Origin of the sequence: Pseudomonas sp. OG7 (assembly GCF_014192825.1) — a bacterium.
Lineage (GTDB): Bacteria > Pseudomonadota > Gammaproteobacteria > Pseudomonadales > Pseudomonadaceae > Aquipseudomonas > Aquipseudomonas monteilii.
Genome location: NZ_JACHYK010000001.1, coordinates 393211 through 448504 on the forward strand (window position 1 = coordinate 393211; position 55294 = coordinate 448504).

At 63.3% G+C, this 55294-nt stretch carries 56 protein-coding genes (2 of these 56 running past the window's edge); 25 read left to right on the plus strand and 31 right to left on the minus strand.

The window, feature by feature from the left end; genetic code table 11:
* The 5 genes from FHW75_RS01885 to FHW75_RS01905 form a co-directional block, all read left to right on the plus strand.
* Positions 1-456 carry the 3' end of a heavy metal translocating P-type ATPase gene (locus FHW75_RS01885; RefSeq protein ID WP_025752210.1) on the plus strand. The gene continues 1758 nt to the left of window position 1, outside the view, so 456 of the gene's 2214 nt are visible here — the last part of the coding sequence; its start codon lies off the left edge, out of view; the stop codon is at positions 454-456.
* A gap of 9 nt (positions 457-465) precedes the next feature.
* On the plus strand, positions 466-1335 hold the full coding sequence (locus FHW75_RS01890) for a LysR family transcriptional regulator (RefSeq protein ID WP_016712548.1): 870 nt from the start codon (positions 466-468) through the stop codon (positions 1333-1335).
* A 118-nt stretch (positions 1336-1453) separates the two neighbouring features.
* On the plus strand, positions 1454-2512 hold the full coding sequence (locus FHW75_RS01895) for a putative 2-aminoethylphosphonate ABC transporter ATP-binding protein (protein ID WP_016712547.1): 1059 nt from the start codon (positions 1454-1456) through the stop codon (positions 2510-2512).
* 1 nt (position 2513) lies between these two features.
* Positions 2514-4238 (plus strand): putative 2-aminoethylphosphonate ABC transporter permease subunit, encoded by a 1725-nt coding sequence (locus tag FHW75_RS01900; RefSeq protein WP_183673066.1) that lies wholly within the window; start codon positions 2514-2516, stop codon positions 4236-4238.
* 18 nt (positions 4239-4256) lie between these two features.
* Positions 4257-5282 (plus strand): putative 2-aminoethylphosphonate ABC transporter substrate-binding protein, encoded by a 1026-nt coding sequence (locus FHW75_RS01905; RefSeq protein ID WP_183673068.1) that lies wholly within the window; start codon positions 4257-4259, stop codon positions 5280-5282.
* Positions 5283-5344: 62 nt separating this feature from the next.
* Here the strand turns inward: FHW75_RS01905 and FHW75_RS01910 are convergent, their stop codons facing one another.
* Both FHW75_RS01910 and FHW75_RS01915 read right to left on the minus strand, forming a co-directional pair.
* Complete coding sequence (locus FHW75_RS01910; RefSeq protein ID WP_183673070.1) at positions 5345-6709, minus strand: GTPase/DUF3482 domain-containing protein; 1365 nt, start codon at positions 6707-6709, stop codon at positions 5345-5347.
* A complete protein-coding gene (locus FHW75_RS01915) occupies positions 6702-8093 on the minus strand; it encodes a DUF2868 domain-containing protein (RefSeq protein ID WP_033694512.1) in 1392 nt (463 codons plus the stop codon). Before FHW75_RS01915 ends, FHW75_RS01910 begins: the two co-directional genes overlap by 8 nt.
* A 54-nt stretch (positions 8094-8147) precedes the next feature.
* Here FHW75_RS01915 and FHW75_RS01920 point away from each other — a divergent pair, with 54 nt between their 5' ends.
* Positions 8148-8663: a dihydrofolate reductase gene (locus FHW75_RS01920; RefSeq protein WP_019097924.1), complete on the plus strand. Its 516-nt coding sequence runs from the start codon at positions 8148-8150 to the stop codon at positions 8661-8663.
* A gap of 36 nt (positions 8664-8699) precedes the next feature.
* Here the strand turns inward: FHW75_RS01920 and FHW75_RS01925 are convergent, their stop codons facing one another.
* A complete protein-coding gene (locus tag FHW75_RS01925; RefSeq protein WP_016712541.1) occupies positions 8700-10091 on the minus strand; it encodes an L-cystine transporter in 1392 nt (463 codons plus the stop codon).
* Positions 10092-10335: 244 nt separating this feature from the next.
* Between FHW75_RS01925 and FHW75_RS01930 the strand changes: the two genes are divergently transcribed.
* Positions 10336-11391, plus strand: coding sequence for a phosphorylcholine phosphatase (locus tag FHW75_RS01930; RefSeq protein ID WP_025752222.1), 1056 nt, complete (start codon positions 10336-10338; stop codon positions 11389-11391).
* A gap of 2 nt (positions 11392-11393) precedes the next feature.
* Here FHW75_RS01930 and FHW75_RS01935 read toward each other — a convergent pair whose 3' ends face one another.
* A complete protein-coding gene (locus tag FHW75_RS01935; protein ID WP_033693760.1) occupies positions 11394-11672 on the minus strand; it encodes a hypothetical protein in 279 nt (92 codons plus the stop codon).
* Positions 11673-11856: 184 nt separating this feature from the next.
* On the minus strand, positions 11857-13698 hold the full coding sequence (gene ilvD / locus FHW75_RS01940; protein ID WP_019097922.1) for a dihydroxy-acid dehydratase: 1842 nt from the start codon (positions 13696-13698) through the stop codon (positions 11857-11859).
* Positions 13699-14175: 477 nt separating this feature from the next.
* Between ilvD and FHW75_RS01945 the strand changes: the two genes are divergently transcribed.
* A complete protein-coding gene (locus FHW75_RS01945) occupies positions 14176-14832 on the plus strand; it encodes a magnesium transporter (protein WP_016712539.1) in 657 nt (218 codons plus the stop codon).
* A gap of 37 nt (positions 14833-14869) precedes the next feature.
* On the opposite strand, the gene FHW75_RS01950 is transcribed toward FHW75_RS01945, so the two are convergent.
* Positions 14870-16066 (minus strand): class I SAM-dependent rRNA methyltransferase, encoded by a 1197-nt coding sequence (locus tag FHW75_RS01950; RefSeq protein ID WP_019097921.1) that lies wholly within the window; start codon positions 16064-16066, stop codon positions 14870-14872.
* 178 nt (positions 16067-16244) lie between these two features.
* Between FHW75_RS01950 and FHW75_RS01955 the strand changes: the two genes are divergently transcribed.
* Complete coding sequence (locus FHW75_RS01955; RefSeq protein ID WP_174244685.1) at positions 16245-17063, plus strand: HDOD domain-containing protein; 819 nt, start codon at positions 16245-16247, stop codon at positions 17061-17063.
* A gap of 3 nt (positions 17064-17066) precedes the next feature.
* Positions 17067-17879, plus strand: coding sequence for a bifunctional DNA-formamidopyrimidine glycosylase/DNA-(apurinic or apyrimidinic site) lyase (gene mutM, locus FHW75_RS01960; RefSeq protein ID WP_016712536.1), 813 nt, complete (start codon positions 17067-17069; stop codon positions 17877-17879).
* A 30-nt stretch (positions 17880-17909) separates the two neighbouring features.
* Here the strand turns inward: mutM and FHW75_RS01965 are convergent, their stop codons facing one another.
* From FHW75_RS01965 to FHW75_RS01985, 5 genes are all read right to left on the minus strand, one after another.
* Positions 17910-18161 (minus strand): YfhL family 4Fe-4S dicluster ferredoxin, encoded by a 252-nt coding sequence (locus FHW75_RS01965; protein ID WP_016489663.1) that lies wholly within the window; start codon positions 18159-18161, stop codon positions 17910-17912.
* A gap of 108 nt (positions 18162-18269) precedes the next feature.
* A complete protein-coding gene (gene coaD, locus FHW75_RS01970) occupies positions 18270-18749 on the minus strand; it encodes a pantetheine-phosphate adenylyltransferase (protein WP_003249065.1) in 480 nt (159 codons plus the stop codon).
* A gap of 112 nt (positions 18750-18861) precedes the next feature.
* Positions 18862-20460: a GMC family oxidoreductase gene (locus FHW75_RS01975; protein ID WP_027614833.1), complete on the minus strand. Its 1599-nt coding sequence runs from the start codon at positions 20458-20460 to the stop codon at positions 18862-18864.
* Between the two features lie 20 nt (positions 20461-20480).
* Positions 20481-20966: a hypothetical protein gene (locus FHW75_RS01980; RefSeq protein ID WP_027610006.1), complete on the minus strand. Its 486-nt coding sequence runs from the start codon at positions 20964-20966 to the stop codon at positions 20481-20483.
* Between the two features lie 10 nt (positions 20967-20976).
* Complete coding sequence (locus tag FHW75_RS01985; RefSeq protein ID WP_183673072.1) at positions 20977-22407, minus strand: coniferyl aldehyde dehydrogenase; 1431 nt, start codon at positions 22405-22407, stop codon at positions 20977-20979.
* 151 nt (positions 22408-22558) lie between these two features.
* On the opposite strand from FHW75_RS01985, the gene FHW75_RS01990 reads away from it, so the two are divergent.
* Together FHW75_RS01990 and FHW75_RS01995 are read left to right on the plus strand one after the other, a co-directional pair.
* Complete coding sequence (locus FHW75_RS01990; protein ID WP_019097917.1) at positions 22559-23224, plus strand: TetR/AcrR family transcriptional regulator; 666 nt, start codon at positions 22559-22561, stop codon at positions 23222-23224.
* 35 nt (positions 23225-23259) lie between these two features.
* Positions 23260-24114, plus strand: coding sequence for a sulfurtransferase (locus FHW75_RS01995; RefSeq protein ID WP_183673073.1), 855 nt, complete (start codon positions 23260-23262; stop codon positions 24112-24114).
* 12 nt (positions 24115-24126) lie between these two features.
* Here FHW75_RS01995 and FHW75_RS02000 read toward each other — a convergent pair whose 3' ends face one another.
* The 6 genes from FHW75_RS02000 to FHW75_RS02025 form a co-directional block, all read right to left on the minus strand.
* Entirely contained in the window at positions 24127-25119 is a 993-nt protein-coding gene (locus tag FHW75_RS02000) for a hydrolase (protein ID WP_019097915.1), read from the minus strand.
* Between the two features lie 60 nt (positions 25120-25179).
* Complete coding sequence (locus FHW75_RS02005; protein ID WP_183673075.1) at positions 25180-26553, minus strand: pitrilysin family protein; 1374 nt, start codon at positions 26551-26553, stop codon at positions 25180-25182.
* On the minus strand, positions 26546-27847 hold the full coding sequence (locus FHW75_RS02010) for a pitrilysin family protein (RefSeq protein ID WP_019097913.1): 1302 nt from the start codon (positions 27845-27847) through the stop codon (positions 26546-26548). Before FHW75_RS02010 ends, FHW75_RS02005 begins: the two co-directional genes overlap by 8 nt.
* 92 nt (positions 27848-27939) lie before the next feature.
* Complete coding sequence (gene rsmD, locus FHW75_RS02015) at positions 27940-28542, minus strand: 16S rRNA (guanine(966)-N(2))-methyltransferase RsmD (protein WP_016712527.1); 603 nt, start codon at positions 28540-28542, stop codon at positions 27940-27942.
* Positions 28542-30032, minus strand: a complete 1491-nt coding sequence (locus tag FHW75_RS02020; RefSeq protein ID WP_016712526.1) for a pitrilysin family protein — start codon at positions 30030-30032, stop codon at positions 28542-28544. The genes rsmD and FHW75_RS02020 overlap by 1 nt, the downstream gene beginning before the upstream one ends.
* Positions 30025-31380, minus strand: coding sequence for a pitrilysin family protein (locus tag FHW75_RS02025; protein WP_028698433.1), 1356 nt, complete (start codon positions 31378-31380; stop codon positions 30025-30027). Before FHW75_RS02025 ends, FHW75_RS02020 begins: the two co-directional genes overlap by 8 nt.
* A gap of 231 nt (positions 31381-31611) precedes the next feature.
* Between FHW75_RS02025 and ftsY the strand changes: the two genes are divergently transcribed.
* From ftsY to rpoH, 4 genes are all read left to right on the plus strand, one after another.
* Positions 31612-33138, plus strand: coding sequence for a signal recognition particle-docking protein FtsY (gene ftsY, locus FHW75_RS02030; protein ID WP_183673077.1), 1527 nt, complete (start codon positions 31612-31614; stop codon positions 33136-33138).
* Positions 33139-33140: 2 nt separating this feature from the next.
* Entirely contained in the window at positions 33141-33812 is a 672-nt protein-coding gene (gene ftsE, locus FHW75_RS02035; protein ID WP_012274659.1) for a cell division ATP-binding protein FtsE, read from the plus strand.
* The gene (gene ftsX, locus FHW75_RS02040; protein ID WP_016712522.1) at positions 33809-34834 is read left to right on the plus strand and encodes a permease-like cell division protein FtsX; all 1026 of its coding nucleotides are present in this window, start codon (positions 33809-33811) and stop codon (positions 34832-34834) included. Before ftsE ends, ftsX begins: the two co-directional genes overlap by 4 nt.
* Before the next feature lie 111 nt (positions 34835-34945).
* Entirely contained in the window at positions 34946-35800 is an 855-nt protein-coding gene (gene rpoH, locus FHW75_RS02045) for an RNA polymerase sigma factor RpoH (RefSeq protein WP_015272155.1), read from the plus strand.
* A gap of 109 nt (positions 35801-35909) precedes the next feature.
* Here the strand turns inward: rpoH and mtgA are convergent, their stop codons facing one another.
* Positions 35910-36620: a monofunctional biosynthetic peptidoglycan transglycosylase gene (gene mtgA / locus FHW75_RS02050; protein WP_025752243.1), complete on the minus strand. Its 711-nt coding sequence runs from the start codon at positions 36618-36620 to the stop codon at positions 35910-35912.
* A gap of 64 nt (positions 36621-36684) precedes the next feature.
* Between mtgA and FHW75_RS02055 the strand changes: the two genes are divergently transcribed.
* The 4 genes from FHW75_RS02055 to trmB all read left to right on the plus strand — a co-directional run bounded on the left by FHW75_RS02055 (position 36685) and on the right by trmB (position 38958).
* Positions 36685-37056 (plus strand): DUF423 domain-containing protein, encoded by a 372-nt coding sequence (locus tag FHW75_RS02055; RefSeq protein WP_025752245.1) that lies wholly within the window; start codon positions 36685-36687, stop codon positions 37054-37056.
* A gap of 102 nt (positions 37057-37158) precedes the next feature.
* A complete protein-coding gene (gene thiS, locus FHW75_RS02060; RefSeq protein WP_012274654.1) occupies positions 37159-37359 on the plus strand; it encodes a sulfur carrier protein ThiS in 201 nt (66 codons plus the stop codon).
* Positions 37360-37413: 54 nt separating this feature from the next.
* Positions 37414-38226, plus strand: coding sequence for a thiazole synthase (locus FHW75_RS02065; protein ID WP_019097203.1), 813 nt, complete (start codon positions 37414-37416; stop codon positions 38224-38226).
* A 9-nt stretch (positions 38227-38235) separates the two neighbouring features.
* Complete coding sequence (trmB, locus tag FHW75_RS02070; RefSeq protein WP_019097204.1) at positions 38236-38958, plus strand: tRNA (guanosine(46)-N7)-methyltransferase TrmB; 723 nt, start codon at positions 38236-38238, stop codon at positions 38956-38958.
* Between the two features lie 631 nt (positions 38959-39589).
* Here trmB and FHW75_RS02075 read toward each other — a convergent pair.
* From FHW75_RS02075 to FHW75_RS02115, 9 genes are all read right to left on the minus strand, one after another.
* Positions 39590-39916, minus strand: a complete 327-nt coding sequence (locus FHW75_RS02075) for a DUF3392 domain-containing protein (protein ID WP_016712515.1) — start codon at positions 39914-39916, stop codon at positions 39590-39592.
* A gap of 9 nt (positions 39917-39925) precedes the next feature.
* Entirely contained in the window at positions 39926-41101 is a 1176-nt protein-coding gene (hemW, locus tag FHW75_RS02080) for a radical SAM family heme chaperone HemW (RefSeq protein WP_019097206.1), read from the minus strand.
* Positions 41098-41694, minus strand: coding sequence for an RdgB/HAM1 family non-canonical purine NTP pyrophosphatase (rdgB, locus tag FHW75_RS02085; protein WP_019097207.1), 597 nt, complete (start codon positions 41692-41694; stop codon positions 41098-41100). Before rdgB ends, hemW begins: the two co-directional genes overlap by 4 nt.
* Positions 41691-42125: a DUF4426 domain-containing protein gene (locus FHW75_RS02090; protein ID WP_019097208.1), complete on the minus strand. Its 435-nt coding sequence runs from the start codon at positions 42123-42125 to the stop codon at positions 41691-41693. Before FHW75_RS02090 ends, rdgB begins: the two co-directional genes overlap by 4 nt.
* Before the next feature lie 22 nt (positions 42126-42147).
* Entirely contained in the window at positions 42148-42768 is a 621-nt protein-coding gene (metW, locus tag FHW75_RS02095; RefSeq protein WP_003249106.1) for a methionine biosynthesis protein MetW, read from the minus strand.
* 7 nt (positions 42769-42775) lie between these two features.
* Positions 42776-43915: a homoserine O-acetyltransferase gene (locus FHW75_RS02100; protein ID WP_019097209.1), complete on the minus strand. Its 1140-nt coding sequence runs from the start codon at positions 43913-43915 to the stop codon at positions 42776-42778.
* A gap of 88 nt (positions 43916-44003) precedes the next feature.
* On the minus strand, positions 44004-44594 hold the full coding sequence (locus FHW75_RS02105) for a YggT family protein (protein ID WP_025752257.1): 591 nt from the start codon (positions 44592-44594) through the stop codon (positions 44004-44006).
* Between the two features lie 10 nt (positions 44595-44604).
* Positions 44605-45423, minus strand: coding sequence for a pyrroline-5-carboxylate reductase (gene proC, locus FHW75_RS02110; protein WP_025752259.1), 819 nt, complete (start codon positions 45421-45423; stop codon positions 44605-44607).
* 38 nt (positions 45424-45461) lie between these two features.
* A complete protein-coding gene (locus FHW75_RS02115) occupies positions 45462-46148 on the minus strand; it encodes a YggS family pyridoxal phosphate-dependent enzyme (RefSeq protein ID WP_027614838.1) in 687 nt (228 codons plus the stop codon).
* A 65-nt stretch (positions 46149-46213) separates the two neighbouring features.
* On the opposite strand from FHW75_RS02115, the gene FHW75_RS02120 reads away from it, so the two are divergent.
* Positions 46214-47212, plus strand: a complete 999-nt coding sequence (locus FHW75_RS02120; protein ID WP_183673079.1) for a type IV pilus twitching motility protein PilT — start codon at positions 46214-46216, stop codon at positions 47210-47212.
* Positions 47213-47339: 127 nt separating this feature from the next.
* On the opposite strand, the gene FHW75_RS02125 is transcribed toward FHW75_RS02120, so the two are convergent.
* The gene (locus FHW75_RS02125) at positions 47340-47966 is read right to left on the minus strand and encodes a C40 family peptidase (protein WP_016712506.1); all 627 of its coding nucleotides are present in this window, start codon (positions 47964-47966) and stop codon (positions 47340-47342) included.
* 166 nt (positions 47967-48132) lie between these two features.
* Here FHW75_RS02125 and FHW75_RS02130 point away from each other — a divergent pair, with 166 nt between their 5' ends.
* Positions 48133-48549, plus strand: coding sequence for an NINE protein (locus FHW75_RS02130; RefSeq protein ID WP_016712505.1), 417 nt, complete (start codon positions 48133-48135; stop codon positions 48547-48549).
* An 84-nt stretch (positions 48550-48633) separates the two neighbouring features.
* Here the strand turns inward: FHW75_RS02130 and FHW75_RS02135 are convergent, their stop codons facing one another.
* The 3 genes from FHW75_RS02135 to FHW75_RS02145 form a co-directional block, all read right to left on the minus strand.
* Positions 48634-49332 (minus strand): SPOR domain-containing protein, encoded by a 699-nt coding sequence (locus FHW75_RS02135; RefSeq protein ID WP_016712504.1) that lies wholly within the window; start codon positions 49330-49332, stop codon positions 48634-48636.
* Position 49333: 1 nt separating this feature from the next.
* Complete coding sequence (gene argS / locus FHW75_RS02140) at positions 49334-51070, minus strand: arginine--tRNA ligase (protein WP_016712503.1); 1737 nt, start codon at positions 51068-51070, stop codon at positions 49334-49336.
* Positions 51071-51189: 119 nt separating this feature from the next.
* Positions 51190-53409 (minus strand): primosomal protein N', encoded by a 2220-nt coding sequence (locus FHW75_RS02145; protein WP_027614839.1) that lies wholly within the window; start codon positions 53407-53409, stop codon positions 51190-51192.
* A 167-nt stretch (positions 53410-53576) separates the two neighbouring features.
* On the opposite strand from FHW75_RS02145, the gene rpmE reads away from it, so the two are divergent.
* From rpmE to FHW75_RS02160, 3 genes are all read left to right on the plus strand, one after another.
* Complete coding sequence (gene rpmE, locus FHW75_RS02150) at positions 53577-53792, plus strand: 50S ribosomal protein L31 (protein ID WP_012274639.1); 216 nt, start codon at positions 53577-53579, stop codon at positions 53790-53792.
* 2 nt (positions 53793-53794) lie between these two features.
* Positions 53795-54616, plus strand: coding sequence for a thermonuclease family protein (locus FHW75_RS02155; protein WP_025752268.1), 822 nt, complete (start codon positions 53795-53797; stop codon positions 54614-54616).
* A 178-nt stretch (positions 54617-54794) separates the two neighbouring features.
* Positions 54795-55294, plus strand: partial view of a malic enzyme-like NAD(P)-binding protein gene (locus FHW75_RS02160; RefSeq protein ID WP_026020363.1) — the 5' end (the start) only. It continues 769 nt past the right edge of the window; 500 of the gene's 1269 nt are visible here — the first part of the coding sequence; its start codon is at positions 54795-54797; the stop codon falls past the right edge of the window.

Here is a 55294-nt window from a genome sequence, read left to right on the forward strand (position 1 = left end):
GGCGACAATCCGCATACCGCGCAGGCCATCGCCGCCGTGGTGGGTATCGACCGTGCTGAGGGCAACCTGCTGCCGGGCGACAAGCTGAAAACCATCGAAGCCCTGTACGCCCAAGGCCATCGGGTGGGCATGGTGGGTGACGGTATCAACGACGCCCCGGCCCTGGCCCGTGCCGAAATCGGCTTTGCCATGGCGGCGGCTGGCACCGACACCGCCATCGAGACTGCCGATGTAGCGCTGATGGACGATGACTTGCGCAAAATCCCGGCCTTCGTCAGGCTGTCGCGCCAAAGTGCGGCGATCCTCATGCAGAACATCGTTCTGGCGTTGGGCATCAAGGCAGTATTCCTGGCGATCACCTTTGCCGGCATGGCCACCATGTGGATGGCGGTGTTCGCCGACATGGGCGTGAGCCTGCTGGTGGTGTTCAACGGCTTGCGCCTGCTGCGCAAATAGAGGACGTGCATGCTGAGTTCGGAGCTGAAAGCCTTCTACATGGTGGCCCGCTTGGGCAGCATCACTTTGGCGGCGAAAAAGCTCGGGCTCAGCCAGCCCACGGTGACCACGCAGATCCGCAACCTGGAAAGCCAGTACGCGGTCGAGCTGTTCTACCGTGGCGGGCGGCGCCTGGTGTTGAGTGAAGAGGGCGTGCGCCTGCTGCCGATGGTCAAGGCGCTGCTGCAGCAAGAGGCCGATATCGAGTTCGAGCTGCGCAACAGTGGCCAGGCCCAGGGCAGCCTGCGTATTGCCGCCACGGCGCCTTACTACATTCTCGACTTGGTGAAGATCTATCGCGAGCGCTTGCCGCAGGTGGAAGTGGCGGTGGAAATTGGCAACTCGCAGCAGGTGCTGGAAATGCTTGAAGACTACCGGGTGGACATCGCCGCTTCGTCACAGCTGGTGGAAGATGCCCGGCTGGTGCGGCGGGTGCTGGGGACTGATCCGCTGGTGGTGGCGGTGCATCGCAACCACCCGTTGGCCCAGCGGCAGGCGGTGTCGATCGACGTTGTGGCCGGGCACTGCCTGTTGATGCGCGAGAAGGGCTCGACCACGCGCAAGCTGACCGAGCAGATGCTGCAGGAGGCCGGGGTGAAGGCCGGGGCTTTGCTGGAAATCGGCAGCCGCGAGTCGATCCGCGAAGCGGTGCTGCGCAATATCGGTATCAGCGTGATTGCCCGGCATGAGGTGCCGCATAACCCTGAATTGCGGGTGCTGGCGCTGGAAGATGCGCCGGTGATGCATGAGTATTTGTATTGCCTGAAGGAGCGGCGCCAGGCGCGGTTGCCGGCTGCCTTCCTTGGGGTGGCGCAGGAAGTGGCGGGCTCACACTTCTAGATTTGTTTGGGCAATACAAAATCTGCCAATACCACTATCACTTGCTTTTGCCTTAAAGCCACAGAACCTTCGCACAGCCTGCCTAGCATGGCCCCCATCTCTTCGATGAGGCCCTGCCATGAACCACGCCACCCCCGGCGCACAGATGAAAGTGCGCAACATTCACAAGCGCTTCGGTGCCTTTACGGCGCTCAACGATGTCTCGCTGGACATCGCCGCCGGCGAGCTGGTGTGCCTGCTCGGCCCGTCCGGCTGTGGCAAGACCACGCTGCTGCGCTGCATTGCCGGCCTGGAGCGCCAGGACCGTGGCACGTTGTACATCGGTGAACGCGATATCTCCGAGCTGCCGCCCCAGGCCCGTGACTACGGCATCCTGTTCCAGTCCTACGCGCTGTTCCCCAACCTCACCGTCGAGGCCAACATTGCCTACGGCCTGGCCGGCAGTGGCCGCGAGCAGGCCCGCCAGCGGGTGGCTGAAATGCTTGAACTGGTAGGCCTTTCTGGCAGCGAGAAGAAATACCCCGGCCAGCTCTCCGGTGGCCAGCAGCAACGTGTGGCCCTGGCCCGTGCGCTGGCGCCGTCACCCTCCCTGTTGCTGCTCGATGAGCCCATGTCGGCGCTGGACGCACGGGTGCGCGAGCACCTGTGCACCGAACTGCGCCAGCTGCAACGCCAGCTGGGCATTACCACCTTGATGGTCACTCACAATCAAGACGAGGCCATGCTGATGGCGGACCGTATTGCGGTGATGAACAACGGCCAGGTTGAGCAGTACGCCACCCCACAGGAAATCTACGACCAGCCGGCCACACCGTTCGTCGCCGAGTTCGTTGGCCAGGGCAACTGGCTGCCTTTCCAGCGCAACGGTGACAGCCATGCCCAGGTCGGCGCCATGAGCATGCGTCTGGCGCCGGGCTCGGCCCAGGCCAGCAGCGGCCGGTTGTTCTGCCGCCCGGAGGCAATCACGGTCAACCCGGTGGTGCACGAGGAAAACCTGTTCCCGGCCATGGTCCGCGAGATTACGTTCCTGGGTAACCGCTGCCGCATGAGCTTCGAACTCAAAGCCCTGCCTGGCCATGCCCTGCTGGCTGAACTGGCCCCCGAAGCCATGCCGCGCCTGGGCTCGCAGGACATTTGGGTGGCCCTGCCGCCGCAGAGCCTGCAGGTGTTTGCCTGAGATGGCCGCGCCAATGTCCCTGCCGCTGACCCAGGCCAACCCCATGCCGCGAGCTGGCATCGCCCTGGGTGACCGGTTGTTCGTCGTCGGCGGCAAGAGCCTGCTGCTGATCCTTCTGGTGCTGGCCGTGCTGATGCCACTGCTGGCGATCTTCTGGCGTGGCTTCAGCGCTGACGCGGGCCAGGGTGGCGGCCTGCTGGCAGCCCGCGAACTGTTCGCCAGCGACAATTTCCATTGGTTGCTGGGCAACAGCCTGTCGGTGGCTTTCACCGTGGCGGCCATCGTGGTGCCGCTGGCGTACCTGTTCGCCTATGCGCTGCAACGCACGCGGATCCCGGCCAAGGGCGTATGGCGGGGGATTTCCCTGCTGCCGCTGCTGGCGCCGTCGATGCTGCCGGCCATCGCGCTGGTCTACCTGTTCGGTAACCAGGGGCTGCTGCGCGGGTTGCTCAGCGACAACATCTACGGTTTCTGGGGCATCGTGCTGGGCGAGGCGATCTACACCTTCCCGCATGCGCTGATGATCCTGCTGTCGACGCTGTCGTTGGCCGATGCCCGGCTGTTCGATGCGGCCTCCAGCATGGGCGCCGGCCCGTGCCGGGCATTTACCAGCATCACCTGGCCAGCCACGCGGCAAGCGGTATTCGCGGCGTTCTGCCTTGTGTTCACCCTGACCATCACCGACTTCGGTGTACCGGTCGTGGTCGGTGGTGACTATCAGGTACTGGCACTGGAGGCCTACAAGGCGGTGGTGGGCCAGCAACAGTTCGGCCGTGGCGCGTTGATCGGCATGGTCCTGCTGCTGCCGGCGCTGTTCAACTTCACGGTCGATGCCTGGCTGCGTCGGCGCCAGGGCGAAGCCATGAGCGGCCGTGCCCAGGTGTTCGAGCCCAAGCCATCGCGCAGCCGAGATGCCTGCTTCCTGGCCATCGTGTTGCTGGTGTGCGCGGCGTTGCTGCTGGTGATCGGCATGGCGGTGTATTCCTCGCTGGTCACCTTCTGGCCGTACAACCTGTCGTTGTCGCTGCGCCATTACATGTTCGAAGACACCGCCGGTGGCGGCTGGCTGGCTTATCGCAACAGCGTGACCATGGCCTTTGGCACCGCGCTGATCGGCAGCATCGTGATCTTCACCGGTGCCTACCTGATGGAGAAAAGCCAGGGCCAGCGCCTGCTTAACCAGATGCTGCGCCTGCTCAGTTTCATTCCCATGGCCGTGCCAGGCCTGGTACTGGGCCTGGGCTACGTCTTCTTCTTCAACCTGAACGGCAACCCGCTGCATGTGTTGTATGGCGGCATGGGGCTGCTGGTGGTGTGCACCATTGCTCACTACCTGACCACCGCGCAGATGACCGCAACCACGGCACTGCGCCAGCTCGACGGCGAGTTCGAGGCCGCCGCGCTGTCGCTGAAGGCACCGTTGTACAAGCACTTCCTGCGGGTGACTGTGCCGATCTGCCTGCCGGCACTGCTGGACATCATCCGCTACCTGTTCGTCTCGGCCATGACCACCGTGTCGGCGGCGATCTTCCTGTACAGCCCCGACACCATTCTGGCCGCCGTTGCCGTGCTGAACATGGACGACGCCGGCAACGTGGGCGGTGCTGCTGCCATGTCCACCCTGATTCTGCTGACCAGTGCCGGCGCTTCACTGCTGCTGGCCGCAGCCTCACGCGGCCTGCTGCGCCGCTCCCAAGCCTGGCGCCAACGCGCCGCGACCGTCTGACCTGTAAGGAACCTACCCATGTACAAGCACCTTGCACTTGCCGCTGCCGTTTCTGCCGTGTTCAGCCTGCAGGCCTTGGCCGCCGGTACCCAGCTGACGGTCTACACCGCCCTGGAAGCTGAACAGCTGAAGAGCTACAAGCAGGCCTTCGAAAAGGCCAACCCGGACATCGAGATCAAGTGGGTACGCGACTCCACCGGCATCATCACCGCCAAGCTGCTGGCCGAGAAGGACCGCCCGCAAGCTGACGCCGTGTGGGGCCTGGCGGCGTCCAGCCTGGCCATTCTCGACCAGAACGGCATGCTGGAAGCCTACGCGCCGAAAGACCTGGGCAAGATCGCCGCCAACTACCGCGATGCCGCAAACCCACCGGCCTGGGTGGGCATGGACGTGTGGGCCGCGACCATCTGCTTCAACACCATCGAGGCCGAGAAGCAGGGCCTGAGCAAACCGGTGAGCTGGCAAGACCTGACCAAGCCGGAGTACAAGGGCAAGATCGTGATGCCTAACCCGGCCTCGTCTGGCACGGGTTTCCTTGATGTCAGCGCCTGGTTGCAGACCTTCGGTGAGCCGCAGGGCTGGGCCTACATGGATGCGCTGCACCAGAACATCGGGCAGTACGTTCACTCCGGCTCCAAGCCATGCAAGCTGGCGGCGGCGGGCGAGTTCCCGATCGGTATCTCGTTCGAATACCCGGCCGTGCAGCTCAAGCGCCAGGGCGCGCCGCTGGACATCGTGCTGCCGAAGGAAGGCCTGGGTTGGGAGATCGAGGCGACTGCGGTGATCAAGGGCTCGCGCAAGGCGGACGCGGCCAAGCGTCTGGCCGATTTTTCGGCAAGCCCCGCAGCCATGGAGTTGTACAAGGAGAACTTCGCCGTGCTGGCGGCGCCGGGCATTGCCAAGCCGCAGACCGAGTTGCCAGCGGACTATGAACAGCGCCTGATCAAGAACGACTTTGCCTGGGCCTCGCAGAACCGCGACCAGATTCTGGCTGAATGGCGCAAGCGCTATGACGGTAAGTCGGAGAAGGTGGCCCAGCAGTAACCTTTCGCTTTGCAGCTCTGGCCTCTTCGCGGGTAACCCGCGAAGAGGCCAGGCCTGTTTACTCAAAACTGAGAAACCAACGCCTCTAGCTGTTCCTGCCGCTCAGCCTGATTCAGCTTCGACCCTGGATTGAGCGTCGACCACTGCGGATGTGCCCGCGCCTTTACCAGCGCCTCTGGCAACTTGCCTTCACGCCAGGCCTTTTCATCCAGCTCACCCAGCCTGATGCTGTCCTGCGCCGCATGCCCGCGGTTGTCCAGCGCAACCATCAACTGCTGCTGACGCAAGGCCAGCAAGCGCAATACCGTGTCGTCCACGGTCAACTCGCGTTTGCCCTTTAGCTTGCTCATCAACCGCGAACCATAGTTGCGTGCCGTCTGCAGCGCACCACCGGCAATTGCACCTGCCAAGGCCGCTGCACCGAGGGTAAGGCCGCCAACCAGCAAATCAACCCCGGCACCGGCGGCCGCCCCGGCTGCCACACCGCTGCCCAGGCGTACGCCCAGCAGCTTCAGGGTTTCGGGGTTGAACAGGTCGTCACCCCACCGGCCATCCAGCAATGGCAGGTCGCTGGCATGGGCGTCTTCGCGGCGGAAGGCATACAGTTTGAGCAGTGCCTCGACGCAGCGCTGCTCCCGCTGACGTATGTCCCGGCGTAGCGCTTCGATGGCCCTGGCTTCGGCCGCCGGCTCAGCCTCGACACTGCGCCGGCAGGCGGCGCAGTCCAGCAGCAGCTCGGCGATCAGGCGCTTGCCGCTGTGCTGGCGCGCCAGGCGCTGTGCCTGCTGGTCGTCGATCAGCCGCTGCAGGGCAGGGCGAGCGTCTTCCAGCAACAGGGCCAGGCTCTCGTACAAACGCCGCTCGCCATCCTCGGGCGGGGCCACGCTGTCGAACCGCACCAACGCGTGAAGCCCAATCCGCGCAAGGGCTTCACGCCATTGCGGCTCGCGGTGCTGGTGGCTGGCGACGAAGTTGAGCACCGGCAGCAACGGCTTGCCGCAGCTGGCCAGCACTTCCAGCTCGTCGCGGTATTTGGCCAACACCGGCTCACGCGCATCGATCACGTACAGGCCGGCATTGCTGGCCAGCAGCTGGCGCAGCACCTTGGCCTCCTGCTCGAAACGCTGGCGTGCTTCGCTGCCCTGAAGAAAGCGCTCCAGGCGGGCCGGGCCGTCCAGGCGCTCGCCCGGGCGCTCCAGGCGTTCGAGGTAGTCGAGCAAGGCGATGGCATCTTCCAGGCCCGGTGTGTCGTACAGCTCCAGCAAGGGTTCGCCGTCCACCGACAAGCGCGCACCTTCCACATGGCGGGTGGTGCTGGGGCGGTGGGAGACTTCGCCAAAGCCGACGTCACGGGTGAGGGTGCGCAGCAGCGAGGTCTTGCCGACGTTGGTGTGGCCGACCACGGCCAGTTTCAGCGGCTCAGTCATGGCCATGCTCCAGCCAGGTCAATGGCGAGGTGTCGGCATGCGCCAGGCCAAGGCGGTCGAGGGCTTCGTGCCAGTCACCCAGGCGCTGGGAATCGAGGGCCTGACCAGGCGCGGCCTGTAGTAGCCAGATTCGGGTCGCACCGGCATTGCGCGCCAGTTCGGCGAGCAGTGCCAGGCTGCCGCGGTCGGGTGAACGCCGTGGGTCGCAGGCGATGGCCAGGCGTGCGGGCGGGAAGCGGCCAAGTTGTTCAAGCAGGCGGTTGCGCGATTCGCGGCTATCGAGCACACCGGCATCGATCACGTTTTTGGGCAGGGCGGGCGGCCAAGGGCGCTGGTCGTCCAGTTCCAGGCCGATCAGCAGGGCACCGCTGCTGCCGCTTTCCAGCTGGCCGGCGGCAAACTGTGGCAAGGCCTCGGGGGCCGCGTCCTGCACGCCGATGCGCTCGCTGCGGGGCATCAGCGCATCTCGCAGGTGCGCGTAGCCGGGCAGGCTAAGGTCCAGCGTCAGGCGCTCGCGGCCCTGGCGCCAGCGCCACAGGCATAACGCGGCCAGCAGCAAGCGCGGCAGCAGGCCATACACCAGCACTACGCCGAGCAGCCAGCTGGCCCAGGCCTGGCGGGCCAGGTCCAGCGCGGGCAAGGTGTCGCCGCTGGCGCGGATCATGGCCTCGTCGGGTATGGCAAAGCCCAGCAACGAGGGCAGGGCGCCCAGGGCCTGGGTCAGGTGGATGAACGGGTCGGCGGCAAGCAGCGTGGTTTCCCAGACGAAGCCATAGCGCCGGGTCGCCAGCAAGGCCAGCAGCATGCCCAGCGCGGTGAGCATCGCCAGCAGCCACAGGCCGTGTACCAGCAGGCCGAGCAGCCAGCGGTTGAGCCGCTGGCGTTGCAGCAGCACTAGCAGCGCAGGTGCCAAGTGCGCGGCTTTGGCATCGCGGGCAAAGCGTTCGCTAAGCCATAGCCACAGGCGGCCCAGCCCCGCGCCGTGCTCGCCACTGATGGCAAGGCCGACGGCCCAGCCCAGCAGCATCAGCAGGTTCAGCCCGAGCAGGCTGCCCAAGGCCCAGAATACGTTGACCGGCCGTTGCCCATCGCCCAGGGCGGCCAGTGCCATGCCGGCGCCGCTGAGCACGGCCAGCAGCAACAAGGCCAGCAGCGCCAGGCGCGCCCCCTGCTTCCAGTGGTGCAAGGCGACAGTCATGCCGTCGCGTTCGGCCAGGCACAGCGCACGGGTTTCGATACGGGCCGCCAGGTCGCCGCCCAGTTGGCGGGCGCGGCGGTTGGCCTCCTGGTCTTCCAGAGGGCCGGCATGTTCTTCACGCAGGCGTACCGCTTCGGTGAGCCAGCGCTTGTCCAGTGAAGTGGGTGCAGTCACAAGGTCTTCCATTGCACAGGTCAGGGCAGAAGCATAACCCACACGCCCGGTGCTATCCTCGCTGGCATGAATACATCACTCCCCCTCAGCCTGATCGCGGCATACGCTGAAAACCGCGTGATCGGCATCGACAACTCCATGCCCTGGCATTTGCCGGGGGATTTCAAATACTTCAAGGCCACCACCCTGGGCAAGCCGATCATCATGGGGCGCAAGACCTGGGACTCGCTGGGGCGGCCACTGCCCGGGCGGTTGAACATCGTCGTCAGCCGCCAGCCGGGGCTTGAGCTGGCAGGCGCCGAGGTGTTCGCTTCCCTTGAGGGGGCGCTGGTGCGGGCCGAGCAGTGGGCGCGTGAGCAAGGCGTTGATGAGCTGATGCTGATTGGCGGGGCGCAGCTGTATGGGCAGGCGCTGGAGCAAGGGCTGGTCAGCCGGATGTACCTGACGCGGGTGGAAATGGCACCGGAAGGGGACGCGTGGTTCCCGGCGTTTGATGAGGGGCAGTGGAAGCTGGCGTCGAGTGAGGCGCAGGCTGAAGAAGGTAAGCCTGCCTATCACTTCGAGGTCTGGGACAGGGTTTGAGATTGCCGGGGCTGCATAGCAGCCCTGGGTGACGCGTCAAGTATGGCTCAATTCGGCATGCTCATCGCCCGCCAGCACAGCTTTGTCAGTCTCTTTCAGCAGTTGGCTGGTGACCACGCCCGCCGTCATCGAACCGTTCACGTTCAACGCCGTGCGCCCCATGTCGATCAGCGGCTCCACCGAAATCAGCAATGCCACCAGCTCCACCGGCAAGCCCATGGCCGGCAGCACGATCAGCGCGGCAAAGGTGGCACCACCGCCTACACCGGCAACCCCTGCCGAGCTCAACGTGACGATGGCCACCAGGGTGGCGATCCACAGCGGGTCGAAGGTATCGATGCCCACTGCCGGTGCAACCATCACCGCCAGCATGGCGGGGTAAAGGCCGGCACAGCCGTTCTGGCCAATGGTGGTGCCGAATGATGCGCTGAAGCTGGCAATCGACTGCGGCACGCCCAGGCGGCGGGTTTGCGCCTCGATGTTCAGCGGAATGCTGGCGGCGCTGGAGCGGCTGGTGAAGGCGAAGGTCAGCACCGGCCACACCTTGCGGAAGAAGCGCAGCGGGCTCACGCCAGTGGCGGCGAGGATGATACCGTGCACCACGAACATCAGCGCCAGGCCCAGGTACGACACCACCACGAAGCTGCCCAGCTTGAGGATGTCTTCCATGTTCGAGCTGGCCACTACCTTGGTCATCAACGCCAGCACGCCATACGGGGTCAGTTTCATCACCACGCGCACCAGGCGCATCACCCAGGCTTGCAGGGTGTCGATGGCCGACAGGGCACGTTCGCCTTTCTCGGCATCGTCCTTGATCAGCTGCAAGGCCGCCAAGCCGATGAACACGGCAAAGATCACCACGCTGATGATCGAAGTCGGCTTGGCCCGCGCCAGGTCACCCACCGGGTTGCTGGGGATGAACGAGAGCAGCAGCTGCGGGATGTTGAGGTCGGCGACCTTGCCGGCATAGTCGCTGTGGATAACCTGCATGCGTGCGCTTTCCTGGGCGCCGGCCACCAGGCCTTCGGCGCTGAGGCCGAACAGGTTGGTCAGCACGATGCCGATCAGCGCGGCAATGGCGGTGGTCAGCAGCAGGGTGCCGATGCTCAGCACGCTGATGCGGCCCAGCGAAGAGGCATTGTGCAGGCGTGCCACGGCGCTGAGAATCGAGGCGAAGATCAGCGGCATGACGATCATCTGCAACAGGCCGACATAGCCGTTGCCGACCAGGTCGAGCCAGGCGATGGTGGCCTTGAGCACCGGGTGGCCCGCGCCGTAGATCGTGTGCAGGGCCAGGCCGAAGAGCACACCCAGCACCAGGCCCAGCAGCACCTTCTTGGCCAGGCTCCAGTCGGTACGGCGGGTTTGTGCCAGGCCCAGCAACAGGGCCAGGAACGCCAGCAGGTTAAGGGACAGCGGCAGGTTCATTGAAGCTCCAGCGAAAAAAAGCAAAGGAAGCATCGCCTCTGTGAGCGATTGCGAACGGAAATGCTAACAGGCTGAAAACAAACGAATTTATATCCAAATGGAATGTGCATAGTCGTTTATGGAATAACGGCGTGTCGCAGATTGCAATGAACACGGCGTTTGCAGCTGCATGAAGGTCGTTATCGAGGGCCGTTGACGGGGAATGTTGCACTAGCGTTTCCGGGTCATTTCAGGAGATTCGTACATGAAGCGCGCCCCTAAAGCCGTGGCCCTCGGCCTGTCCCTGCTGTTCAGTATCGAAACCTTCGCCACCGAGCTCAAGCATTGGCCTGCAGAAGCAGCCAAACAGCTCGACAGCATGATTGCCGCGAATGCCAACAAAGGTAATTACGCGGTGTTCGACATGGACAACACCAGTTACCGCTATGACCTTGAAGAAGCCCTGCTGCCATTCATGGAAAACAAGGGGCTGCTGAGCCGCGACAAGCTCGACCCGTCGTTGAAGCTGATGCCGTTCAAGGACACCGCCGAGCACAAGGAAAGCCTGTTCAGCTACTACTACCGGTTGTGCGAAGTTGACGACATGGTCTGCTATCCGTGGGTGGCCCAGGTGTTCTCGGGCTTTACCCTGAAGGAGCTGAAAGTGCAGGTGGATGAGCTGATGGCCTCCACCAAGCCGATCCCCAGCACCTATTACGACGGGGACCAGGTCAAGGCCATCGAGGTACAGCCGCCCAAGGTCTTCAAAGGCCAGGCCGAGCTGTACAACAAGCTGATGGAGAACGGCATCGAGGTGTACGTGATTTCGGCGGCTTCGGAAGAGCTGGTGCGCATGGTCGCGTCAGACCCCAAGTACGGGTACAACGTGAAGCCGCAGAACGTGATTGGTGTGAGCCTGCTGCTGAAAGACCGCACCAATGGCCAGCTGACCACGGCACGCAAGCAGATCAGCGCCGGGCACTATGACGCCAAGGCCAACGAAGGGCTGGAACTGACCCCGTACCTGTGGACCCCCGCCACCTGGATGGCGGGCAAGCAGGCGGCGATCCTGACCTATATCGATGAGTGGAAGAAGCCGGTGCTGGTGGGGGGCGACACGCCGACCAGTGACGGTTACATGCAGTTTCATGGGGTGGATGTAGGCAAGGGCGGTATTCACCTGTGGATAAACCGCAAGGCCAAGTACATGGACCAGCTTAACGGGATGATTGCCAAGAATGCGGCGGCGCAGGCCAAGGAAGGGCTGTCGGTGACGGCGGACAAGAACTGGGTGATCGTGACGCCGGAGCAGATCCAGTAGGCTCATGGTACGTGTACCGTGATTCGATAACTGCCGCTGGAAACACGTTTGCCGTAGCGGTCGTGAATGGCGAACGTGTGACCGGCCAGGGTCTCTTGATGAATGACCGTGGTGTACTCGCCAGAGAAAATGTTCTTGGCTTGCAAATGGACAGGGGGTGCGTCTGATGGAAGAAAGGCGCTGGGGCAATCGGTAAGCACCAAGCGCCCTTGTTCGGCATCCCAGGCATGGCGACAACCAGGTACATGTACCGAGCCCCTGAAACTGATGGCTCCGGTCATTGCACGCTCCTGACCTTGGGTAGAGGTGGGTACCAGGCATGCGTACCCTATGGTCACGCTGTACAGCAGGCTTTTCCAACTCATGGCTGCCATTGCCCCCTAAGGCTGCTTTTTAGGCAGTATGGGAGCGGAAAAGCAAAAAAAACCGGCGCACGGGGCGCCGGTTGGTGTTTTCAGACGCTTCTTACAGGCCTTCCAACATAGCCTTGTTGCGCACAGCACCCTTGTCGGCACTGGTCGCCAGCAGGGCGTAGGCCTTCAGCGCAGTGGTCACCTTGCGTGGGCGTACTTCGGCAGGCTTCCAGCCCTTCTTGTCCTGCTCTACACGACGCTCAGCCAGCTCTTCATCGCTGACCAGCAGGTTGATCGAACGGTTAGGGATGTCGATCAATACCTTGTCGCCATCGCGCACCAGGCCGATGGCACCACCAGCAGCAGCCTCAGGCGAGGCGTGGCCGATCGACAGGCCCGAAGTGCCGCCCGAGAAGCGGCCGTCGGTGAGCAGGGCGCAAGCCTTGCCCAGGCCTTTGGACTTCAGGTACGAGGTCGGGTACAGCATTTCCTGCATGCCCGGGCCGCCTTTCGGGCCTTCGTAGCGGATGATCACGATGTCGCCGGCCTTCACTTCGTCAGCGAGGATGCCGCGTACGGCGCTGTCCTGGCTTTCGAAGATTTTCGCGGTGCCTTCGAACACGTGGATCGACTCGTCGACACCGGCGGTTTTCACCACGCAACCGTCGAGTGCGATGTTGCCGTACAGCACGGCCAGGCCGCCTTCTTGCGAATAAGCGTGCTCGAAGCTGCGGATGCAGCCGTTTTCGCGGTCGTCATCCAGGGTTTCCCAACGGGTCGACTGGCTGAACGCGGTCTGGGTCGGGATGCCGGCAGGGCCTGCCTTGAAGAAGGTGTGCACGGCTTCGTCATCGGTCTGGGTGATGTCCCATTTGGCGATGGCTTCTTCCATGCTGCGGCTGTGCACGGTCGGCAGGTCGGTGTGCAGCAGGCCGCCACGGGCCAGCGAACCGAGGATGCTGAAGATGCCGCCGGCGCGGTGTACGTCTTCCATGTGGTACTTCTGGATGTTCGGCGCCACTTTGCACAGCTGTGGCACTTTGCGCGACAGGCGGTCGATGTCGCGCAGGTCGAACGCCACCTCGCCTTCCTGGGCGGCAGCCAGCAGGTGCAGGATGGTGTTGGTCGAGCCACCCATGGCGATGTCGAGCATCATGGCGTTTTCGAAAGCCTTGAAGTTGGCGATGCTGCGCGGCAGCACCGACTCATCGTTCTCGCCGTAGTAGCGCTTGCACAGCTCCACGATGGTGCGGCCGGCGGTGAGGAACAGCTGCTCGCGGTCGGAGTGAGTGGCCAGAGTCGAGCCGTTGCCCGGCAGGGCGAGGCCCAGGGCTTCGGTCAGGCAGTTCATCGAGTTGGCGGTGAACATGCCGGAGCACGAACCGCAGGTCGGGCAGGCGCTACGCTCGTACTCGGCGACTTTTTCGTCCGAAGCCGAGGAATCGGCTGCGATGACCATGGCGTCGACCAGGTCCAGGCCGTGGCTGGCCAGCTTGGTCTTGCCGGCTTCCATCGGGCCGCCGGAAACGAAGATCACCGGGATGTTCAGGCGCAGGGCGGCCATCAGCATGCCGGGGGTGATCTTGTCGCAGTTGGAGATGCACACAATGGCGTCGGCGCAGTGGGCGTTGACCATGTATTCCACGGCGTCGGCAATGATCTCGCGGCTTGGCAGCGAGTACAGCATGCCGTCGTGGCCCATGGCGATGCCGTCATCGACCGCGATGGTGTTGAATTCCTTGGCCACGCCACCGGCGCGCTCGATTTCGCGGGCAACCAGTTGGCCCAGGTCCTTCAGGTGCACGTGGCCCGGGACGAACTGGGTGAACGAGTTGGCGATGGCGATGATCGGTTTCTTGAAGTCTTCGTCCTTCATCCCGGTGGCGCGCCACAGGGCACGGGCGCCGGCCATGTTGCGGCCTTGGGTGGACGTCTTGGAACGATAATCAGGCATGAAACACTCCTGGCGGCTTAATCAGGTCACAAAAAGGGGAGTGAGCTTCTCTTGTCCTTTGCGCCGCAGGCCGGTTGCCACTGGCACGGATGAGGCCGAAGACCGCGCGGGATCGCCGCGTGCTTGGCCAGAGCTCATAAACCCGCCGGGGATGACTGGCGATGAATAGGCCGATTCTACACCGCTGGCGCGGCGAGGGAATGAAGATGTGCCTGGTCGGTGAATTTGCCCGTACAGCCGGTACCTGTAGGACGCTTCCGAAACATCCCCCAACGGGCTGACTTGCGCACCTCGACTAACTATCATCCGGCCGCCGCATGTGCGGTTTAACGAGATAACCCTCAATGGACCTTCCCAGTTACCGGTTCCACATGAACCTGCTATCTGGCACTGAGCGCGCCGCCGCCAGGGCTGCCGAAGGCTTGAGTCCGCGAGGCTGAAGTCTGCAGGCGCCTGCGTCGGCGCCTGGAGAACTTCATGCAACATCAAATCGATAAAAACACCCTTCAGTCGAACGCCCATGCAGCCCTGGAGGCCCAACGGCGCGAAGCGACAGAGGACTTTCACAAGGGCGCTTCAATCACCAACCATGTCGGTAACTTGCGCGATGCGACCCTTGGTTTGCTCTACCGAAAGCGCGTGCTATGGCTGGTTTTGCTGGTGTTTGGCAACCTGTTTTCTGGGGCGGGTATCGCCGCTTTCGAGGAAACCATCGCCGCCCATATCGCCTTGGTATTCTTCCTGCCATTGCTGGTGGACAGCGGCGGTAATGCTGGTGCTCAGTCTGCAACGCTGATGGTACGAGGCCTGGCGACGGGTGAAGTGGCCATGCGTGACTGGTGGCGCATGTTGGGGCGGGAGTTCGGGGTTGCATTGGCTCTGGGATGCACCATGGCTGTTGCCGTGGCGTCCTTGGGGGTACTGCGCGGCGGGCCGCAAATTGCCCTGATCGTAGCCAGCAGCATGGTGATCATCGTACTGGTTGGAAGCCTGATCGGCATGAGCCTGCCATTTCTGCTGAGCCGCTTGCGGCTGGACCCAGCGACAGCCAGCGGGCCACTGATTACATCGATTGCCGATGCAGCGGGGGTATTGGTGTACTTCGGGATTGCGACGCACGTTCTGGATATTTGAAGCGGGCCGGGGGCGCAAGGCCCCCGACCGACAGCAATCAGCTGTTTGGCAGCAACCGGCAGGTGATGCTCTTGATGTAACGGGTCTCGGCGATGGCCGGGTGCACCGGGTGGTCCGGGCCTTGGCCGCCGCGCTCGAGCAACTGCATGTTGCGGTCCAGGTGGCGGGCGCTGGTCAGCAGGATGTTGTGCAGGTCGTCCTCGGGCAGGTGCATCGAGCACGAGGCGCTGACCAGGATGCCGTCCTTGCTCAGCATGCGCATGGCCTGCTCGTTCAGGCGGCGGTAGGCCGCTTCACCGTTCTTCAGGTCTTTCTTGCGCTTGATGAAGGCGGGTGGGTCGGCAATGATCACGTCGAAGCGCTCTTCGGCGGCCTTCAGTTCGCGCAAGGCCTCGAACACGTCGCCTTCGATGCAGGTCAGTTTCTCGCTGATGCCGTTGAGTGCCGCGTTGCGCTCCACACCATCCAGGGCAAAGCCAGAAGCATCGACACAGAACACTTCGCTGGCGCCGAAGGCACCCGCTTGCACGCCCCAGCCACCGATGTAGCTGAACAGGTCGAGTACACGCTTGCCTTTTACATAGGGGGCCAGGCGCGCACGGTTCATGCGGTGGTCGTAGAACCAGCCGGTCTTCTGGCCTTCACGCACCGGGGCTTCGAACTTGACGCCGTTCTCTTCCAGCGGCACCCAGTCCGGTACTTCGCCGTAGACGGTTTCGACATAGCGCTGCAAGCCTTCGGCGTCACGTGCGGCGGAGTCGTTCTTGAACAGGATGCCGCTGGGCTTGAGCACCTGAACCAGGGCGGCGATCACGTCGTCCTTGTGGGCTTCCATGGTGGCCGAGGCCAACTGCACCACGAGGATGTCGAAGAAGCGGTCGACCACCAGGCCCGGCAGCAGGTCGGAGTCGCCATAGACCAGGCGGTAGCACGGCTTGTCGAACAGGCGCTCACGCAGCGACAGGGCGACGTTGAGGCGGTGAACCAGCAGCGACTTGTCCAGCGGCAGCTTGATGTCGCGCGACAGCAAGCGGGCGCAGATCAGGTTGTTCGGGCTGAGTGCAACGATGCCCAGAGGCTTGCCGTTGGCTGCCTCGAGAACAGCCTGCTGGCCGGCCTGGAAGCCTTGCAGCGGGGTCGCGCTGACGTCGACTTCGTTGCTGTAGACCCACAGGTGGCCGGCGCGCAGACGGCGGTCGGCATTGGCTTTGAGGCGAAGGCTGGGCAGGGACATGACGTCGCTCCGGGAAAAAAGAGCGGGAGTATAACCTGTTGGCCCGAACTTCTGTTCGAGGCGCGACAAAGCGCTTGCGCACTCAACTGGGTTAGAATCCCCCGTCCTAAACGAGTGTGCACGTATGTCCCAAGAACTCAGCGCCGAACAGATCCAGCAAGCCTTGCAAGGCATCACCATCCCGCCGCAACCGCAGATCATGGTCGATCTGCAGTTCGAGCAGTACATGCCTGACCCGGACCTGGAAACCATCGCCAAGCTGATTTCCCAGGACCCGGGCCTCTCCGGTGCCTTGCTCAAACTGGTTAACTCGCCGCACTTCGGCCTGTCCAACAAGATCGGCTCGATCCAGCGCGCGGTGAACCTGCTGGGCAGCCGTTCGATCATCAACCTGATCAACGCCCAGTCGATCAAGGGGGAGATGAGCGATGAGACCATCGTTACCCTCAACCGCTTCTGGGATACCGCTCAGGACGTGGCGAACACCTGCCTGACCCTGGCCAAGCGCACCGGTATCCAGGCAGCGGACGAGGCGTACACACTGGGCCTGTTCCATGACTGCGGCGTGCCGTTGATGCTCAAGCGCTTCCCCAATTACATGGAGGTGCTGGAGGAGGCGTACGCCAAGGCCGGCGAAGAAACGCGCGTGGTCGATACTGAAAACCATACGTTCAACACCAACCATTCGGTGGTCGGCTATTTCACCGCCAAGTCGTGGCGCCTGCCCGAGCACCTCAGTGCAGCCATCGCCAACCACCACAATGCCCTGGCGGTGTTCCGCGACGAGAGTTCGCGCAATACCCAGAGCCAGCTGAAAAACCTGTTGGCGGTGTTGAAGATGGCCGAGCACATTTGCGCGTCCTACCGGGTGCTGGGCAACCAGGCGGTGGACCATGAATGGAATGTGGTGGGCCCGCTGGTGCTCGATTACATTGGCTTGTCGGAATACGATTTCGAAAACCTCAAGCAGAACATTCGCGAGCTGGGCGGGCACTGACACATGCCGGAATTACCCGAAGTAGAAACCACCCGGCGCGGTATTGCGCCGCACCTGGAAGGCCAACGCGTCAGCCGTGTGGTGGTACGCGACCGGCGCCTGCGCTGGCCCGTTCCGGAAGACCTGGACGTACGCCTGTCGGGGCAGCGCATTGTCAGCGTCGAGCGGCGTGCCAAGTACCTGTTGATCAATGCCGAAGTCGGCACGTTGATAAGCCACCTTGGCATGTCGGGTAACCTGCGGCTGGTTGAGCTGGGTTTGCCGGCGGCCAAGCATGAACATGTCGATATCGAGCTGGAGTCGGGGCTGATGCTGCGCTACACCGACCCGCGCCGCTTTGGGGCCATGCTGTGGAGCCTGGACCCGCTGAACCACGAATTGCTGCTGCGCCTGGGGCCAGAGCCGTTGACCGACCTGTTCGACGGCGAACGCCTGTTCCAGCTGTCGCGCGGGCGGTCGATGGCGGTCAAGCCCTTCATCATGGACAACGCAGTGGTGGTGGGGGTGGGCAACATCTATGCCACTGAGGCACTGTTTGCTGCAGGGATTGACCCACGCCGGGAGGCGGGCGGGATTTCCCGGGCGCGCTACCTGAAGCTGGCGATCGAGATCAAGCGTGTGCTGGCGGCGGCAATCGAGCAAGGGGGCACCACCCTGCGCGACTTTATCGGGGGCGATGGGCAGCCGGGGTACTTCCAGCAGGAATTGTTCGTCTATGGTCGCGGCGGGCAGCCGTGCAAGGTGTGTGGCACGGAGTTGCGCGAGGTGAAGCTGGGGCAGCGGGCGAGCGTGTACTGCCCGCGTTGCCAGCGCTAAGGCAAGGGCGAGGCCCTTGCCTGGTGGCGATCAGTCCTTGCCGGTAATGCGGCGGTACTTGGCCATCAGTTGTTCTTCGGTTTCCGGGTGGGCTTCATCCAGCGGGATGCAGTCGACCGGGCAGACCTGCTGGCACTGCGGCTCGTCGTAGTGGCCCACGCACTGGGTGCACAGGTTAGGGTCGATCACATAGATCTCTTCGCCTTGGGAGATAGCCTCGTTCGGGCACTCGGGTTCGCAGACGTCGCAGTTGATGCAATCGTCGGTGATGATCAGGGACATGGGGACTCCGGCCGGGGCTCACCGCCCGGGCATGTTCAACGCAATGGGCACAATTGTGCCGCATTCGCGCCCGCAGTGCACGCGGGCGCGACAATCAGGCGATCAGGGTTACTTCTTGAAGCGTTCGGTCAGCGCGTCGGCCACCACCGGGTGGACGAACTTGCTGATATCTCCACCCAGCGCAGCGATTTCCCGGACCAACGTCGAGGAAATGAACGAATAACGCTCAGAAGGCGTGAGGAACAGGCTCTCGACATCGGGGGCCAGTTGCCGGTTCATGTTCGCCAACTGGAACTCGTATTCGAAGTCGGACACGGCACGCAGGCCACGCAGGAAGACGTTGGCGCCCTGTTCCTTGGCGAAATGCGCCAACAGGGAAGAGAAGCCGATGACTTCGACATTGGGCAGGTGCTTGGTGACCTCACGGGCGAGCTCCACCCGTTGTTCCAGCGGGAACAGGGGGTTTTTCTTCGGGCTGGCCGCCACTGCGATGATCACATGGTCGAACAGCCGCGAAGCGCGTTCGACCAGGTCGCCATGGCCTTTGGTAATGGGGTCGAAAGTACCCGGGTACAACACTCGGTTCATCGCGTCATCCTGGCTGGAGTGCGTTGGGGAGTCGGATGGTAGCGCAGCGACGGCGCCCCGGCCAAGTCATGCGGCCGGCTGATGGCACTATAGACAGGGGGCGTATTCGTTGTCATGCGTTGCGTGCCAGGCGGGCGACAAGTGCTTCGGTGAGCCTGGCGCTGATGGCATACACCGAGAGTTGCGGGTTGGCGCCGATGCTGGTGGGGAACAGCGAACCGTCGTGGACGGACAGGTTTTCCAGCTGGTGGTGACGGCCCAGGCTGTCACACACCGCTTGGCGCGGGTCTTCGCCCAGCGCACATCCCCCCATCACATGGGCGCTGCCCAGGCGTATGCGCAAGGGTTCCAGGCGCAACGTGTCGATCATGGCCAAGGCCTGTTCCAGGCTGGACGTGGCGTTGGCATCGCTGTGCACGGGGGTGACCTGGGTAGCGCCGGCGGCAAACTGGATCTGCGCCATGCTGCGGTAGGCGCGACGCAATCCGTCGCGCAGGTAGTCGGTGACCGGGTAATCGAGCACCGGTGAGCCATCGCCACGCAGCTCCACGGCACCGCCCTGGCTCTCGGGGTGGAAGCCATCACGCAGCAGCGCCAACATCGCATGGGTGTGCGGCAACTCGGCCATACGCTGGGCGTTTTCTTGGCCGTGCCCACCCAGCAGGGTGCTGGCCAGGGCCGGGTGCAACGGCGGCACTTCCAGTTTGTAGCCGACCGGGCCATCCGTGCCGCCTTGCCACTGGAAGTGGTCGCTGTAGATGGACTGCGGGGCGCCGTAGTAAGGGTCGATGCGGTCCTTGAAGCGCGCTGCGCTGAAGTTCACCAGGTGCAGGAAGGTGCGCTTGCCCAGGCGGTCGTGGGGGTCAGGCGCGTCGGAACGCAGCAGCAGGGCCGGGCTGTTGATGCCGCCGCCGGCAAGCAGGTAATGGCGCGCACGGATGCTGACCTGCCTACCGGTGGGGTGTACGCCTTGGGCATCCAGGGCCAGGCATGTGAGGCCCTGGATGCGCTCGCCGTTGTGGGCGAAGCGCTCCGCCCGGGCCAGGTACAGCAGTTCGCCGCCGTGGTCGAGGGCGGCGGGAATACGGGTTACCAACATCGATTGCTTGGCATTCACCGGGCAGCCCATGCCGCAGTAGCCCAGGTTCCAGCAGCCGCGTACGTTGCGCGGGATAATCGCCCAGCGGTAACCCAACTGTTCGCAGCCTCGGCGCAGTACGTCGTTGTTGGCATTGGGTGGCATGGCCCATGGCGTAATGCCCAGGTCCTGCTCCATGCGCTCGAACCAGGGGCGCAGGTCATCTTCGCCCAGGCCCGTCACGCCGTGGGCCGAGGCCCAGTGCGCCAGCGTCTGCGGCGGGGTACGAAAGCTCGACGTCCAGTTCACCAACGTGGTGCCGCCTACGGCGCGGCCTTGCAGGATGGTGATGGCGCCATCCTTGCTCATGCGCCCCAGGCCCTCCTGATACAGGGTTGCATAGGCTTCGTTTTCCAACAGGTGGAAGTCGCTGCTGGTCTTGAGCGGGCCTTCTTCGATCAACAGCACCTTGAAACCGGCGGCGCTGAGCATTTGTGCGCTGGTGGCGCCGCCGGCACCGCTGCCAATCACGGCAATATCGGCCTCCAGCAAAAGGTCGTGCTCCAGGCGTGACGCGTCATGGGTGATCCAGCCGCGTTCGAGGCCTTGGCGAAACGGGTCGGCTACAGGCATTGGCGATGCTCTTGTTGTTTTCAGATTTTCGGTGGGCCCGGGTAACCGCAGGCGGCCCAGGACTCGGGGCGTTCGTACCAGGCCATTTGCAGCAGTTGCAGCAATGAAGCGTGGCCCATGCGTAGCAGGTTCAGTGAGCTGTCCTGCCAACGTTGCAGGAAGGCTGTGACTTGGGTGGCGCTGGCCTGTTCCCAGGCGCCCCAGACACCGGTCAACGGGCCACGGGTAAGCGGCAGGCTGAGCAGGTCGAACAGTTGCCGGGTGAGCTTGAGCATTTCCGGCGACAAGGCCGCCAGCTTGTGGTCGAGGCTGTGCAGCACCGATTTATCGGTGGCCAGCGTGCCGGCCAGCACCACCGGGATCAGCGCACGCAGCAGTGGCAGGTCGTCGTCGCGCAGTAGTTGGTAACCCTGTGCACCGGTTTGCGCAGTGCAGCCGACCAGGCCGGTTGCACTCAGAAAGATGCTGGCGCCAAGGCTGAAACGCAGCAGATCACGACGGTGCACAGGCTGCCCCTCAGTGGATGAACAGCTTGTAGACCAGGCGCTGCAAGGCTTTGCCATAAGGCGGGTAAATCAGCCGCGCGGCGTTGAAACGTTGCTTGGCCAGCACGGCCTTGGCCTTGCTGAAGGTCAGGAAGCCGTCGTGGCCATGGTAGTGGCCCATGCCCGAGGGGCCGATGCCGCCGAAGGGCAGGTCGTCCTGGGCCACATGCAGCAGGGTGTCGTTCAGGCACACGCCGCCAGAGTGGGTGTGGCGCAGCACGTGTTCCTGCCCGGCCCGGTCATACCCGAAGTAGTAAAGCGCCAGCGGGCGCGGGCGTTGGTTGATGTAGGCCAGCGCCTGGTCGAGGCTGTCGTAGGGCACCAGCGGCAGCAGCGGGCCGAAGATTTCGTCCTGCATCACCTGCATGTCGTCACTCACGGCCAGCAGCAGGTGTGGCGGCAGGCGTCGGCCTTGGCGGGGCTCGCCAGGGTACAGGTCGAGCACTTGCGCACCTTTTTCGCGGGCATCATCCAGCAGGTACTGTAAACGCTGCAGCTGGCGTGGGTTGATGATGGCGGTGTAGTCAGGGTTGTCGGCGATGCGCGGGTACAGGCGCTGAACGGCGCGCTGGTAGGCGTCGCTGAAGGCCGCCAGCCGATCACGCGGCACCAGCACATAGTCGGGGGCGACGCAGGTCTGGCCGGCGTTGAGGGTTTTGCCGAAGGCGATGCGCTCGGCGGCAGTGTCCAGGGGCACGTCGTCCGACACGATGGCGGGCGACTTGCCGCCCAGTTCCAGGGTGACCGGCGTCAGGTTCTGCGCCGCAGCCAGCATCACCTGGCGGCCCACGCTGGTGGCGCCGGTAAACAGCAGGTGGTCGAAGGGCAGGCGGGCGAAGGCCTGGCCCACCTCGACCTCGCCGAGTACCACGCTGACCAGGTCGGCGGGAAACACTCGCTCTAACAGCCGCTTCAGTACCTGGCCACTGGCGGGTGTGGCTTCGCTGAGCTTGAGCATGACCCGGTTACCGGCAGCCAGCGCGCAAGTCAGCGGGCCGATGGCGAGGAACAGCGGGTAGTTCCACGGCACGATGATGCCGACCACCCCCAGCGGTTGGTATCGCACCTGCGCGCTGGCTGGCTGGAAGGCCAGACCAACGCGTCGCCGGCTGGCGCGCATCCAGCGCTGCAGGTGTTTTTCGGCGTGGCGCAGGCCCTGTATCGAGGGCAGCAACTCGGCCAGCAAGGTCTCGTCGGCGCTGCGTCCGGTAAAGTCCTCGCTGATGGCCTCGATCAGTTCATCCTGGCTGGCCAACAGGGCTTCACGCAGGCTTTTCAGCCATTGCCGGCGCTGGGCGGCCGGTGGCAGGGGGGTACCTGCAAAGGCCTGGCGCTGGGCTGCGAACAACGCTGCAAGGTCGAGGTCGGATTGCACAGGGGGCAAGGCACTGGGCGAGTTCATGGCGGTGTCGAGTCCGGGCAGGGAATCTCTAGAGCCTATACTCTAATCTGCACGATGGTGCGAATTTTTCCACGTGTTCGAACGGTGCATTCCACCTGCAATACGCCGTAAGATGGCCCTTTGAAGAAGGCCCGCAGACTGGGAGCTGAGCATGGCCCCGCGCATGAAGACCCGAGAGCGCATCGTGCAGAACAGCCTGGAGCTGTTCAACCAGCAGGGCGAACGCAGCGTCAGTACCAACCACATTGCCGCGCACATGGAAATCTCGCCCGGCAACCTGTATTACCACTTCCCCAACAAGCAGGCGATCATCGCCCTGTTGTTCAGCCAGTATGAAGAGCTGGTGGACAGCTTCCTGCGCCCGCCACAAGGCCGCGCGGCCACCGTGGAGGACAAGCGCTTCTACCTCAAGGCCTTGCTGGCCGCCATGTGGAACTACCGCTTCCTGCACCGCGACCTGGAGCACCTGCTGGACAGCGATGCCGAACTGGCCGCCCGTTACCGGCGCTTTTCCGAGCGCTGCCTGCGCCAGGGCCAGGCGATCTACCGTGGCTTTGTCGAGGCGGGCATTCTGGCCATGGCGCCGGCACAGATCGAGTCGCTGACCATCAATGCCTGGATCGTGCTGACATCGTGGGTGCGTTTTCTCAGCACCACGCGTGAACATTCCGCGCATTTGGGTGAAGAAGCTTTCAAACGCGGCGTCTATCAGGTGCTGGTGCTGGAGCTCGGCTATGTGACCGACAACGCCCGCGCTGCCGTGGACGCCTTGTGCCAGGAATTCCATGTACCGTTCAACCAGGCCCTGGAGTTGTAGCCCAGGGCCCAAGTGCCATCGATCAGGAGATTGTCATGCCCCTTGCGCAATTGATCACCCCGCAGCAGTTGGCCGAGCGCCTGGACGCGCCCAAGCTGGTGATTCTCGACTGCCGCTTTGCCCTTGAGGATGTGGACTACGGCCAACGCAGCTATGCCCAAGGGCATATCGCTGGGGCGCATTTTGCCGACCTTGACCGCGACCTCAGCGGGCCGGTGAGCAAGGGGCGCACCGGGCGCCACCCATTGCCCGATGCGCAGCGGCTGGTCGCGCGCCTGCGTGAGTGGGGCATGGACAACGACAGTGAGGTGGTGCTGTACGACGACGGCCCCGGTGCCTTTGCCGCCCGTGCCTGGTGGCTGTTGGTCTGGCTGGGCAAGCGCAGCGGTGTGGCGATTCTCGACGGTGGCCTGAAGGCCTGGCATGCCGCGCACCTGCCGCTGAGCCTGGACCCGCCGCCCAAACGCGAAGGCAACTTCAAGGGCGAGCCGGACGCCAGGCTGCTGATCGATGCCGACCACCTGGGCAAGCGCCTGGGTAGCAGTGACCTGACCTTGATCGATGCGCGTGCCTTGCCGCGTTTTCGCGGTGAAGTGGAGCCGATCGATCCGGTGGCGGGGCATATTCCCGGGGCCCAGTGCGCAGCGTTTACCGACAACCTGGGGGCTGATGGGCGCTTTTTGCCGGCGGAGCAGCTCAAGCAGCGCTTTGCCGAAAAGCTGGCCGGGCGCGCGCCAGAGCAACTCGTGTCTTATTGTGGGTCTGGGGTGACGGCTTGCCACAACCTGTTTGCGCTGGCGCTGGCGGGGTACCCGTTGGGCAAGCTGTATGCCGGGTCCTGGAGCGAGTGGATCAATGATCCGGAGCATGGCGTAGCCACTGGCGAGTAATCGGTAAGCGCCCTATTGGCCGTCCACCAGCCACTGCGGAATCCGCCGCTCCAGGTAGTACCCCGGATTTCGCAGGCTGCCATCGACAAAGCCCACATGACCACCGCGGCTGTGCAGTTCGAAGCAGGTTTGTGGCGCCAGCTCACGGGCCGTTGGCAGGCTATGGCCGGACACGAACGGGTCATCGCTGGAATGGATGATCAGCGTTGGCGTGCGGTTCTGGCCGAGGAAGAAGTGGCTCGATGAGCGGCGATAGTAGTCGTGCGCATCGCGAAAGCCGTTGAGTGGTGCGGTGACTTTGCCGTCGAAGTCCCAGAATGTGCGCAAGTTGGTCAGTTGCCCCAGGCGCTCCAACGCCGCCAGCCGATCGTGCTGACCCTGCTCGTGGAAGTGCCGCTGTTTGAGCTGCACATACGCCAGCATTTCGCGCATGAAGTGCGCCTGATACACCTTGGAAAACCCCTGGCCGATACGGTCTGCACAGTGGTCCAGACGAAAGGGCACCGACACGGCAACCGCTGCTTCCAGTTGGCTGGCAACCCCGCTTTCGCCCAGGTATTTCAACAGTACATTGCCGCCCAGCGAGTAGCCCACTGCATACAGTGGCGTCAAGGGGCGTTGGGCGCGCAGGTGGCTGACAATTTCCGCCAGGTCTTCACTGGCGCCGGAGTGGTAGCTGCGTGGTAACAGGTTGGGTTCGCCCGAGCAACCGCGCCAGTTCGCTGCCACGCTGGCCCAACCGCGCCCTTGCAGCGCTTGCTGCAAGCCTTTCACATAGGGCGAATGTGACGAGCCGGTCAGCCCATGCAGCACAAGCACCAGTGGTGCATGAGGTTCATGGGGGCCATGCCAGTCGAGGTCGATGAAGTCGCCGTCGGCCAGCCACAGCCGCTCGCGGTTGCGCTGCAGTTCAGGCAGCTTGCGCCACAGGGGCCCCCACAGGGTTTGCAGGTGGGGATTGGAAAGGCCGGTGGCCGGGCGAAATGTGGCGCTTTGGCTGGGCATACTGGGCGACTCGTGATGTGCCTGCCTAGAGTGCCATGAAAAAGCGCCACAGTACCTGCGCTATTGGTCGAGATCTGGCAGAGGTTGCTGCTTGGCCGATGGACCGACGCTGACCAATACTCTTTTCGTCAGATCGAGCCTGCGCCGCATGACGGCGCTGATATCGGCCGGTGTCAGCGCGCGGATGCGCTCGACGTAGGTGTCGAGATGGTCCGCGGGTTGGCGTTGATAGGTGACCTCGGCCAGCAAGTCCGCCAGGTTCTTGTTCTGCGCCACGGCCCGTAATAGTTGCCCTGCCAGCTGTATCCGTGCCAGTTGCAGCTCGGCCTGGGTTGGCCCTTGCTCGATGAAGTCACGCAGCAAGGCATCAACCAGTTGAGCTGAGCTTTGCGCATGCTTCGGTGCAATTTCCCAATCGATGGTGAACAGCCCGCCAGCACTCATGGGCGTCACTTTGGCATGAATGCCATAGGTCAAGCCGCGACGTTGGCGCAGTTCCAGCATCAGGCGGGACTCTATACCCGCCCCCAGCACGGTGCTGGCCAGTGCCAGGGCAGGGTATTCAGGATCATTGGCTGGCACATTCATGGGAAGCGCAAGCAGGACGGCGGTGCTGGCACCAGCCTGCTCAATGTTGATCGTTGCGCTGGTCGCCGGTGGTATGACGGGCAGTTCAGCTGCGGACCAGCCTTGGGGCAATGCCTGGCTAACGCGCTGTGAAATGGCTTGGGCAGCCTCGGGCGAAAGGTCTCCAATCAGCACCATTTCGAGGTTGCTGGCACAGTAAGCACGCTGATGGAAACGCCTCAAATCTGCAGAGGAAATGCCTTCGATGCCTTGATCGGTGCTCCCGAGTGGATTGCCATAGGGGTGGCCTTGGAACAGATGTCGATAGGCTTCGCATCGCGCCCTGAGATAGGGGTGTCGTTCGCGAGATGCGTTGTGCTGCATCAGCTGGCGCTTGGTTTTTTCCAACGCCGAAGGCGTGAACGCAGGCTGTGCGACAAGGTCGATGAAGAGCCCCAATGCAGGATCAAGCAGTGTTTTCGTGCTGAGGCTGCGCAGGCTCAGAGTCGCGTGCTCCAGGCGAATATGCTTTTCCATGATCGCGCCCAGGCGTTCCAGCTGATCTGCCTGCTCGATCGCGGTGAAATGCTGGCTGCCCTCATCGAGCATGTACAACGTCAGGGCTGCCAGTCCGTGTTGGGCGGTGTCCTGGGTCGTGCCTGCCTTGAACTGCAATTTCATGTCCACGATCGGTAGCCCGTGGGCTGCGACGAACTTCACCTTCGTGCCGCCTTCGGTTGTCCAGGTTTGCACCGGCGTTTGAAGGGTTTCGAACTGTTCCAGGTCAAGCCCTCGGGCTGAGGCCAAGCCGCGAGGAATGCCGTCGGCTGCGTCAGGCTGCTGTGCAGCTGAGTCCAGGTTATTCATCGGCACTTTCCTTGTGATGCATGAGGGTGATTGATGTGCGGGCCTTGGTCAGGAATTCATGGGCGACTTCGCCGACCTGCTCGGCTGTCACGGCTTCGATGGTTTGGCATTCATCCCCCAGTGCAACCGGGTCCAGGCCGCAGGCGGCCTGCATGCCAATGGCATGAGCCTGTTTTGCGATGTCATCCTTTTCGTATACCTGCCGCGCTATCAAGCGCGCTTTGGCGCGTTGGAGGTCTGCTGCGGCCGGCGCCGACTGACAGAACGCTTCGATTTCGAGCGTAAGCCTTTCTGCTGCGGTTTCAGGGGGGACTTGTGGGCTACAAAGTGCATAGAGGGTCAATAGGCTGTCGCCTCGCTGCCAAGGCTCGTAGCTGGCCCTGAGGCCCGACAGTAAGGGATTGTCCAGCACCATGCGGCGCTGCAGGGTGCTGGCATGGCCTTGGGCAAGGATGTCGGGCAGCAACCGCAGGGCATACGCCTGAGCGTCACAGGTGGCGGTACATTGGCTTGGGAGATTGAAACTGGTGATCGCTCCGCTGTACAGGCCTTGCAATCGCAGGGTTTGAAAGCGCCGAACCAGCCCTGCTGGCGCTGTGGGGATTTGCTGCGCGGGCAGGCGATGGGCGGGGATCGCTGCAAAATGCCGTGTGACCAGCGTCTGCAACTGAGGCAGGGTAATGTCGCCGGCCACTGCAAGTGTGGCGTTGTTGGGGTGATACCAGGTCTGATACCAAGTGCGCGCAGCCGCCAGGCTCGTGTGGCTGAGGTCGGTGTCATGGCCGATCACAGGGGTACCATAGCCGCTGTCGCCGTAGGCAAGCATCAGGTGATACTCCAGTGCCAAGGCCCAGGGGTTGTTATCGACTTCCTCTCGTCGCTCGGCCATGACTACCGCCAATTCACGAGCAAAAGGAGCATCGGCTAGGGTCGCGCTGGCCATGACGTCGGCCATTGCCTCCAAGGCGATTTCCAGACGATTGGCGGGCAGTGTCAGAGGAAAAACAGTGGCATCGGAATGAGTGAACGCATTTGGCTCGCCGCCTAGGCGGGCCATGAGGGTGGAATATTGGCCCGCAGCCAGCTTGCTGCTGCCCTCGAACAAAAGATGCTCCAGGGCATGCGACAGGCCGGTGTGGCCTTTGGGCTCGTAACTGGAGCCAACGTGATACCACAGTTGCACGCTGACCAATGGCGCACGCTGGTCTGTACGCAGATAGACGCGCAGGCCGTTGGTTAGCGTGAAAGAACTTACCGCGCCGGTCGGTATGGGCGGGGAAGGGTGTTCGGTCATGGTTGAAGTGCTCCTGCAAGAACGAAGGAGCAGCTTCAGCCATGTGGTCGGCGGGCTGGGGGTAACTAAGTAGCCAACCTTGGGTTAAACGGTTAGTCCCGCTGCCAGAGCGCGTAGTGCACTTGACCGGTTTTCTTCTCGCGGTGCAGGCGCCAGTTGCCTGGCAGTTGCAAGGTTGAAGGCGCGGCTTCGCTTTCGGTGTAGACCCACGCCTGTTCGCGCAGCCACTGGTTCTGCTCCAGCAGGTTGCAGGTGTTGGCCAGCAGGTCCTGGTGGAACGGCGGGTCGAGGAACACCACATCGAACTGCTGCTTGGCCGGGCCTTGCAGGTAGCGCAGGGCATCGGTTTGCAGGATCTGCCCACGCGGGCAGCGCAGGATTTCGAGGTTGTTCTTCAGGTTGGCGATGGCCGCCGGGTTGCTGTCCAGCGCCACGGCGTCTTCCGCTCCGCGCGACAGGGCTTCGAGCACCAGGGCGCCGCTCCCGGTGAAGGCGTCCAGCACGCGGGCGCCTTCGATGTAAGGGGCCAGCCAGTTGAATACGGTTTCCCGCACGCGGTCGGGCGTTGGCCGCAGGCCTTCGCCTTCCGGTACCGCCAGGCGACGGCTGCGCCACTCGCCGGCGATGATGCGCAGGTGGCCCTGGCCCTTGCTTTGGCCCGATTGCGGGCGGGCGGGAGGGGTGGATCTTGGCATTAGTGCTCCGGTACTCCGAGCGGCTGCTCGGAGGGCTTGTCAGTGGGGGCTGGCAGCGGTTTTTGTGGCACTTTCGGGCCAACGGTGACGATCACCAGTTTATCGGCTGACAGGTGTTTGTTCATGGCCGCCTTGACCTGTTCGACGGTGAGGGCCTGGGACTGCTGCATGAAGTCCTCCAGCCAGGTCAGTGGCAGGTTGTAGAAGCCGATTGCACCCAGTTGCCCGACGATGCTGGCGTTGCTGGCATTGGACAGCGGGAAGCTGCCGGCCAGTTCACGCTTGGCATCGTCCAGCTCTTGCTGGGTAGGGCCATGTTTGAGGTAGTCGGCAAGAATGTCCTGCACCAGCTTCAGCGTGCCTTCGCTCAGCTCGGCACGGGTTTGCAGGTTGATCATGAACGGGCCGCGCACCTGCATCGGGCTGAACACCGAGTACACGCCGTACGTCAGGCCGCGCTTTTCACGTACCTCGCTCATCAGGCGGGTGCCGAACGCACCGCCGCCGAGGATCTGGTTGCCCAGCGACAGGGCTGGCCAGTCCGGGTCCTGGCGGTCGATACCCAGTTCGGCCAGCATCAGGTGGGTTTGCTTGGACGGGAAGTCGATGTGAGTCAGGCCAGCCTTGGCGTCAGTGGGCTGGGCTGGCGCGGCCAGTGCCGGGCCCTTCGGCAGGCCGGCAGATACCTGGGCCGCAATGGCTTCGGCTTCCGCGCGGCTCAGGTCGCCGACCAGCGCGATGACCGCGTTGCCACCGGTATAGGCTTTGGCATGGAAGGCGCGCAGCTGTGCCAGGGTGATGCCGTCGATGCTTTCGGCGGTACCGTCGCTGGGGTGGGCGTAAGGGTGATCGCCGTAAAGCTTGCCGAACAGCGCCTTGCCCGCGATCTTGCCGGGGTTTTGCTTTTCGTATTCGAAGCCGGCCAGCATCTGGTTCTTGATGCGCTTGAGGGCATCCTCGGGGAAGGTCGGCTTGCCCGCCACCTCGGTAAACAGCTTGAGGGCCGGTTCGCGTTTGTCCTTGGCGCTGAGGCTGCGCAGCGAGGCCACGGCCATGTCGCGGTAGGAGCCGTTGCCAAAGTCCGCGCCCAGGCCTTCGAAGCCTTCGGCGATGGCGGTCACGTCCTTGCCGGCCACGCCCTCGTTGAGCATGGCGTTGGTCAGTGCGGCCACGCCTGGCGTAACGCCGTCCTGGCTGCTGCCGGCGGCGAAGGTGACGCGCAGGTCGAACATGGGCAGTTCGCGGGCTTCTACGAACAGCACACGGGCGCCTTCGGCGGTGTTCCAGTGCTGAATGTTCAACTGGCGCCGGCTGGGTGCCTTGCCATCCAGCTCGGCCAAGGACTGCAAGGTGTTGGCTGGGCGAGCGGCGCTGTTGTCGGCCTTGGCGGCGTTGTCGGCCATGGCCGGGGCGGCCAGCACGGTCGCCAGCGCCAGGGCGCGGATGCCGGTGGCCAGCAGGGTTGGGCGTGGTGCGCGGCAATCACTCATGAGCGGACTCCTCGGGCAGTACATGGGCAACGCTCAGGCGTTCGCGGGTGAAATAGGTGCGCGCGGCGTTCTGGATGTCCTGCGGGGTGACACGCTTGAGCTCGTCCAGCTCGCTGTCGATCAGCTTCCAGGACAGGCCGACGGTTTCCAGCTGGCCGATGGTGGTGGCCTGGCTGCTGATGGAGTCGCGGTCGTAGACCAGGCCGGCGATGACCTGGGCGCGAACGCGTTCGAGCTCTTCGGCACTGGGCGGGGTGGTCTTGAGTTCTTCAAGCAACTGCCAGATGCCTTTTTCGACATCGGCGAGGGTTTTCTGCTTTTGCACGTTCGGCGTAGCCGAAATCAGGAACAGGCTGTCGCCGCGGGTGAAGGCGTTGTAGCTGGAAGAAGCGCCGGCCACCAGCTCCTGACCACGCTCCAGGCGTGCCGGCATGCGGGCGCTGTAGCCGCCATCGAGCAGGGCCGAGATCAGGCGCAGGGCGTGCACGGTCCGCGGGTCCTTGGCGGTGGGCAGGCCGGGCACGTTGAAGCCGTAGATCAGGCTGGGCAGTTGGGTGCGTACATGCAGGGTCAACTGGCGGTGGCCAGGTTCGGCCAGCTCCAGGGGCAGTTTGGCCGGTGGCACGGCGCGCTTGGGAATGCTGCCGAAATACTTCTGCGCCAGGCCCTTGACCTCGTCGGCGGTAACATCGCCGACCACCACCAGCGTCGCGTTGTTGGGCGCGTACCAGGACTCGTACCAGTGACGCAGCTCCTCGACCTTCATACGTTCAAGGTCGGCCATCCAGCCGATGGTCGGGGTGTGGTAGCCGCTGGCTGGGTAGGCCATGGCGCGGAACAGCTCAAACGCCTTTTGATTGGGCTGGTCGTCCGTACGCAGGCGGCGCTCTTCCTTGATGACCTCGATTTCGCGGCTGAACTCGTCGGCGGGCAGGCGCAGGCTGGCCAGGCGGTCAGCCTCCAGCTCCAGGGCTACCGGCAGGCGGTCGCGGGCCAGCACCTGGTAGTAAGCGGTGTAGTCGTCGCTGGTGAAGGCGTTTTCGTCGGCGCCCAGGTCACGCAGGATGCGCGAAGCTTCGCCGGGGCCGACCTTGGCGCTGCCCTTGAACATCATGTGTTCCAGCGCGTGGGACAAGCCGGTCTGGCCCGGGGTCTCGTAGCTGGAACCCACCTTGTACCAGATCTGCGAGACCACCACCGGGGCGCGGTGGTCTTCGCGCACGACCACTTTCAGGCCATTGTCGAGGATGAATTCGTGGGTGGGTTGCACATCGGCGGCGAGGGCCGCGAGCGGCAGGCAGAGCGTGCCGAACAACAGGCCAGCGGCGCGGCGGGCTAGAGCATTCATACGGTGTTTAACCTGTTCGGCGGCCCGCTGGGTTTAGCGTCGACGGGCCAGGAGGTGCTAGGATACTGATCCGGTTGCCTGGCGACCATGCCTGTCGCCGTTCTGGCCCACAGGACACTAAGACAAAACGTTGCGCATGAACCAGCGGGCTTCAAGATAGTCTGTTCTGCGTAGAGAGAATTCCCGATGTGCCATTGCTGGCTCATCGCTACCCTGAGATAGCCGTCCTCCATGTTTGGTTCCAACGACGACAAAAAAGCGCCGGCCGAGGCTGGCGAAAAGAAAGGCCTGTTCAGCTGGTTTCGAAAGAAGCCGCAGCAACCTGTCGCCGAACAGCCACAAGCCCCCGAACTCCAGGCTGCAGAACCCGTAGCGCCGCAGCCCGCCGTCGAGCGCCCTGAAGCTGCTCCGGTCGAGCCGGTGGTTGCAGCAGCCCCCGCAGCTGTAGCGGAGGCCCCTCGGGTTGCCGAGCCAGCCTTGGCCTCTGAGCCTGCAACGGCGCCAGTGGCGACTCCGGTATTCGAGCCGGCACCTGCCCCTGTGGTGGCCCAGGCCCCTGAGCCAACCCCGGTCCCTCTGGGAGCGGGCGTGCCCGCGACTGCAGAGCCTGCCGCCCCGCAGGTCGAAACCTCTGCACCCGTAGCAGCACCGGTCATTCAAGCCGTCGAGCCCCCTGTCAGCAACCTGGTCCTGCCCGTTGCCGAAGAGCCTGTTGCTCTGGTTCCCGACCTGGAGCCAAAGGCCCCGCCAGCGATCCCCGAGCGTCTGGTAGCAGCACCTGTCGAGCCAGAACCGGCCCCTGTCGCTGCCCCAGCCGTTGTCGAACAAGCCAAACCCGGCTTCTTCGCCCGCCTGAAGCAGGGCCTGTCGAAGACCAGCGCCAGCATCGGCGAGGGCATGGCCAGCCTGTTCCTGGGCAAGAAAGTCATCGACGACGACCTGCTCGACGAGATCGAGACCCGTTTGCTGACCGCTGACGTCGGCGTGGAAGCAACCTCGGCTATCGTCCAGAACCTGACCCAGAAGGTCGCGCGCAAGCAGCTGGCCGACGCCGATGCCCTGTACAAGTCGCTGCAGGAAGAGCTGGCCGCACTGCTGCGCCCGGTCGAGCAGCCGTTGAAAGTGCAGGCGCAAAACAAGCCTTACGTCATCCTCGTGGTTGGCGTGAACGGCGCCGGCAAGACCACCACCATCGGCAAGCTGGCCAAGAAGCTGCAGCTGGAAGGCAAGAAGGTGATGCTGGCCGCTGGCGATACTTTCCGTGCCGCAGCGGTCGAGCAGTTGCAAGTGTGGGGCGAGCGTAACCAGATTCCGGTAATCGCCCAGCATACTGGCGCCGATTCCGCGTCGGTGATCTTCGACGCCGTTCAAGCCGCCAAGGCGCGTGGCGCCGATGTGCTGATCGCTGATACCGCCGGCCGCCTGCACACCAAAGACAACTTGATGGAAGAGCTGAAGAAGGTCCGCCGGGTTATCGGCAAGCTCGACGCCGATGCGCCGCACGAGGTGCTGCTGGTGCTCGACGCCGGTACTGGCCAGAACGCCATCAGCCAGGCCAAGTACTTCAACCAGAGCGTTGAGCTGACCGGCCTGGCCCTGACCAAGCTGGACGGCACTGCCAAGGGCGGGGTGATCTTCGCCCTGGCCAAGCAGTTCAACATTCCGATCCGCTTCATCGGTGTGGGTGAAGGCATCGACGACCTGCGTACCTTCGAAGCCGAGCCGTTCGTCAAGGCTCTGTTCGCCGAGCGAGACTGACCATGATCCGATTCGAACAGGTTGCCAAGCGCTACCCCAATGGTCATGTGGGTTTGCATGAGCTGAGTTTCCGGGCGCGCCGGGGCGAGTTCCTGTTCGTCACGGGGCACTCGGGCGCCGGCAAGAGCACCTTGCTGCGCCTGTTGCTGGCCATGGAGCGCCCGACCAGCGGCAAGCTCATGCTGGCCGGGCAGGACCTGGGCCAGATCAGCAATGCGCAAATCCCGTTCCTGCGCCGGCAGATCGGCGTGGTGTTTCAGAACCACCAGCTGTTGTTCGACCGCACGGTGTTCAACAACATCGCCTTGCCCCTGCAGATTCTCGGCCTGTCCAAGGCGGAGATCGCCAAGCGCGTGGATTCGGCCCTGGAGCGTGTATCACTGTCCGACAAGGGCGAGCTGTTCCCGGCCGACCTGTCCACCGGGCAGCAGCAGCGGGTAGGCATTGCCCGCGCCATCGTCCACCAGCCGGCCCTGCTGCTGGCCGACGAACCCACCGGTAACCTCGACCCGCGCCTGGCCGCAGAGATCATGGGTGTGTTCGAGGACATCAACCGCCTGGGTACCACGGTATTGATCGCCAGCCACGACCTGGCACTGATTGCGCGCATGCGCCACCGCATGCTGACCTTGCAACGCGGCCGCTTGATCGGCGATGGGGAGGCCGGGCAATGAGCACTACACGTACGCCGAAGGTTTCCGAGCGGGTTGCACCAAAGCCCGCTGACCCGCAACCGGCGAAGAAAAAACGCGGCGAAGACGATGATGGCCCGGATTTCCGCACGCTGTTGCATGCCTGGCTGGAAAGCCACCGTGCCAGCATGGCCGACAGCCTGCGCCGCTTGGGCAAGCAACCGATCGGCAGCTTTTTCACCTGCCTGGTGATGGCGGTGGCGCTGAGCATGCCCATGGGCCTGTCGTTGCTGCTGAAGAACATCGAGCAGCTCGGCGGCTCGTGGCAGCGCGCCGCGCAGATTTCGCTGTTCCTCAAGCTGGATGCCGGCAGCCGTGATGGTGAGGCGCTGCGGGATGAGATCAAGGGCATGCCCGGCGTGGCGGATGCGCAATATGTCAGCCGCGAGCAGGCGCTGGAGGAATTCCAGCAGCAGTCCGGCTTGGGCGAGGCCCTGCGTGAACTGCCCGACAACCCGTTGCCTGGCGTGGTGGTTGTGACCCCGACCGAGGTCGACAAACCGGCCCTGGAAGCGTTGCGTCAGCGTCTGTCGGAGCTGCCACGGGTTGAAGTGGCGCAGCTGGACCTGGTGTGGGTCGAGCGCCTGGCGGCCATTCTCAAGCTGGGTGACCGTTTCGTCTTCGGCTTGGCCGTGATGCTGATTTCTGCCCTGTTGTTAGTAATCGGTAACACAATTCGTCTACACATTGAAAACCGCCGGATCGAGATCGAAGTGATCAAGCTGGTCGGCGGCACCGACGCCTACGTACGCCGGCCTTTCCTGTACATGGGTGCCCTCTATGGCCTGGGTGCGGGCCTGTTGGCCTGGGGCATCCTGGCGTTTGGCCTGAACTGGCTGAACGAGGCGGTTGTAGGGCTTTCCGGGCTGTATGGCAGTGATTTCGCCCTGGGGGGGGTGCCGGCGTCCGATGGTCTGTCCCTCTTGATCGGAGCAGTGTTGTTGGGGTATATCGGTGCATGGATCGCAGTCGCTCGTCACCTGAACGAGCTGGCGCCGCGATAGTTTTTACGTGCCAGCATTGACATTTTCTTCACTGTGGAACTTGTACCGTCGTTCCAGGTCAATGTTGGCAGCGCCCACAAGGCGCGAGTTTTGTAAGTCGGAGGTTCTTGAATGACCACATCGTTGCAACCTGCCTATGCCTTGGTACCCGGTGCAAACCTGGAAGCCTATGTGCACACGGTCAACAGCATCCCGCTGCTGACGGTCGAGCAGGAGCGTGATCTGGGCGAGCGTCTCTATTATGAGCAGGATGTCGAGGCCGCTCGTCAAATGGTGATGGCCCACCTGCGTTTCGTCGTACACATTGCCCGTAGCTATGCGGGTTACGGGCTGGCCCAGGCTGACCTTATCCAGGAAGGCAACGTCGGCCTGATGAAAGCCGTCAAGCGCTTCAACCCGGAAATGGGTGTGCGCCTGGTGTCGTTCGCCGTGCACTGGATCAAGGCAGAAATCCACGAATTCATCCTGCGCAACTGGCGTATCGTCAAGGTGGCGACCACCAAGGCCCAGCGCAAACTGTTCTTCAACCTGCGCAGCCAGAAAAAGCGTCTGGCCTGGCTGAACAACGACGAAGTGCATCGCGTGGCAGAAAGCCTTGGTGTAGAGCCGCGTGAAGTGCGTGAGATGGAAAGCCGCTTGAGTGGCCAGGACATGGCGTTCGACCCGGCAGCGGAAGCTGACGACGACAGCGCCTTCCAGTCGCCTGCACATTATCTGGAAGACCACCGGTACGACCCGGCGGTGCAACTGGAGGATGCTGACTGGAGCGACAATTCGACCAGTAACCTGCACGAAGCCCTGCAAGGGCTGGACGAGCGCAGCCGCGATATTCTCTACCAGCGCTGGTTGGCGGAAGAGAAGGCCACGCTGCATGAGCTGGCAGACAAGTACAGCGTGTCGGCTGAGCGGATTCGCCAGCTGGAGAAGAATGCGATGAACAAGGTCAAGGCGTTGATCGCGGTCTGATCTAGCCTGGCTGTATTGAAAAGCCGCTGGCCGTGAGGGGCAGCGGCTTTTTCATGCCTGTGAGGTTTTGGGGCCGCTGTGCGGCCCTTTCGCGGCAGCCCCAAAAGGCTCAAAGTTTGCGCGAAGTGTCGAGTTGCATCAGGTAGCCAGGCCCACCCAACTGGCTCATCTGCCGGCGAATCCACCCGGCCCGGCTGGCCACATAGGCACTTGGCCGGCTGGCACTCCACTTGATCGGGCTAGGCAGCACGGCCGCCAGTTGCGCCGCCTGCTGGCGGCTAAGCCGGCTGGCATCCACGCCAAAGTGATAGCGCGCCGCCGCCTGAGCGCCGAACACGCCCTTGCCCCATTCGGCGCTGTTCAAGTAGACCTCGAGAATTCGCTCCTTCGACCAGAACAGCTCGATCAAGGCCGTGAACCACGCCTCCAGCCCTTTGCGGAACCAACTGCGCCCGGACCACAGAAACAGGTTCTTGGCTACTTGCTGGGTGAGGGTGCTGGCACCGCGAACGCTGCCGCCGCGCTCGTTATAGGCCAGTGCCGCCTGGATGGCCGGGATGTCGAACCCCCAATGGTTGGCGAACTTCTGGTCCTCACCCGCAATGACGGCAACCTTCAGCTCATCGGAGATGTTCTCCCACGGCTCCCAGTCGCGTTTCAGGTCGATCGGCTCGCCACTGACCCACGATTGCACCTTGCGCTCGACCATCAGTGCCGTACCGGGCGGTGGCACCCAGCGGAACACCAGCACCAGCACGGTGCTGCCGGCTGCGAACCAGAGCAGGGCACGGGAAAGGCGGCGAAGAAGGGTTGGCAGCATGGCGATGGCTTGGCCGTACGGGTGGAAGGGGCCATTATACAGACCCGATCCAAGGAGTCGTCCCATGCTTCGCAGCTTCCTGATGCTTGCCGCCTTTTTCGGCTTTACCGGGGTCGCCCTGGGTGCCTTCGCCGCCCACGGCCTGAAAAACCGTCTGACGGCTGACTACCTGACCATTTTCCATACCGGTGTGACCTACCAGCTGGTGCATGCCCTGGCGATCTTCGGCGTTGCCGTGCTCTCGGTGCACCTGCCCGGGCGCTTGGTGGGCTGGGCTGGCGGCCTGTTTGCCCTGGGGATCGTGCTGTTCTCCGGCAGCCTGTACCTGCTGACCCTCAGCGGCCTGGGCAAGCTGGGCATCATCACCCCGATTGGCGGCCTGTGCTTCCTGGCCGGCTGGTTGTGCCTGGGCCTGGCAGCCTGGCGGCTGGGCTGACCGGGTGGTCCACAATCGCGACTAATGGCGCGCACCGCCCTTGGGTTGCAGGGCGGTTCGGCGCTAGAATGCGGGCCCCAAAGAACAATGGTGGCCGTGCGCATGCGCATTCAACTGAACGGTGAACCTTACGAACTGCCTGCTGGTGAAAGCGTTGCAGCCCTGCTGACGCGCCTGGAGCTTGCCGGGCGCCGTGTCGCAGTGGAACTGAACCTGGATATCGTGCCGCGCAGCCAGCACGACAGCACGCTGCTGAACGACGGCGACCAGGTCGAAGTGGTCCACGCCATTGGTGGCGGCTGACAGCAGCCCGGCGGTTCACAAGCTAGCCCTGCAACCTTTTCCCGAGGAACAACGATGAGCAACGTTCGTAGCGACAAGCCCTTCACCCTGGCCGGGCGTACTTTCCAGTCGCGCCTGCTGGTGGGCACCGGCAAGTACCGTGACATGGAAGAAACCCGCCTGGCCACCGAAGCCTCGGGTGCTGAAATCGTCACCGTCGCCGTGCGCCGCACCAACCTTGGCCAGAATGCGGGCGAGCCGAACCTGCTCGACGTACTGTCGCCCGACAAATACACCATCCTGCCGAACACGGCAGGCTGCTTTGACGCGGTGGAAGCGGTACGCACTTGCCGTCTGGCCCGCGAGCTGCTCGATGGCCGCAAATCGCACGAATCCCGCACGCTGGTAAAGCTGGAAGTGCTGGCCGACCAGAAAACCCTGTTCCCCAACGTGATCGAAACCCTCAAGGCCGCCGAAGTGCTGGTCAAGGAAGGTTTCGACGTGATGGTGTACACCAGCGATGACCCGATCATTGCTCGCCAACTGGCCGAAGCCGGCTGCATCGCGGTGATGCCACTGGCTGGCCTGATTGGTACCGGCCTGGGTATCTGCAACCCCTACAACCTGCAGATCATCCTGGAGGAGTCCAAGGTGCCGGTACTGGTCGATGCGGGTGTAGGCACGGCTTCCGACGCCACCATCGCCATGGAAATGGGTTGCGAGGCCGTGCTGATGAACTCGGCCATTGCCCACGCCCAGCAGCCAGTGCTGATGGCCGAAGCCATGAAGCACGCCATCGTCGCCGGTCGCCTGGCCTACCTGGCCGGTCGCATGCCGAAGAAACTCTATGCCAGCGCCTCTTCGCCGCTGGATGGTCTGATCAAGTAAGAGCCCCTGATGACTGAATCGCACGATACGCCGATCACCCCCGACGGCGACGCCCGCCCACACCGCCGCATCAAGAGCTTCGTGATGCGCGCCGGGCGCATGACCGAAGGCCAGCAACGCGGCCTGGACCAGGGCGGCCCACTGTACATCCTGCCGCTGGCCGACAGCCCGGTGGACTACGACCAGGTGTTTGGCCGCTCGGCGCCGCGCACCCTGGAGATCGGCTTCGGCATGGGCCATTCCCTGCTGGAAATGGCTGCTGCCGCGCCTGAGCAGGACTTTATCGGCGTGGAAGTGCACCGCCCCGGTGTGGGCGCGCTGCTCAACGGCGTGCTGACCCAGGGCCTGAAGAACCTGCGGGTGTATGACTGCGATGCCATCGAAGTGCTGAACCGCTGCGTGGCGGACAACAGCCTCGACCGCTTGATGCTGTTCTTCCCCGACCCGTGGCACAAGGCCCGTCACCACAAGCGCCGCATCGTGCAGCTGGAGTTTGCCGAGCTGGTACGTCGCAAGCTCAAGCCCGGTGGCGTGTTCCACATGGCGACCGACTGGGAGCCGTATGCCGAGTATATGCTGGAAGTGATGAGTGCTGCGCCTGGCTATCGCAACCGTGCGGCCGACGGCACCTACGTGCCACGCCCGGAAGAGCGCCCGATCACCAAGTTCGAACGCCGCGGCGAGCGGCTGGGACATGGGGTGTGGGACTTGAAGTTCGAGAAGGTGGATTGAACGGCTGATACGGCCTTTCGATGTGCTGGTGCTTGCAGAAATGCAGGCGAAAAAAAACCGCCTTGAGAAAGGCGGTTTTTTTGTGAGCAACAGGACTGAGTATCCTTCGCTCTGGGACTTCACTGAAAACCCCCACCTGGTCGAACGATCATAGGTAGCCCGCGAACGCGCGTCAATGCATGGAAACATGCGGCATCACGTGTGTCGGAGCTGTTAACAGCTTTGGGAGGCTGCTCCACGTATCATCGCATGGCTCCCTTGTGGATGGATTCAGTGATGGGCCGGGTAGGAGAAGAATGCTGCTTTCCGGCCCCTTCGACACGGCCTGAGAACCGTGCCGGTAAATGTTTATCGAAGGGCCATTGACCTGGCCACTTCACTGAAAGCCTTCACCTGGTTTTCGAAGGCATCGAAGTGCCGGTTAGATGCTGGAAGATTGGCCCGCCAACATGGAGGCCAAGGCATATGAAGCGTTTGCTTGATGCGCTGAGCCGCGTCTGGAAGCTTGCCCGGATCTTGATAGTGATCAAGACCGTTCGGGATTTCATGCGCGACCACTTCGATGATGCCCGTTAAGGGCTAGTCAGGAGGTAGGGCTGCCCTGGTATCCCGGGGCAGCTTTTAGCAATGCTTACCCGCGGCGATCCGCCACCACACCAATCAACACCAGCACTACCAACAGCACCGGCGCGAGCGCGTAGTTGTTGAACTGGCTCAACCCCTTCACCACCCACGGCGTGGCATAGATCAGCGCCGCACCGCTGCCGATCATCACCATCAGCGCCATGAACGGCACTCGCAATGCGCCCGCCAAGCCACCCAGCCGCTGCTCGGCCCAGGCTTTGACATCGCTACCAAACAGCACCAGCAGGCAGCCTACCAAGGCCAGTGAAATCTCCGACAGGTTACCGCGGCTCCAGCGGGAAACCGTCGCGAGCAGATCAAGTACCAGATCCATGGGTCATCCTTAGGTCAAGAAATACTGCAGCAGGTCATTGAGGAACAATTGGCCCCTCGGCGTGGCCACCAGTCGATCCGGTTCGACCTGCAAAAGGCCCTTTTGTTCGGCGGCGCGGCGTGCCTCGCGCAGTTGCTCCAGTGGCAAACCGGTGCGCAGGGTGAACAGCTCGGCTTCCACTCCGTCGGTCAGGCGCAGGGCGTTCATCAGGAACTCGAATGGCAGCTCGTCGACCGGCAGCAGCTTCTCGCCGGCCTTGAATGGCTTGGCCAGGTTCAGGTAATCCTTGGGCAGGCGGGTCTTCCAGGTACGCAGGATGCGCCCGTCGGCGAAAGTCAGCTTGCCGTGGGCACCAGCGCCGATGCCGATGAAGTCACCGAAGCGCCAGTAGTTCAGGTTGTGCCGGGCAGCGCGGCCCGCCTGGGCGTAGGCCGATACCTCGTACTGGCGGAAGCCATGCTCGGCCATCAGTGCCTGGCCGGCTTCCTGGATGTCCCAGAGGATGTCGTCTTCGGGCAGCTCTGGCGGTTGGTTCCAGAACACCGTGTTTGGCTCCACGGTCAGCTGGTACCACGACAGGTGCGTCGGCCCCAGGTCGATGGCCTGGCGCAGGTCGCCCAGCGCATCCTCCAGCGACTGGTCGGGCAGGCCGTGCATCAGGTCCATGTTGAAGTTGTCGAAGCCAGCCGCACGCGCCATGCCGGCAGCACGGACCGCTTCATCGCCATTGTGGATGCGCCCCAGCGCCTCCAGCTTGGCGGGCTGGAAACTTTGCACACCGATGGACAGGCGGTTGATGCCGGTTTGCCGGTAGGCCTTGAACTTGTCCTGCTCGAAGGTGCCAGGGTTCGCTTCCAGGGTGATTTCGATGTCGGGTGCGAACGGGATGCGTTGTTCCACGCCTCGCAGCAGCCGGCCCAAGGCGTTGGCACTGAACAGGCTGGGCGTACCGCCACCGAAGAAGATCGAACTGATCGGGCGGCTCTGTACGGCAGCCAGCTCCTGATCGAGGTCGTCCAGTAGTGCTGTGACGTAGGCGTCTTCCGGCAGTTCAGGCCCGGCAGCGTGGGAGTTGAAGTCGCAGTAAGGGCACTTGCGTACGCACCACGGAATGTGGATGTACAGCGCCAGCGGCGGCAGGCTGGTGAAACCCGCCGCGCCGGGGGTGGACAGCGTTGCGATCATGCCAGGCCCAGACGTTGGCGCAGCAGGGCCATGGCACGGGCGCGGTGGCTGAGCTGGTTTTTGTCCACAGGGGCCAGGTCGGCGCTGGAGCAGTTGCGTTCCGGCACCCAGAACAGCGGGTCATAGCCAAAGCCGTGCTCGCCGCTGGCCTCGAACAGGATGCTGCCGTGCCACAGGCCTTCGCACAGGATTGGCAGCGGGTCGTCGGCGTGGCGCACCAGCGCCAGTACGCAGACGAACTGCGCACCGCGCTCGGCTTCGGGCACGTCCTTCAAGGCTTCGAGCAGCTTGGCATTGTTGGCCGCGTCACCCTTGCCGTCGGCGTAGCGCGCCGAGTAGATACCCGGCGCACCACCGAGGAAGTCCACCGCCAGGCCGGAATCGTCAGCCAAGGCCGGCAGGCCGGAGATACGTGCGGCGTTACGCGCCTTGAGAATGGCGTTTTCAACGAACGACAGGCCGGTTTCTTCTGGCTCTACCTGGCTGAATTCGCCAATCGAACGCAGTTGCACGGACTGGCCGAGCATGGCCTGCAGTTCCTTGAGTTTGCCGGCGTTGTGGCTGGCCAATACGAGTTGCTGGAAATTCATCATTCGCCTGGGAACACTTCCTGGTTGAAGCTAAGGGAATTGCTGATACCGCCGGTTTCGATATTCAGGTCGAAGGTAACGGTTTCTGGCTGTTCGATCTTGAACTGGGCGATGTAGTACACCGCGCCCTGTTCGGTAATCTGTTTGAACGACAGTGGGCTGCTGCGCCCGGTCAGGTCCTTGACCGTGCCGCTGACCACCGCTGTGGCAGGTTTGTTGGCCTTGAGTACGGCAATGTTGAGCACGCCCTGGTTCTTGCTGCGCACCAGGCCGGTGGCTGCGGCCACCTCGGGCGTGAGCATGCTCGACGTGAACGCGCTGTAGTGCACCGTCACGTCGCCAAACACTTCCTTGCGCTCGGGCCGGGCGGCATCGGCAGCCAGTACCGGCAAGGCCAGGCACAGGCTGATCAGGAACAGGGCTAGGCGATGCATGGGGCGATTCCTCCGGTGGGCGTCAGACCGCGAGCTGGTGCTCTTGCAGGCCCGGGCTGCTGACGCGATAGATGCCGATCTCACCTAGAAGATTAGGCCAAAGCCGGCCACCCCACCCGTTGCGGTGCAAGTGGTCGACGGCAAGGCGGTCGAGCACCTTGGCCCTGCGCTCGTGCACCAGCTCTTCGAAGTCGGCGAAGGTGCAGAAGTGGATGTTCGGCGTGTTGTACCAGGTATACGGCATGAAGTCCGATACCGGCATGCGTCCCTTGGTGGCCAGGTACCAGCGGCAGCGCCAGTGGCCGAAGTTCGGGAAGGTGATGATGCACTGGCGGCCCACGCGCAGCATCTCGTCGAGGATGCGGTCGGGGTACTCCACGGCCTGCAGGGCCTGGGTCATGATCACTACGTCGAAACTGTTGCTGGCGAAGTTGCCCAGGCCTTTGTCCAGGTCCTGCTCGATGACGTTGACGCCCTTGGCCACGCACGCGGCAATGTTGTCGGCGTCGATCTCCAGGCCATAGCCGGTGACTTGCTTGCGGTCACGCAGCGAGGCCAGCAGTTCGCCGCTGCCGCAGCCCAGGTCGAGTACCCGGCTGCCGGCGGGGATCCAGTCGTGGATGATTTCCAGATCGGCTCTCATGCTGTCCTCAGATGGCAATGCGGTTCATGTAGTTCGAGAAACCCTGCATGTAGCGAGGTGTGGGGATCAGGAAGGCATCGTGCCCGTAAGGCGAGTCGATCTCCAGGTAACACACGTTCTTGCGGGCCGCCATGAGGGCGTCGACGATTTCGCGCGAACGGGCCGGCGAGAAGCGCCAGTCGGTTGTGAACGACATGATGCAGTAGTCCGCCTTGACGTGGGCCAGAGTGGCAGCCAGGTCACCGCCCTGGGCGGCGGCCGGGTCGAAATAGTCCAGCGCCTTGGTCATCAGCAGATAGGTATTGGCGTCGAAACGGCCAGAAAACTCTTCGCCCTGGTAGCGCAGGTAGCTTTCGACCTGGAACTCGACACTGTGGAAGTCGTAGTTGAGCTTGTCGCTCTTGAGCTCACGGCCGAATTTTTCACCCATCGAGTCGTCCGACAGGTAGGTGATGTGGCCGACCATGCGCGCCAGCATCAGACCGCGCTTGGGGATCACGCCCTGGTCCTGGAACGAACCACCGTGGAATTCGGGGTCGGTAAGGATGGCCTGGCGTGCCACTTCGTTGAAGGCAATGTTCTGTGCTGACAGCTTGGGCGCCGAGGCGATGTCGACACAATGGCGCACACGCTCGGGGTAGGTCATGGTCCATTGCAGTGCCTGCATGCCACCCAGGCTGCCGCCGACGATTGCTGCCCATTGCGCAATGCCCAGGCGGTCTGCCAGGCGTGCCTGGCTGTGTACCCAGTCTTCGACAGTCAGCACCGGGAAATCGGCGCCATAAGGCTTGCCGGTGGCCGGGTTGATGCTGCTGGGGCCGGTGCTGCCGTTGCAGCCGCCGAGGTTGTTCAGGCTGACCACGAAGAAGCGGTTGGTGTCGATGGGCTTGCCAGGGCCGATGCAGCTGTCCCACCAACCCGGCTTGCGGTCGGTTTCGGCATGGTAGCCAGCGGCATGGTGGTGGCCGGAAAGGGCATGGCAGATCAGCACGGCGTTGCTCGCGCTGGCGTTCAGGGTGCCATAGGTCTCGTAGACCAGCTCGTAACTGGCCAGGGAACGGCCACAGGCCAGGGCCAGCGGTTCATCGAACCGGGCGGTTTGCGGTACTACCAGACCGACGGAATCTTCGGGAAAGACAGTGGACATCGACCCTGCTCACGCTTGACGGAGGCGTAAGTCTAAAGAGCGCTACCCCCAGCGGCAAGCAAAGGCTTGCCGCTGGGGGCAACCAGGGTCAGATCATGCGCCACAGTTCCTGTGGCATGCCGGCGTAGGCGGCCAGCGGGGGCATGACGAACGACTGGATCACCTGGATCGCCAGGAAGGCGAAGATCGGCGAGATATCCATGCCGCCAAGGTTAGGCACGATACGGCGGAACGGTGCCAGCACCGGCTCGCTGATCTGGTAGGCCAGCTCGGCCGCCGGGTTATGGCTGTTGGGGGCGACCCACGAAACGATCACCATCACGATCATCGCCACCCAGAAAATCTTCAGGAACAGCGAGGTGATGCCGATGATCGCCCACATCAACAGGTGCAGGATGTCGCCGAACGTGCCGTAGGTGACCATCAGCACGAAGCCCATCAGCAGGGCCTGGATAACGATTGCCAGTAGCAGCGACGAGGTGTCGAGCCCGCCGACACTGGGGATGACCCGGCGGATCGGCTTGAGCAGCGGCTGGGTCGCGCGCACCGCGAACTGGCAAAGCGGGTTGTAGAAGTTGGCTTTGACCAGCTGCAGCACGAAGCGCAGCAGTACGATCACCAGGTACAGGCTGACCAAGGTTTGCACCACGAAGATCGCGGCACCGGACAGTGCATTCATCTAAAGCTCCTTATTTGCCCAGTTGTTCGGCCAGCTCGGCAGAGCGCGTGGCCGCAGCCTGCAGTGCCTGCTCGACGATGGCTTCGAAGCCGCTGGCCTGGAACGACTTGATCGCCGCTTCCGTGGTGCCGGCGGGCGAGGTGACGCGGCGGCGCAGTTCGGCGGCATCGACATCGCTGGCAACCGCCATGCGCGCCGCGCCCAAGGCCGTCTGCAAGGTCAGCTGCGAGGCGGTTTCGCGTGGCAGGCCGAGTTTTTCGCCTGCCGCTGTCATGGCCTCGATCAGCAGGAAGAAGTACGCCGGGCCACTGCCGGACACGGCGGTCACAGCGTCCAGTTGCTGCTCCTGCTCCAGCCACAGGGCGGTGCCCACGGCCGACAGCAGTTGTTCGGCCTGCTGGCGCTGTTCGCCGGACACCTCAGCGGTGGCGTACAGGCCGCTCACGCCCTGACGCAACAGCGCCGGGGTGTTGGGCATGCAACGCACTACCGGGCGAGCGCCCACCCAGCTTTGCAGGCTGGCGCAGGTGATACCGGCGGCGATGGAAACGATCAGCTGGCCATCCTGCAGGTTGGGTTGCAGGGCCTGGCACACGGCTTTCATGACCTGCGGCTTGACTGCCAGCACGATGACGTCGGCACCGTCGATGGCCTGGGCGTTGTGCTCGAAGGTTTCGATGCCGTGCTCAGCCTGGATGCGGCTGCGGGTCTCGGCGCCCGGGTCGCTGGCGCGGATCTGCGAGGCGTCCAGGCCCTGGGCACGCAGACCACCGATCAGGCTGGCGGCCATGTTGCCGGCGCCGATAAAGGCAATGCGAGTCTTGCTCATGTCAGGTCCTTGTGGAAAAGAGTGAGTGAAGCATGGAATCAGGTGTTGCCGTAGTCGCGTGCCCCGAACAGGGCGGTACCGATACGCACCCAGGTCGCACCCTGAGCGATCGCCGCTTCCAGGTCGTGGCTCATGCCCATGGACAGGGTGTCCAGGCCAAGGTCCAGCCCTTTCTGCAACGCCCGCAGGCTGGAGAAGGCAGCCTCTTGGGCGGCGCGATCATCGGTGGGTTCGGGGATTGCCATCAGCCCGCGCAGGCGCAGGTTGGGCAATGCGGCCACGGCCTTGGCCAGGGCCGGCAGGTCGGCGGGGGCGCAGCCGGACTTGCTGTCTTCGCCACTGACGTTTACCTGCAGGCAGATGTTCAGTGGCGCCAGCCCGGCAGGCCGCTGCTCGGACAGGCGTTGGGCGATTTTCAGGCGGTCCACGGAATGCACCCAGTCGAAATGCTCGGCAATGGCTTTGGTCTTGTTCGACTGAATGGGGCCGATGAAGTGCCAGATCAAGGGCAAGTCGCTGAGCGCCTGCTGCTTTGTCAGCGCTTCCTGTAGGTAGTTTTCCCCGAAGTCACGCACGCCGGCAGCGTGGACCTCGCGGATAGCGCTGGCGGGCTTGGTTTTGCTCACAGCCAGCAGCTGGACGCTGGCCGGATCATGCCCGGCTGCCTGGGCAGCATTGGCGATACGGGCGGAAATCGCGGAAAGGTTGTCTGCTAGGGTGGACATGGATGGATGCCGGCAGCTGTAGGGTTTGCGGCATTCTACCTACTTGAAGGCCTTTGGGGAGTCTTATGGATGTGACCGACCTGTTGGCCCGAGCCGTGGAGGCGGGGGCTTCGGACCTGCACCTGGCGGCGGGCCAGATACCGATGCTGCGCCTGGACGGTGAATTGCAGCGCATGAACTTGCCACCGCTGGTGGCGGCAGACCTGGCCGAGGGCATGGCGCTCTTGATGACAGAGCAGCAAAGGCGGCAATGGGCCGAGGGCGATGAACTGGACTTGGCGCTGGCATTGCCCACGCTCGGCCGTTTTCGGCTGAACCTGTTTCGCCAGCTGAATGGCCCTGGAGCAACCTTTCGGCTGATCCCCGGGCGGATCGCCACGCTGGATGAACTGGACCTGGGGGATGTGTATCAAGCTGTTGCGCAATGCCATGATGGTTTGGTCTTGGTGGGTGGGCCGACCGGCAGTGGCAAGTCCAGCACCCTGGCGTCGCTGCTTGACCAGCTGAACCGGGAGCGGGCGCTGCACATCATTACCCTGGAAGACCCGGTCGAAGTTATCCACAGCAGCCAACGCAGCCTGGTCAATCAGCGTGAGATTGGGCGCCACAGCGGCGGCTTTGCCCAAGGGCTGCGCAGTGCCCTGCGACAGGACCCGGATGTGATCATGATTGGCGAATTGCGCGACCTGGAGACCGTTCGTCTGGCCTTCCGCGCGGCAGAGACCGGGCACCTGGTGCTGGCGACGGTGCATACGCGTTCGGCCGTAAACAGCATCGATCGGTTGGTGGAGGTGTTTGCTGCCGAGGAAAAGCCGTTGGTGCGCGCGATGCTGGCCGAGTCGCTGCGCCTGGTGGTGGCGCAGGTGCTGGTCAGGCGCGTAGATGGCGGGCGGGTTGCAGCGCGGGAAGTGCTGGTGGCGACGACGGCGGTGCGTAACCTGGTGCGTGAGGGGCGGATGGCGCAGTTGTGTTCGGTGATGCAGGCGGGTGCTGCAGAAGGGATGCGGACGATGGAGGGGGCCGTGCGGGAGCTGAGAGAGATGGGTCTGATCAAAGATCTATAGTGCCCGCACCGGCCCTTTCGCGGGCAAGCCCGCTCCCACAGGGTCGGCACAGATTTCGAAGGCTGTGATATCTCTGTGGAAGCGGGCTTGCCCGCGAAGAGGCCGGCGCAGGAAAGCGCCGATCAGGTCAGCGCTTGGCCAGGCTCAGCTGCTGCTGTTCTTTCGGCAGCACCCGCTTGGCCACGACATAGTGCTTCTGCCAGTAAGGCTTGCTCAGGGTGTCGATGCTCACCCGCTTGCCACGCCGTGGCGCATGGATGAAACGGTCGTTGCCCAGGTAGATGGCAACATGGTTCACCCGGCGGCTCTTGATGTTGAAGAAGATCAGGTCACCAGGCTTCAGGTCACCCTTGGCCACCTTCACGCCGTGGCCTTGGGCCATGGCATTGGAGGTACGCGGCAGGTCGACGTCGGCAACATCGTTGAAGGCGTATTTGACCAGGCCACTGCAGTCGAAGCCTTTTTTCGGGCTGCTGCCACCCCAAACGTAAGGAGTGCCGAGCACGTTCACCGCACGGCTGAGCACATCGCTGCTCTGCTTCGGCGACATGGCAGCAACAGGCGCACCACGGCTGCTGGCAGCGTTGCTCGGGCGCGCGCGCAGGGTGGCCTGCTTGGTTGGCGCGTGTCTCACCGAGGCATTGGTGGTGTAGCCGGTGAAACCATTGGGAAGACGTTGCTCACGATTGGTGGCGTGGGCGGCCAGGGGCAATAATAGACAGAGGGTCAGCCATGTCTTGAGTAAAGGCGGCATAGATGAAGCTCTTATGAATAGTTATGTGTTGGGCGCGCAACTTTATAACAGCTTTTTGATCAATCTTTGATCCGTTGGTCGATTGCCTGGCTGCCGTACGTCGGCATGCGACGAAAAAGTCACATTTTTTTTTAGAAAATTTTCAGATAACCCACGAGGGCTATGAATGAACAGTTATCAACAGGGTGTGCCCTATCACGACACTCACAGCAAGACCATCGGCTACCTGCTGTGGATTTTCGGCTTCACCGGCTCGCATCGCTTCTACTACGGCAAGCCGATTACCGGGACGATCTGGTTCTTCACCTTCGGGCTGCTAGGCATTGGCTGGTTGATCGACCTGTTTTTGATCCCGTCCATGGACCGTGAAGCCGATCTGAGGTTCCAGTCCGGGCGTATCGACTACAACATCGCCTGGATCCTGCTGACCTTCCTCGGGGTGTTTGGCCTGCACCGGCTGTATCAGGGCAAGTGGATCACCGCGATCATCTACTTCTTTACCGGCGGGCTGTTCCTGGTGGGAGTGCTGTATGACTTCTGGACGTTGAACAGCCAGGTCTCCGAGAGGAATGCTTTGCGTTGAAAGGCTTCGCGGGTGAGCCTGCGAAGAGGCCGGAAGCGCCCACAAAAAAGGCCTTGTCGCGTAGAAGCGGCAAGGCCTTTTTCGTTACTGGCGGGTTTGTCGCTGCTGCAGCAACAGGTTGCTGAACCCTGCCCCGGACAATTGCTTTTGCGCCCCGGTCAGCTGCTCGCGGTTGCTGAACGGGCCCACCAGCACGCGGTACCAGGTTTCGTCCTTGACCGTACCCGACTCTACCTTCACCGACTGGCCCAGCAGGATGATCTGCGCGCGCACTTTGTCGGCATCGGCCTGCTTGCGGAACGAGCCGGCCTGCAGGAAGTACTGGGTGGTGGCTGCGGGCTTGATCACCGGTGGTGCCGGCGGCGGGGTTTGGCCGAGCAAGGCCGCCTGGGCCCGTGCGGTGTCGATTTTCGCCGCTTCTGCTGGCGTCACCGGGGTTACCGGCTGAGCCGGCACCGGTGGTGTTTTCTCCGGCACGGCCTCTGGTGGCACGATCACCTCGGACTCCGGCAGCAGGGTGTAGAAGTCGTATTTCGGCTTCACTGGCTGCTGCGGGGAGGGCTGCGCTGCCTTGCTCGCTTCGGCCACTTTCTCAGGCTTTTGCTGCTCGGGCTTGGCGCGCTTGATGTCTTCGCTACCAGGTTCGAGCTTCATCAGGAACACGATGAATGCGCCTACGGTCAGGCCGACGGCCAGCCATACCCAGCCGGGGATCGGCTGCTTGGCCGGCGCCGTCTGGCGGCTGGCACCGCGCTTGGGTGCGGGTTTTTTCTTGGCAGCCAACTTACATGCGCTCCAGGGTTTCCAGGCCGAGCAGTTCCAGACCTTGTTTGAGGGTGCGGCCGGTCAGGGCAGCCAGGCGCAGGCGGCTTTGTTGCTGCTCGGGGGTGTCCGCAGCGAGGATCGGGCAGTTCTCGTAGAAACTGGAGAACAGGCCGGCCAGGTCGTACAGGTAGCTGCACAGTACGTGCGGCGTGCCCTTGTCAGCGACGTTGTTGAGGATTTCGCCAAACTGCGCCAGGCGTGCTGCCAGGTCCTGCTCATGGGCAGCCTGCAGCACGATGTTGCCGTCCACTTCGTCAAAGCCCTTGCCCAGCTTGCGGAACACGCCAGCCACGCGGGTGTAGGCGTACAGCAGGTAAGGGGCGGTGTTGCCTTCGAAGTTGAGCATCAGCTCGAAGTTGAAGCTGTAGTCGCTGGTGCGGTGCTTGGACAGGTCGGCGTATTTCACCGCGCCGATGCCTACCACTTCACCGATGTGGCGCAGGTCTTCGTCGGCCAGGCTCGGGTTCTTTTCCTTGACCAGCGCATAGGCGCGTTCCTTGGCCTCGGTAAGCAGGTCGATCAGCTTCACGGTGCCGCCGTCACGGGTCTTGAACGGGCGGCCGTCGGCGCCGTTCATGGTGCCGAAGCCCATGTGTTCCATCTGCATCGGGTGACCGACAAAGCCTGCACGGCGTGCCACTTCGAACACCTGGTTGAAGTGCAGGGCCTGGCGCTGGTCGACGAAGTACAGGGCGCGGTCAGCCTTGAGCACGTTGCTGCGGTAGCGCACGGCGGCCAGGTCGGTGGTGGCGTACAGGTAGCCGCCGTCGGCCTTCTGCACGATGACCGGCAGTGGCTCGCCTTCGCTGTTTTTGAATTCTTCGAGGAACACGCACTGGGCGCCCTGGTCTTCGACCAGCAGGCCTTTGGCCTTGAGGTCGGCCACCACGTTGGCCAGGTCGTCGTTGTAGGCGCTTTCGCCCATCACGTCGGCCATGGTCAGCTTGACGTTGAGCAGCTCGTAGGTCTTCTGACAGTGCGACAGCGAGATGTCCTTGAAGCGCGTCCACAGGGCCAGGCAGTCCGGGTCGCCGGCTTGCAGCTTGACCACCAGGCCGCGGGCGCGGGTGGCGAACTCCTCCGACTCGTCAAAGCGCTTCTTGGCGGCGCGGTAGAAGTTTTCCAGGTCCGACAGCTCGTCGCTGGTGATCGGGTTTTCCTGCAGGTAGGCCATCAGCATGCCGAACTGGGTACCCCAGTCGCCCACATGGTTCTGGCGAATGACGTTGTCACCCAAGAATTCCAGTACGCGAGCCACGCTGTCACCGATGATGGTCGAACGCAGGTGGCCGACGTGCATCTCTTTGGCCAGGTTCGGCGCCGACATGTCGATGACGACTTTCTCGCTCGGGCCGGCCTTGCGCACGCCCAGGTGGGCATCGGCCAGGGCAGCGTCCAGGCGGTTGGCCAGGGCGTCGGTGTTCTGGAAGAAGTTGAGGAAACCAGGGCCGGCAATCTCGACCTTGCTGATGTCGGCGCTGGCCGGCAGGGCATTGATCAGCTTTTCGGCCAGGTCACGCGGCTTCATGCCCGCCTGCTTGGCCAGCATCATGGCGATGTTGCTGGCGAAATCGCCGTGGGTCTTGTCCCGGGCGTTTTCCACCTGGATCGCCGGCGACAGCCCTTCAGGCAGCACACCGTCGGTGACGAGTTGGGTGAGGGCTTGCTGGATCAGCTGGCGAATGGTGTCTTTCATGGGGATCTCTTTTCGACCGCAAGCGCGGTGAGCGCCTGGATGCGCAGGTGGAAAAACTGGGCATTATCCGTGGCTGGGAGCGGGTTGCCAACCTTTGGGGCTGCAAAGCAGCCCGGACGTCAGTACAGGTCGACCGGGTCGACATCCAGTGACCAGCGCACCTGGCGCCCGCTCGGCATCTGCTCCAACACTAGCAACCAGGCGCTGATCAGTCGATGCAAAGGCGCCCGGGTATTGGCCTGTATCAACAGTTGCGCACGGAAGCGCCCGGCACGGCGCTCCATGGGCGCCGGTACTGGGCCTAGCAGTTCTATACCTGGCAGGCGTTGTTCGGCCACCAGGCGTTCGGCCGCGGCGCAGGCTTCGTCGAGGAAGCCTTCGGTCTGCCCCGGCTTGTGCGCTTCGGCGCGCAGCAGCGCCAAATGAGAATAAGGCGGCAAACCGGCGGCGCGGCGTTCGTCCAGGGCCTGTTCTGCAAAGGCGAAGTAGCCCTGCTCGGTAAGCTGCACCAGCAGCGGGTGGTCGGCCAGGTGGGTCTGGATGATGACCTTGCCGGGCTCTTCGGCACGCCCGGCACGCCCGGCCACCTGCACGATCAACTGCGCCATGCGTTCGCTGGCGCGGAAATCACCCGAGAAAAGCCCACCATCGGCGTCGAGGATGGCCACCAGGGTAACCCGTGGGAAATGGTGACCCTTGGCAAGCATCTGCGTGCCGACAAGGATGCTCGGCTGGCCCCGCTGGATGGTGCTGAACAGGTTGTGCATGGCGTCCTTGCGCGCCGTACTGTCGCGGTCCACCCGCAGGATCGGGTAGTCCGGGAACAGCACCTTCAGGCGTTCTTCGGCCCGCTCGGTGCCGGCACCGACCGGGCGCAGGTCCACGTGGTTGCATTGAGGGCACTGGTGCGGCAGGCGTTCGTCATAGCCGCAGTGGTGGCAGCGCAGCACGCCGGAGCGCTGATGCACGGTCATGCGTGCGTCGCAACGCGGGCATTCGGACAGCCAGCCGCAATCGTGGCACAGCAGAGTCGGGGCGAAGCCGCGGCGGTTGAGGAACACCAGCACTTGCTGGCCGGCTTCCAGGGTCTGGCGGATGGCCTGCTGCAACGGGCCGCTGATACCGCTGTCCAGAGGCAGGCTTTTCACGTCCAGACGCAGCATGCGTGGCGGGCGGGCGCCGCCGGCGCGCTGGTTCATGCGCAGCAGGCGGTAGCGGCCGGTCAGGGCGTTGTGCAGGGTTTCCAGCGACGGCGTGGCCGAGCCGAGCAGGATCGGGATGTTTTCCTGGTGGGCACGCACCAGTGCCAGGTCGCGGGCGTGGTAGCGCAGGCCCTCCTGCTGTTTATAGGAGCCGTCGTGCTCCTCGTCGATGATGATCAGGCCGGGGTTTTTCATTGGCGTGAACAGCGCCGAGCGAGTGCCGATGATGATGTCGGCCTCGCCGTCACGCGCCGCCAGCCAGGCGTCCAGGCGTTCGCGGTCGTTCACCGCCGAATGCAGCAGGGCGATGCGGGCGTTGAAGCGTTGTTCGAAGCGCGCCAGGGTTTGCGGGCCGAGGTTGATTTCGGGGATCAGCACCAGCGCTTGCTTGCCGGCTTCCAGGGTTTCGCGGATCAGTTGCAGGTAGACCTCGGTCTTGCCGCTGCCGGTGACGCCGGCCAGCAGGAACGCGCCGAAGCCGCCAAAGCCCTCGCGTACCGCGTCGAAGGCATCGCGTTGTTCGTCGTTGAGCGGCAGTTCCGGTTGTGCCAGCCAGTGTTCGTGGCGCAGTGCCGGCAAGTGGCGACGGACCTCGACCTGTACCAGTTCCTTGGCCAGTAGCAGGTCGAGGCTGTCCTTGTTCAGGTTGAGCTTGGCCAGCAGGGTGTGGGCCACGCCATGCGGGTGCTGGGCCAGGGTCTTGAGGGCGTCGCGCTGGCGCGGCGCACGGGCAATGCGTGGGTCTTCCAGGCGTGCGCCGGGGGCAATGTGCCAGAAGCGCTCCTGGCGCATTTCGGCAGGTTCGCCCTGGCGCAGCAGGGTGGGCAAGGCCCAGCTCAGGGTGTCGCCCAGGCTGTGCTGGTAGTACTGGGCGGTCCACAGGCACAGCTTGAACAGCGACGCCGGGATGGGGGACACCGGGTCGAGCAGGGCGCTGGCCGGTTTCAGCTTGTCGGCAGGCACTTCGCTCTGTGCGCATACCTCCACCAGCACACCGATCATTTCGCGGCGGCCAAAGGGCACGCGGATGCGCATGCCCGGGGTCAAGGCCTGGCGCGCCATGCTCGCCGGCGCCTTGTAGTCGAACAGGCGGCGTAACGGGGAGGGCAGGGCAAGGCGCAGGATGACGTCGGACACGCAAAAATACTCGGAGGGCGTTACAAGAACTGGCGAGCCTAGCAGACGACGGTCGGTGCAAGCGACATCTTGCACTGACGCTGTGCTCTGGTATTATTCGCCGCCTAATTACGTGCGGTATTCAACAATTGGTGTTGGGTGGCGGCACGCAGCTCGAGGAAGTGACCATGAAAGAAGGTATCCACCCGAACTACGAAGTAGTTGCAGTCACCTGCAGCTGCGGCAACAAGTTCGAAACCCGTTCGACCCTGGGCAATGTCCTGTCGATCGACGTTTGCAACCTGTGCCACCCGTTCTACACCGGTAAGCAGAAAGTCCTGGACACCGGCGGCCGCGTACAGAAGTTCGCCGATCGCTTCGGTATGTTCGGTACCAAGAAGTAATCATGCGCATGGCGAACCCCTCGGGTTTCGCAGTGCTGCAAAAAAAGGCGCCCCTTGTGGGCGCTTTTTTTATGGGTGCCATCTGGGCCTTTCCCGCCCTGGCATTCTGCCCGCTACCGCAGCAGCCACAGCAGGTGCTGGTGCGCCAGGTGGTGGATGGCGATACCGTGCGCCTGGCCGATGGCCGCAGCGTACGCCTGATTGGCATCAACGCCCCGGAAATTGGCCGCAACGGGCGCACCAGCGAGCCTTATGCCGAGGCCGCGAAGCGGCGCTTGCAGGCGCTGGTCAAGGCCAGTGATGGGCGTATCGGGCTGGTGCCAGGCGTTGAGGACAAAGACAAATACGGCCGCACGCTGGCGCATATCTACGGCCGTAATGGCGACAATCTGGAAGCACAGTTACTCAGCGAGGGTTTGGGCTACCGCGTGGCAGTGGCTCCGAATGTGCGTCTCAGCGGTTGCCAGCAACTTGCCGAGCAAGCGGCGCGCAAGGCAGGCAGCGGCTTGTGGCGCCGTTCGCCCGTGGTCCCGGCAGGGGAAGTCAGGCAGCCGGGTTTCGCTGTGGTTGGTGGCCGCATCAAGGGTATCGAACGCAACCGTGGTGGTGTCTGGCTGACACTGGACGACGCCGTGGTGCTGCAGGTTCCCGCTCGTCTGCAACGCAACTTCCCCGCCAGCTTCTTCGATAACCTCAAGGGACGCCAGGTCGAGGCGCGTGGCTGGGTGCTGGACCGTTCCCGCAAGGGCGGCTTGAAGCCCGGGCAGCGACGCTGGGTGTTGCCATTGACCGATCCGAGCATGTTGGAGCGTATTTCAGGCTAAAAGATGTAGACATTTCGCTATTAGATTGTACACACTGTGAGCCGTATGCCCCCGTGGGTTATAGCGTAAAGTCGTAGGCTAAAGGCCTTGACACAAGTGACCGACCAGTCTTGTGACTCCCCGGCTCTTTGCGTATCCTCGGCGGTCCGTCAGAACAGTAAATAGCGGAATGCCCACCATGTCAGACCTGAAAACCGCCGCTCTCGAATACCACGCTCAACCTCGTCCGGGGAAACTGAGCGTCGAGCTCTCCAAGCCCACTGCCACCGCCCGTGACCTCGCCCTGGCCTACAGCCCAGGTGTTGCAGAACCCGTGCGTGAAATCGGCCGTGATCCAGAGCTGGCTTACAAGTACACCGGCAAAGGCAACCTGGTTGCGGTGATTTCCGATGGCACCGCCATCCTCGGTCTGGGCGACCTCGGCCCACTGGCTTCCAAGCCGGTCATGGAAGGCAAGGGTGTTCTGTTCAAGCGTTTCGCCGGTATCGACGTGTTCGACATCGAAGTCGAATCGGAAAGCCCACAAGCGTTCATCGACACCGTTCGCCGTATTTCGATCACCTTCGGTGGCATCAACCTCGAAGACATCAAGGCGCCTGAGTGCTTCGAGATCGAGCGCACCCTGATCGAACAGTGCGACATTCCGGTATTCCACGATGACCAGCACGGTACCGCCAT

Bases quoted from the DNA above. Each gene is read 5' to 3' on its own strand.
- argS (WP_016712503.1), bottom strand. From the start codon at position 51,070: ATGAAAGACACCATTCGCCAGCTGATCCAGCAAGCCCTCACCCAACTC.
- FHW75_RS02125 (WP_016712506.1), bottom strand. From the start codon at position 47,966: ATGCCGCCTTTACTCAAGACATGGCTGACCCTCTGTCTATTATTGCCC.
- ftsY (WP_183673077.1), top strand. From the start codon at position 31,612: ATGTTTGGTTCCAACGACGACAAAAAAGCGCCGGCCGAGGCTGGCGAA.
- FHW75_RS02000 (WP_019097915.1), bottom strand. From the start codon at position 25,119: ATGCCCAGCCAAAGCGCCACATTTCGCCCGGCCACCGGCCTTTCCAAT.
- FHW75_RS01895 (WP_016712547.1), top strand. From the start codon at position 1,454: ATGAACCACGCCACCCCCGGCGCACAGATGAAAGTGCGCAACATTCAC.
- FHW75_RS01925 (WP_016712541.1), bottom strand. From the start codon at position 10,091: ATGAACCTGCCGCTGTCCCTTAACCTGCTGGCGTTCCTGGCCCTGTTG.
- trmB (WP_019097204.1), top strand. From the start codon at position 38,236: ATGACTGAATCGCACGATACGCCGATCACCCCCGACGGCGACGCCCGC.
- FHW75_RS02130 (WP_016712505.1), top strand. From the start codon at position 48,133: ATGAACAGTTATCAACAGGGTGTGCCCTATCACGACACTCACAGCAAG.
- FHW75_RS01900 (WP_183673066.1), top strand. From the start codon at position 2,514: ATGGCCGCGCCAATGTCCCTGCCGCTGACCCAGGCCAACCCCATGCCG.
- FHW75_RS02005 (WP_183673075.1), bottom strand. From the start codon at position 26,553: ATGAATAACCTGGACTCAGCTGCACAGCAGCCTGACGCAGCCGACGGC.
- FHW75_RS01950 (WP_019097921.1), bottom strand. From the start codon at position 16,066: ATGTCCCTGCCCAGCCTTCGCCTCAAAGCCAATGCCGACCGCCGTCTG.
- rdgB (WP_019097207.1), bottom strand. From the start codon at position 41,694: ATGATGAATTTCCAGCAACTCGTATTGGCCAGCCACAACGCCGGCAAA.
- FHW75_RS02075 (WP_016712515.1), bottom strand. From the start codon at position 39,916: ATGGATCTGGTACTTGATCTGCTCGCGACGGTTTCCCGCTGGAGCCGC.
- FHW75_RS01920 (WP_019097924.1), top strand. From the start codon at position 8,148: ATGAATACATCACTCCCCCTCAGCCTGATCGCGGCATACGCTGAAAAC.
- FHW75_RS02010 (WP_019097913.1), bottom strand. From the start codon at position 27,847: ATGACCGAACACCCTTCCCCGCCCATACCGACCGGCGCGGTAAGTTCT.
- rpmE (WP_012274639.1), top strand. From the start codon at position 53,577: ATGAAAGAAGGTATCCACCCGAACTACGAAGTAGTTGCAGTCACCTGC.
- FHW75_RS01935 (WP_033693760.1), bottom strand. From the start codon at position 11,672: ATGACCGGAGCCATCAGTTTCAGGGGCTCGGTACATGTACCTGGTTGT.
- proC (WP_025752259.1), bottom strand. From the start codon at position 45,423: ATGAGCAAGACTCGCATTGCCTTTATCGGCGCCGGCAACATGGCCGCC.
- FHW75_RS01915 (WP_033694512.1), bottom strand. From the start codon at position 8,093: ATGGAAGACCTTGTGACTGCACCCACTTCACTGGACAAGCGCTGGCTC.
- FHW75_RS01995 (WP_183673073.1), top strand. From the start codon at position 23,260: ATGCCCCTTGCGCAATTGATCACCCCGCAGCAGTTGGCCGAGCGCCTG.
- rpoH (WP_015272155.1), top strand. From the start codon at position 34,946: ATGACCACATCGTTGCAACCTGCCTATGCCTTGGTACCCGGTGCAAAC.
- ftsE (WP_012274659.1), top strand. From the start codon at position 33,141: ATGATCCGATTCGAACAGGTTGCCAAGCGCTACCCCAATGGTCATGTG.
- mutM (WP_016712536.1), top strand. From the start codon at position 17,067: ATGCCGGAATTACCCGAAGTAGAAACCACCCGGCGCGGTATTGCGCCG.
- FHW75_RS01945 (WP_016712539.1), top strand. From the start codon at position 14,176: ATGCAACATCAAATCGATAAAAACACCCTTCAGTCGAACGCCCATGCA.
- FHW75_RS02120 (WP_183673079.1), top strand. From the start codon at position 46,214: ATGGATGTGACCGACCTGTTGGCCCGAGCCGTGGAGGCGGGGGCTTCG.
- FHW75_RS01985 (WP_183673072.1), bottom strand. From the start codon at position 22,407: ATGAACTCGCCCAGTGCCTTGCCCCCTGTGCAATCCGACCTCGACCTT.
- rsmD (WP_016712527.1), bottom strand. From the start codon at position 28,542: ATGCCAAGATCCACCCCTCCCGCCCGCCCGCAATCGGGCCAAAGCAAG.
- metW (WP_003249106.1), bottom strand. From the start codon at position 42,768: ATGAGAGCCGATCTGGAAATCATCCACGACTGGATCCCCGCCGGCAGC.
- FHW75_RS02155 (WP_025752268.1), top strand. From the start codon at position 53,795: ATGCGCATGGCGAACCCCTCGGGTTTCGCAGTGCTGCAAAAAAAGGCG.
- FHW75_RS02055 (WP_025752245.1), top strand. From the start codon at position 36,685: ATGCTTCGCAGCTTCCTGATGCTTGCCGCCTTTTTCGGCTTTACCGGG.
- hemW (WP_019097206.1), bottom strand. From the start codon at position 41,101: ATGATCGCAACGCTGTCCACCCCCGGCGCGGCGGGTTTCACCAGCCTG.
- FHW75_RS01910 (WP_183673070.1), bottom strand. From the start codon at position 6,709: ATGACTGAGCCGCTGAAACTGGCCGTGGTCGGCCACACCAACGTCGGC.
- FHW75_RS02065 (WP_019097203.1), top strand. From the start codon at position 37,414: ATGAGCAACGTTCGTAGCGACAAGCCCTTCACCCTGGCCGGGCGTACT.
- thiS (WP_012274654.1), top strand. From the start codon at position 37,159: ATGCGCATTCAACTGAACGGTGAACCTTACGAACTGCCTGCTGGTGAA.
- FHW75_RS02105 (WP_025752257.1), bottom strand. From the start codon at position 44,594: ATGAATGCACTGTCCGGTGCCGCGATCTTCGTGGTGCAAACCTTGGTC.
- FHW75_RS01975 (WP_027614833.1), bottom strand. From the start codon at position 20,460: ATGCCTGTAGCCGACCCGTTTCGCCAAGGCCTCGAACGCGGCTGGATC.
- FHW75_RS01905 (WP_183673068.1), top strand. From the start codon at position 4,257: ATGTACAAGCACCTTGCACTTGCCGCTGCCGTTTCTGCCGTGTTCAGC.
- FHW75_RS02020 (WP_016712526.1), bottom strand. From the start codon at position 30,032: ATGAGTGATTGCCGCGCACCACGCCCAACCCTGCTGGCCACCGGCATC.
- ftsX (WP_016712522.1), top strand. From the start codon at position 33,809: ATGAGCACTACACGTACGCCGAAGGTTTCCGAGCGGGTTGCACCAAAG.
- FHW75_RS02025 (WP_028698433.1), bottom strand. From the start codon at position 31,380: ATGAATGCTCTAGCCCGCCGCGCCGCTGGCCTGTTGTTCGGCACGCTC.
- mtgA (WP_025752243.1), bottom strand. From the start codon at position 36,620: ATGCTGCCAACCCTTCTTCGCCGCCTTTCCCGTGCCCTGCTCTGGTTC.
- FHW75_RS02100 (WP_019097209.1), bottom strand. From the start codon at position 43,915: ATGTCCACTGTCTTTCCCGAAGATTCCGTCGGTCTGGTAGTACCGCAA.
- FHW75_RS01965 (WP_016489663.1), bottom strand. From the start codon at position 18,161: ATGTCCCTGATCATCACCGACGATTGCATCAACTGCGACGTCTGCGAA.
- FHW75_RS01890 (WP_016712548.1), top strand. From the start codon at position 466: ATGCTGAGTTCGGAGCTGAAAGCCTTCTACATGGTGGCCCGCTTGGGC.
- coaD (WP_003249065.1), bottom strand. From the start codon at position 18,749: ATGAACCGAGTGTTGTACCCGGGTACTTTCGACCCCATTACCAAAGGC.
- ilvD (WP_019097922.1), bottom strand. From the start codon at position 13,698: ATGCCTGATTATCGTTCCAAGACGTCCACCCAAGGCCGCAACATGGCC.
- FHW75_RS01930 (WP_025752222.1), top strand. From the start codon at position 10,336: ATGAAGCGCGCCCCTAAAGCCGTGGCCCTCGGCCTGTCCCTGCTGTTC.
- FHW75_RS02115 (WP_027614838.1), bottom strand. From the start codon at position 46,148: ATGTCCACCCTAGCAGACAACCTTTCCGCGATTTCCGCCCGTATCGCC.
- FHW75_RS01990 (WP_019097917.1), top strand. From the start codon at position 22,559: ATGGCCCCGCGCATGAAGACCCGAGAGCGCATCGTGCAGAACAGCCTG.
- FHW75_RS02090 (WP_019097208.1), bottom strand. From the start codon at position 42,125: ATGCATCGCCTAGCCCTGTTCCTGATCAGCCTGTGCCTGGCCTTGCCG.